Raw genomic sequence first — 57,671 nt, 5'->3', positions numbered from 1 at the left:
TTTGTTATGTGGTCGGATGAGTTGTAATTTAGCGTTTGGCGGAGAAAAGGGAAAAGGGGAATGCGTTGATTGTGATGGGATTCAAAGATTGGCGCGGCCTGATGCCCTCACCCTGACCCTCTCCCACAGGGGTGAGGAATCCCCAGTAGTCTTAAGTCTTACAGCGATAACGTTGCTTAATAAGAATAAAACCGTGACAGCGATGACAGGGTCCGGCTGAAAATCGATGAGGCGTTGGCGGCTGACCGGGGCCGCCCGCAGGGAAGCGGGCGGAGGGGCCAGCCTGCAAGGACGCAGGCTGGTCCCCGACCCGAAAGTCAGCCGGCATAAGCATCATGGACCGCGCCAGCGGCGATTTTCCTGGCCGGGAGCCCGGGTCGCCAGGGTGGTGGCGGTGAGCCACCCTGGCACGTTCACGGGTTCTGTCGCGACAGAAAAGCAAGGAACATAAGGTGAACGGAATGACCATCAGAGCCGCATTTTCCCCCTCACCCTGACCCTCTCCCCAAAGAGGAGAGGGGACCGATCGTGCTCGTATTTTTGTGGGGATTCCTCAGCCCACGGGGAGAGGGGACCGATCGAGCGTTTCTGCCTCGCCGTAGCGCGGATAAGCGCAGCGCATCAGGGGTTGCGGCCTGGGCCCTCAGACAGAAAGACGGGGTGATGATGCGCGTACCAGGCCCGGTGCCTGCCACATTGACGTTGTCAGCCCGCTATCCACCAGACCGAGCTGATCGGCATACACCGCCTGCCACTTCTGCATCATCTCGTCATATAACTCGCGATGCTGCGGGTTCGGCGTGAACTCCCGGCTCCATTTCACCAGTCGTTCACCGGTTGCCGCCATATTGTCATACAGACCCGCCCCGACGCCTGCGGCAATGGCGCAGCCCAGCGCGGTGGCCTCTTTGACTTCCGGCACGCGTACAGGCAGGCCAGTGACGTCGCTTAAAATCTGGCTCCACAGCGCCCCTTTTGAACCGCCGCCCGCAAACACCAGGCTGTCGAACTTCACGCCGGAAAAGCGGGAAATCTGTGCCAGGTTACAGGCTGAGACGATGGCGGCATTCTCTTCCAGCGCGCGGAACAGCGTCGCTTTATTGCATTTTTCCGGGTCGATGGAGAGGTTAATAAACGACGGGGCCGCGTGGTACCACTGCTTGAAATGCATCGCATCGGAGAAGATCGGCATCACGCCGTGGGAGCCCGCCGGAACGCGAGCAGCCATCTCTTCCAGCAGGCTATAGGTGTCCATTCCCATGCGCTCGGCAATCAATTTTTCTTCCGCGCAGAAGGCATCACGGAACCAGCGCATGGTTAAGCCGGTAAAGAAACTGATCGACTCCGCCTGCGCCATGCCAGGGATCACATGCGGGTTCACGCGAATATTCATCTCCGGGTCGGTCCGCACCTGCGGCAAGTTGACCACCTGTTGCCAGAATGTCCCCCCCAGCACGGCCGTCTGTCCGGGGCGTACCACCCCCAGACCCAGACAACCCAGTTGGACATCGCCTCCGCCCATGATTACCGGCGTGCCTTCGCGCAGACCGCTCTCCTGTGCCGCCTCTCTGGTCACTTCGCCCAGCACGCTGCCGGTCTCTTTTACCGGCGAAAGAATATCGGCGCGCAGTCCGGCCATATCCAGCAGGGAAGGCCGCCAGTCACGGGTAAACAGATCGAGCATGCCGGTGGTGCCCGCGTTGGAAGGATCGACCGCCAGCCAGCCTGAAAGGCGCGCCGCCAGCCAGTCGCTGATCATGGTGATCGTGACCGCGTTGCGATAGATATCCGGGCGATGGTGCGCCAGCCAGAGCAGGCGGGGCATTGCGCTCAGGGCCAGCGTCTGCCCGGAGACCTCATAGACTTCGGATTCAAAGCGATCGTTGTGGATCTCTTTGAGTTCGGCCACTTCCCGGCTGGCGCGCGCGTCGACGTTAGCGCAGGCCCAGATGGCATCACCGTACTGGTCATACAGCACAATGCCTTCGCGCATGGAACAGCAGGCGATGGACTTGATATCCGCACCGGAAAGACCCGCGTTCGCCAGCGCCTGGCGAACGCACTGGCAGGTCAGTTGCCAGTTGGTGGCGAGATCGAACTCCATTGAGCCCGGCACATTTTCCACGCTCAGGTGTTTCCATTCCGCCTGGCCGACGGCAACCTGTCTCCCGGTTAAATCGAAGATCACTGCACGAATGCTGCCGGTCCCTGCATCTAACGCTAAAAGGTAACTCATGGGCTTGCCTCGCTGTTATCAGCGCAGCGCGGCAGGCGGCGCGTTATTGCGCCAACGCCAGGACCGCGCGTGCTGTTGTTTCTTCCGTCACCAGGCCATTGATACGGCGGCCTTTGAGTGCGGCATAAATCGCGTCTGCCTTTTCCACGCCCCCGGCGGCACCGATGATGGTCGGCAATTGCGCCAGCTCATCCAGGGTGACGCCGAGTAATTCCCGATGAATCTCTAGCCCTTCGACCCGTTCGCCATCAGCCTGCAAAAAGAAGCCCAGGATGTCGCCGACGGCCCCTTTGCGCGCATACATCAGTTGTTCACCTTCGCTGATATAGCCCGAGCGCAGGATCGTGGCATCGCGCTTCTGATTCACTGATCCAATACCCACCACGGCAACATCGGCGGCGGTGGCGGCGAGGATCACATCCCGCACGCTCGATTCCCGTTTCAGGATCTCTGCCACCTCCGGTGACGATACGCGCAATGGCGCGGGGATCATGCTGACGCTACAGGCGGCATCCAGTTGGCCAATCCCGGTCATGTAGGGGCCGACCCCGCCGGAGAGCGTCACCAGGCGAATTTGCTGCGAACTGATAAACCCGCTCAGATGCTGCAGACAACTCATGGTGGTTTCGCCAAATCCCACCGCCAGAAGCTGACCTGGCTCCAGCACTCCCATTAATGACTGTGCGGCGCCAATTCCGAGTCGCACGCTCATGGGCGGGGTATTCAGGGCTGGCAGCACGCGGGTCAGGCGTAAGCCAAACTGGCGTTGCAGCTCGGTTTCCAGCGCCAGACACCCTTCATAGCGGGAGTTAATCTGTACGCGGATCACCCCGGACTGCCGCCCCTTCTCCAGCAGGCGCGAAATCTTGAGGCGCGGTAAACCCAGCCGTTCGCCGATATCGTTTTGTGTCAGGCCGTCGTGGTAGTAACACCAGGCCACACGGGCCACCAGCTCTTCTTCTGCCAGCGCCAGACCTGCAAAGCGTCCTTCTTCTAATGTTCTTTTTTCGCTCATATCTGAACTCTTATAAAAATTTAGATCATATGTTCGTGCTTGCCTGCGGTGAAAATGTGAGCCGCCTGGCAAAACAGATCTTTTGATGTCGCTGTTGGAATAGAGAGATCCAAATACATAAAAGTGTGATCACTGCACGGTTGTAAATATAGTTCACCGTCTACGCTTTTGAACATTATTGAAATAAAAAATCATTTGTTCAATAGCGGGGCTGCAATGAATCCACTGATTGAAGCGCGAGGCATCAATAAGCAATTGTCAGGCGTCACGGTCCTGAAAGGCATTGATTTCACGCTGTATTCAGGCCAGGTCCATGCGCTGATGGGCGGTAACGGCGCGGGAAAATCGACGCTAATGAAAATTATCGCCGGGGTGGAAACGCCAGACAGCGGTGAACTTTTCGTTTGCGGCAAGGCGTTTGCGCGCCTTAAGCCGAATCAGGCGCATCAGCTTGGTATCTATCTGGTCCCGCAGGAACCGATGCTGTTTCCCAACCTGAGCGTGCGGGAAAATATCCTGTTTCGCCTGCCGCGCAGCGCACAACATGACACGCTGCTCACAGAGAAACTGCAGCAGCTTAACTGCCAGCTTAACCTGCAGGCGGCCGCCAGTACGCTGGAAGTAGCCGATCAGCAAATGGTTGAGATCTTACGCGGCCTGATGCGTGACGCGAAGATCCTGATCCTCGACGAACCCACCGCCTCTCTTACGCCCGGCGAAACTGACCGGCTTTTCCGCCAGATCCGCGCCCTGCAAGAACTGGGTGTTGGGATTGTTTTTATCTCTCATAAATTGCCGGAAATCCGTGCGCTGGCAAGCCATGTGTCGGTGATGCGCGACGGGGCAGTGGTGCTGAGCGGTGAAATCGCCAGCCTCGACGACAACGCCCTGATTACTGCCATGACGCCCGCGAGCCGCGAGAAAAGCTTAAGCGATACCCAAAAACTGTGGCTGGCGCTGCCGGGCAATCGCCGTACCCAGCCGCAGGATTTCCCGGTGCTGCGGGTGGATGATCTGACGGGGGAGGGGTTTATCGATCTCAGCCTTGAGATCCACGCCGGGGAGATCGTTGGTCTGGCAGGGCTGGTGGGATCCGGGCGTACCGAGTTTGCTGAAACCCTGTATGGCCTGCGCCCGGTGCGCGCAGGGCGTATCTGGCTGGAGAACCGTGAGATCAGTGGCGATTCCACCCGCGCACGCCTGGCGCGCGGGCTGGTTTATCTGCCGGAAGACCGCCAGGTGTCGGGGTTGTTTCTTGATGCCCCGGTACGCTGGAACACGGTTGCTCTGAATGAACCCTCTCTCTGGCAGCAGCGCAAACGTGAAGCGGCGGTGGTGGAGCGCTATCACCGGGCGTTGGGGATCAAGCTGAATCATGCGGATCAAATTGTCCGCACCCTCTCCGGCGGGAACCAGCAAAAGGTGTTGCTGGCGCGCTGCATGGAGGCCAACCCACTGTTGCTGATTGTCGATGAACCGACGCGCGGAGTGGACGTGGCGGCGCGGGCGGATATCTATCAATTGATCAAAAGCGTGGCGGCGCAAAACGTGGCGGTGCTGATGATTTCAAGCGATCTGGATGAGTTTCCAGGGCTGGCTGACCGGGTGCTGGTTATGCATCAGGGCCGACTGAGCGGGGAACTGCCACGCCATGCGGTGAGTGTGGATCGCATGATGACACTGGCTTTCGGCGGGGGACAGCCATGAAAACATTACTGAAAAACCGTGAGCTCAGCGCGTTTCTGGCTATCCTGGCGCTGTTTGTGGTGCTGGTGGCGCTGAACCCTTCCTTTTTCAGCCTGCAAACCGTGGGCATGATTTTCGCCAGTAGCCAGATCCTGATGTTGCTGGCGCTCGGCGCAACGCTGGTGATGCTGACCCGCAATATTGATGTGTCGGTGGGCTCAACGGTGGGGCTGTGCGCCATTGCCGTCGGGGTGGCGCTGAACAGTGGCTACAGTCTGCCTGTCGCCATGCTTTTCTCCCTGGCGATTGGCGCCCTGGCCGGGGCCTTTAACGGCCTGCTGGTGGTGGGACTGAAAATTCCGGCGATTGTGGCAACGCTGGGTACGCTCGGGCTGTATCGCGGGGCAATGTTGCTGTGGACAGGCGGTAAGTGGATTGAAGGGCTGCCTGTCAGTCTGAAATCACTCTCTGTGGCGGGGGCGACCGGGGTTTCCCCTCTGGGCTGGCTGGTGCTGCTGATGCTCGGCGCAGGGACCTGGGTTCTGGCGCGCACGGCGTTTGGCCGCGACTTTTATGCAGTGGGGGATAATCTCGCCGCCGCCCGCCAGCTCGGTGTCGGTGTGAACCGCACGCGGATGCTGGCCTTCACCCTGAATGGCGTGCTGGCGGCCTGCGCCGGGATTGTCTTTGCCTCGCAGATTGGCTTTGTACCGAATCAGACCGGCAGCGGGCTGGAGATGAAAGCCATCGCCGCCTGCGTGCTCGGCGGTATCTCGTTGCTCGGCGGGACGGGAACGCTTGTCGGCGCGTTTCTCGGTGCCTTTTTCCTCACCCAAATCGACACCGTGCTGGTGCTCTTTAAGCTCCCGGCCTGGTGGAATGACTTTATCGCGGGTCTGGTGTTGCTCGGCGTGCTGGTGCTGGACGGACGTTTACGCCAGGCGCTGGCCCGCCATCAACGGCAACTGAAATACAGCCGCTTTATGCCCGGCAATAAGGGGAGCAAAAACGTGGCTCCTTTTCCCAAACGTAAAAACAAAGAGGTGGCGTAAATGAAGCTCAACTGGGAATTTGCGCTGCTGCTGTTACTGGTGCTGGAGATCCTGCTTTTTGGCGCGCTGAACCCGCGCATGCTGGACGTCAATATGCTGCTGTTCAGCACCAGCGACTTTATCTGCATTGGTATTGTGGCGCTGCCGTTGACGCTGGTGATCATCAGCGGCGGTATCGATATCTCGCTTGGCTCGACCATTGGCCTGTGCGCCATCGCGCTGGGAGTGATGATGCAGGCGGGCTGGCCGATGAGCGTGGCCATAGTGCTGACGCTGGCGCTTGGGCTGCTGTGCGGGCTGGTCAACGCGGCGTTGATTCACTACACCGGCATCAGTCCGTTGGTTATCACCCTCGGCACGCTTTATCTCTATGGCGGTGGCGCGCTGTTGCTCTCCGGCATGGCGGGTGCGACGGGTTATGAAGGTATCAGCGGTTTCCCGGATAGCTTTACCGCCTTTGCCAATCTCACTTTGCTGGGCCTGCCCGTACCGCTGGTGCTGTTTGCGATGATCACGCTGTTTTTCTGGCTGATCACGCACCGGGCGCGTTTTGGCCGTCACCTCTTTTTACTCGGGCAGAACCTGCGTGCGGCGCGCTATGCGGCGCTGTCGGTGAACGGTATGCCTTACGCACTTTACGGGCTGGTCGGGGTGGCATCGGCCATTGCCGCCGTGGTGCTGGTCTCTTATTTCGGTTCAGCGCGTTCCGATCTGGGGCGCGATTTGCTGATGCCTGCACTTACCGCCGCAGTGTTGGGCGGGGCCAATATCTATGGCGGTTCAGGTTCGGTGCTGGGTACTGCGCTGGCAGCGTTGCTGGTGGGGTATTTACAGCAGGGGTTACAGATGGTCGGCATCCCCAACCAGGTGTCGAGCGCGTTGTCAGGGGCGCTGTTGGTGGTGGTGGTGATGGGACGTTCGCTGAGTCTGCACCGGGAATGGGTGCGTATGACCTGGCATCGGGTTCTCTCGCGTTAATCTTTTGGAGCATGAGATGAAGACAAAACTGATAGTGCAACTGAGCGCGCTGGCGCTGGCGGGTAGCGTCATGGCCGCCCAGGCGGCTGACCGTATCGCCTTTATTCCCAAACTGGTTGGGGTGGGCTTCTTCACCAGCGGCGGCAACGGCGCGAAAGAGGCTGGCAAAGACCTGGGGGTGGATGTGACCTATGACGGCCCGACCGAACCGAGCGTTTCCGGCCAGGTTCAGCTCATCAACAACTTCGTCAACCAGGGCTACAAGGCCATTATTGTCTCCGCCGTTTCGCCGGACGGGCTGTGCCCGGCGCTGAAACGGGCGATGCAGCGCGGTGTGAAAGTGCTGACCTGGGACTCTGATACCAAGCCTGAGTGTCGCAGCATCTACATCAACCAGGGGACGCCAGAGCAACTGGGTGGTCTGCTGGTGGAGATGGCTTCAAAACAGGTAACCAAACCGAATGCCAAAGTCGCTTTCTTCTATTCAAGCCCAACGGTGACCGACCAGAACCAGTGGGTAAAAGAGGCGAAAGCCAAAATCGAGAAAGATCATCCCCAGTGGCAAATCGTCACCACCCAGTTTGGCTATAACGACGCGACCAAATCGCTGCAAACCGCAGAAGGGATCTTAAAAGCGTATCCGGATCTGGACGCGATCATTGCGCCGGATGCCAATGCTCTGCCAGCGGCAGCGCAGGCTGCGGAGAACCTGAAACGGGAAGGAGTGGCGATTGTCGGCTTTAGTACCCCGAACGTCATGCGCCCATATGTAGAGCGCGGTACGGTGAAAGCCTTTGGCCTGTGGGATGTGGTGCAACAGGGGAAAATTTCGGTGAATGTAGCCGAACATCTGCTGAAAAAAGGCGATCTTAACGTGGGCGACAGCGTCGACGTGAAAGATATCGGCACGCTTAAAGTCGAGCCAAACAGCGTGCAGGGCTATCAGTATGAAGCGAAAGGCAACGGGATTGTGCTGCTGCCGGAACGCGTGGTGTTCACCAAAGAGAACATTGGCAAATACGACTTCTGATGGGAGGAAACGATGGCGGATTTAGATGACATCAAAGATGGCAAAGATTTTGGCCTCGACCGGCCGCAACAGAATGTGCCGTTTACGCTTAAAGGCTGCGGGGCGCTGGACTGGGGGATGCAGTCGCGCCTGTCGCGCATCTTCAACCCGAAAAGCAACCGCACGGTGATGCTGGCGTTTGACCACGGCTATTTTCAGGGGCCGACTACCGGCCTTGAGCGTATCGATTTATCCATCGCCCCGCTGTTTGGCGAAACGGACGTGCTGATGTGTACCCGTGGGGTGCTGCGAAGCCAGGTGCCGCCCGCTACCAATAAACCGGTGGTGCTGCGGGCGTCGGGAGGTAACTCTATTCTGACCGAACTGTCGAACGAGTGCGTGGCGGTAGCGATGGAGGATGCCCTGCGGCTGAACGTCTGTGCGGTGGCGGCCCAGGTTTATATCGGCAGCGAGCACGAGCATCAGTCGATCAATAACATTATTAAGCTGGTGGATGCCGGGAACCGTTACGGTGTTCCTACGCTTGCGGTCACCGGCGTCGGCAAAGAGATGGCGCGGGATGCACGCTATTTTTCACTGGCCAGCCGTATCGCCGCCGAGATGGGGGCGCAGTTTGTCAAAACCTACTTTGTCGAAGAGGGGTTTGAGAAAGTCACCGCCAGTTGCCCGGTGCCGATTGTGATTGCCGGGGGCAAGAAATTGCCTGAGCTGGAGGCATTAGAGATGTGTTTTCGCGCCATCGATCAGGGGGCGTCCGGCGTGGACATGGGGCGCAATATCTTCCAGTCCAGCGCGCCGCTCGCCATGCTCAAAGCAGTAAAAAAAGTGGTACACGAGAATATGAGCGCCCGTGAGGCGTATCAGTTCTGGCAGGAAGAGAAACAGGGAGAGCAACAATGAATGTGACGCTGGTGGAAATTAACATCAAGCCGGACAAGATCGATGAGTTTCTTGAGGTGTTTCGCGCCAATCACGAGGGGGCAGTGAAGGAGCCGGGAAATCTGCGTTTTGATGTGCTGCAGGATCCGAAAGTGAAGACGCGGTTTTTTATCTACGAGGCGTATAAGGATGAGGCTGCTGTGCTGGCGCACAAGGAGACGGCGCACTATCTGGCCTGCGTGGCGAAGCTGGAAGATCTGATGTCGGAGCCGCGTAAGAAAAGGACGTTTGTGGGGCTGATGCCGGAATAGCGGTTTGGTGCGCTGCGCGGTGTTTCCCTTTGCCCCAAAGGGCTGAGGGGGTTTTGTCGCGACAGAAAAGTAAGGAACATAAGGTGAACGGAATGACCATCAGAGCCGCATTTTTCCCCTCTCCCCAATGAGGAGAGGGGACCGTTCGTGCTCGCATTTTTGTGGGGATTCCTCAACCCTATAGGGAAGAGGCAACCGATCGAGCGAGTGGGGACTGTTTTTCACCCTCTCCCTTGAGGGAGAGGGCAGGGGTGAGGGGGAGAAGGCCGGACCGTCTTTACGCTTCTTCCACCGCCACGCGTATTGCTGCCAGCGCGGTGCGTGCCGCTTTGAGTACCTGTTCGCACTGTTCAATCGTCAGTGTTAACGGCGGTTCAATACGAATGGTTTTCGAGTTGTTGAGTGTCCCGGCAACCAGTACACGCTGGCGGAACATTTCGCTCGCAAACGTATAGCCGATTTCGTTATCCACAAACTCGATAGCCATCAGCATCCCTCTGCCGCGTGCATCCTGCACCAGGTCCGGGTATTCACGCGCCAGCAGGCGGAAGCCGTCTAGCAGCATGTCACCTTTCTGCTCTGCCTGTGCCGGTAAGTTCTCTTCCAGCAGCACGTTGATGGTCGCCAGCGCGGCCGCACAGGCCAGCGGGTTACCGCCAAACGTGGTGGTATGCAGGAAAGGATTATCGAACAGGACGGAGAAGACCTCTTCGGTCGCGATAGTCGCGCCGATCGGCATCACGCCGCCGCCGAGCGCTTTCGCAAGACATAAAATGTCCGGCTGGACGTTCTCATGCTCGCAGGCGAACATCTTGCCCGTACGGCCCATCCCGGTCTGCACTTCATCAAAGATAAGCAGCGCGCCAAACTCATCACACAGCTTACGCACGGCCGGCAGATAACCCTGCGGTGGCAGGATAACGCCGCCTTCGCCCTGAATGGGCTCAAGGATAACCGCAGCGACATCATCGCCGGTTTTATGACATTCACTGAGCAGGGTTCGCATGGCCTCGATATCGCCAAACGGCACATGACGGAAGCCCGGCAACAACGGCATAAACGGTTTACGGAAGGTCGATTTCGCCGTCGCAGACAATGCACCCAGGGATTTACCGTGGAACGCGCCGCTGGTCGCGACAAAGGTAAATTTGCCCCGTGGCGACTGATACGCTTTAGCGAGCTTTAATGCCGCTTCGACGGATTCCGTGCCGCTGTTGCTAAAGAAGCTGTATTTGAGTTTGCCTGGGGCTAATGCCGCCAGTGTTTTTGCCAGCATCGCCCGCAGTGGGTCGAGAAGCTCCTGGCTATGCAGAGGTTGTTTTGCGAGTTGATTCTGTACGGCGGAAACCACTACTGGATTACGGTGCCCCACATTGAAGATACCAAACCCACCCAGACAATCTAAAAACTCCTGTCCCTGGGTGTCGACAAGCGTATTCAAACTTCCCGCTTGCCACTCTACGGCTCCGTAATCCCCGCCGGCAGTAACAGATTTTCGATACTCTAAAAACCCCGGATTGACATGCTCTTTAAAGTATTCTCGCACCTCTCGGTTTAATTCTTTCATCTCCTCATGATCAAGCTTTCGTTTCTCTATGAGGTTCAGTGCGTGTGCGCTGCAGGCAAGAGCCGATGCGCTGGAAGGTAATCTGTTCAAAATATGCTCCCGGGGCTCGCGTATCACATGATACTGATTTAAGTATTGCAGGGATTGCGCCACATCGAAGCCGTAAATGAAAATCGGGATAAACACCAGGGAAAAATGCATTTGTACGAGATTAGATCCCGGATCTTACCCTTTGTTACGCTCTGAAATAGAGGAAAAGAAAACGCGCATTGCGCGTTTTTTAAGCGAAATGCACCGTAGTGGTGCGATTATTGCCTCATTTTAGCGCAGCGATAAATCAGGAAAACTTGGTAGTTTCAAGGCGTTACTATATAAATCAGCAGCTTAAAAACATACAAATAGTGCGGTTTAATCGCAAATTGCGATCTAAATCAAATTTAACAACTAAAGATAAATTCATTATCGCCGAAATAACATTCGATAAAATTTTTAACAGCCGAATAACTTGCAAAGGATGCTTATCATGTCTGCTCCGCCGTTTGTCACGCAACGGGAATACACCCTTGATGCTGACACCACCCTGATGTCGACCACCGATTTGCAAAGCTATATCACCCACGCCAATGACACCTTCTCGCAGGTAAGCGGCTTTGAGCTGGACGAACTGATCGGCCAGCCGCACAACCTGGTACGCCACCCGGATATGCCGAAAGCCGCCTTTGCGGACATGTGGTACACCCTGAAACAGGGCGAACCCTGGAGCGGTATTGTTAAAAACCGCCGTCGGAATGGCGATCATTACTGGGTACGGGCTAACGCTGCGCCAATGGTGCGTAACGGAAAAGTGACGGGCTATATGTCCATTCGTACCCGCGCCACCCAGGAAGAAATTGCCGCTGTCACACCTTTATATAAAGCCATTCAGGAAGGGCGAGCTAAAAAGCGGATCCATAAAGGGCTGGTGGTTAGCCGGGGCTGGCTGGGTAAACTGCCCTCTCTGCCATTACGCTGGCGGACTCGTGGGGTGATGGCGCTCTTGTGGATTGTGCTGGCGGCTGGCCTGTGGCTTTCCGGAAATGGTCCGGCGACGATTTTATTGAGCGCCGCGATCTTGCTGTTGGGCTGTGCCTGCCTTGAATGGCAAATTGTGCGTCCGGTTGAGGAAGTCGCCCGTCAGGCCCTTAGCGTGGCGACCGGTGAACGTAACAGCGTGACGCATCTGAAACGTAGCGACGAACTGGGTCTTACTCTGCGGTCCGTTGGGCAGTTGGGGTTAATGTGTCGCTGGCTGATTCACGATGTTTCCGGTCAGGTGAGTAGCGTGCGCAGCGGTAGCGAAACGCTGGCAAAAGGTAACGACGATCTGAACGAGCGTACTCGGCAGACCGTCGTCAATGTGCAGCAGACTGTTGCCACGATGAGCCAGATGGCCGCCTCGGTGCAAAATAATTCCCATACCGCGACAGAGGCTGACAAACTCTCCAGCTCCGCCAGTAGCGCGGCGGCGAATGGAGGAAAAGCGATGGAAACGGTGGTGAAAACGATGGACGAAATTGCTGACAGTACGCAGCGCATCGGTTCAATCACCGCATTGATTAATGACATCGCTTTTCAGACCAATATTCTGGCGCTCAATGCCGCAGTGGAGGCCGCCCGTGCCGGTGAACAGGGCAAAGGTTTTGCGGTGGTGGCCGGGGAAGTTCGCCACCTTGCCAGCCGTAGCGCCAGTGCGGCAAATGATATTCGCAAGTTGATTGATGCCAGCGCCAGCAAAGTGCAATCGGGCTATGAACAGGTCCATGCGGCAGGCAGGACAATGGACAATATCGTCACCCAGGTTCAAAACGTGACCTCCCTGATTGGCCAGATTAGCCAGTCAACTTCTGAACAGGCGCAAGGGCTGTCAGAGCTGACCCATGCCGTGGCAGAGCTGGATACCATCGCGCAAAAAAATGCCGGGCTGGTAGCCGAAAACGCCAATGTTTCCTCGATGGTAAAACACCGCGCCAGCCGTTTGCAGGACGCCGTTTCCGTGCTTCATTAATTCTTCTCCCTCTCTATTTATAGAGAGGGAATTTTCTCTTTGTATTTATTTAACCTTGTTTTTTATATGGTTATATTGCATCTTTTAATTTGTTCTATTTATATTTATAAAATGTTAAATTAATATTAAATATAGTTTCTTTTTTGATCAATTATATTCCATTTAATTTAACTTGTTATTCCTATTAAAAGACAATTAAGTGGCGTTAATATACGTTGCGCAACTTCTTCCCTCAGAACATATAACGATCGATAGATCTCAATTAATAGCTGATAACTATCAGAATAATCATAACTGAAATAAAAAAACGATCAATCTCATAAAGTTAGCGCAGCGGTTACCGATAACATGCAGTGGAGATATTATTTCTGGCGTCTCTTTTAAAACAACGCATCTAACTCTTTGTTGAAAAGGGTTTTTTCACAAAATTATAATCATGTGCATGGGGGAATATATGTTTTTACATGATGTAAAAATTGGTGCGAAATTATTTTTCGCGTTCGGATTTTTTATTGTCTTGATGGTAGCCAGCTCCGCTCTTTCACTGTTCAGTCTGAATCGTGCTAATAATGGAATGCAGGATATTATTCACAATGATTATCCGACCACCGTAAAAGCCAATCAACTCATCGATAACTTCCAGAGCTTTGTCAGTACGCAGCAACTTATGTTACTGGACACGGATGGCAAATGGCAGGCAGAGACCGAGAAGCAGCTCGGCGAAATTAGTTCCCGCGTAACGGTTCTTCTGGACGATCTGACAAAAAACCTCCATGACAGCGAATCGCAAAAAATCCTCGCCGAGATTAAAGATATCCGTCAGCAATTTCTGGACTCGCGTTTTCGTATTCTGGAAGACGTGAAGAAGGATGATCATTCGGCGGCTATCACTGAAATGATGACCAAAATGGTGCCAATCCAAAAAGCCTACAAAGAGAAAGTGCTGGCCCTGATTGCTATTCAGGATGCGCAAATGCGTCATGGTAGTGAGCTGGTTCAAAGCGATTTCAGCACCAATCGTTTACTGCTGATTGCCCTGGCGATTATCAGTATCGGCGTGGGTACGCTTTTGGGATGGGTGATAGTGCGCGCCATTACTCGCCCGCTGCGTGAAGCGGTGACGTTCGCCGAGGCGATTGCCAGCGGTGATTTAACCCGCACTATCCACTCCGACTATCGTGATGAGACCGGTATCCTGCTGCGTGCTTTGATGGAGATGAAAACCCGCCTGGTGGACATTGTTCAGGAAGTGCAGTTTGGCTCGGCCAGTATCTCAAGCGCCGCGGCGCAAATTGTGGCCGGAAACCAGGATCTGGCGGCCCGCACAGAGGAGCAGGCCAGCTCTGTCGAACAGACTGCATCGTCCATGGAGCAGATTACCGCGACCGTGAAAAACACGGCCGATCACACCACCGAAGCCACCAGCCTGTCTGCGGATGCGGCCAATGTGGTTAAAAACAATGGTGAGATGATGAAACAGGTCACCGAGAAGATGCGTGTGATTAATGAGACCTCCAACCGCATGTCTGACATCATCAACCTGATTGACGCCATTGCCTTCCAGACCAATATCCTGGCGCTAAATGCGGCAGTGGAAGCGGCACGTGCAGGCGAGCATGGTCGTGGCTTTGCGGTTGTGGCCGGTGAAGTACGTCAACTGGCGCAAAAGAGTGCCGCATCTGCCAATGAAATCCGCCAGCTTATTGAAAACTCCACCAGCCAGACCCGTGAGGGCATGGCGCTGGTGGAAAAAGCCGGCAGTTTGATCAACGGCATGGTGAGCAACGTTCAGGAGATGGATGTGATCCTGCGCGAGATAGGCCAGGCAAGCCGCGAGCAGACCGACGGTATTTCGCAAATCAACAGCGCTATCGGGCTGATTGATTCCACCACGCAACAGAACTCAAGCCTGGTGGAAGAGTCCGTTGCGGCGGCTGCGGCGCTTAATGAGCAGGCGACGCACCTGCGCGAGCTGGTGCAAGTTTTCCGCCTGCGTGAAGACGGGGCGATGGCTTAATCCAGTTGAGAGATATCCAGCGCCGCCCGGTCGATAATACCGATAATTTGTTTTAACTGGGCGGCGCTGATCTCTGACTGGTTAACTTTCAAATCCAGCACCGCCTTGAAGTTTTCCAGCGCGCGCTTCATTTGCGGATCTTTTCGTAACTGATAACCCACGCTTCGCGCCTTGATACGCGCCTGAATATGCTGCAGGTGCTCGCTATTTTCGGCAAGCCACGCCTGACCTTGCGAGGTAATGGCTATCTTTTTACGACCGCCGTCTTCCTCGTGAATAATAATAAGCCGCTGATCCTGCAAGAGATCCAACGTCGGGTAAATCACGCCCGGACTGGGGGTGTAATTTCCCTGGGTCAGGGTTTCGATCTCTTTAATCAACTCATAACCATGGCTGGCGTTACGGGTCAGGATATCCAGGATAACCAGGCGTAATTCGCCGTGGCCGAAAAAGCGCTGACGGCGTCCGCCGCCGCGCCCATGATGGACTTCGCCGTGGTGGCCGCGGTGATGTTCCCCGCGACGCACGGCGTGACACTCGCTGTCGTGACCCTGCTGGCATTCTTCATCGAACGCATTGTGATGATGTCGCATGTTCTGCTCCCTGGTGAATTTGATATATCTAATTTATATCTAAAATTGAAAATATGCCAAGTCTGGTTCTGATTATTTTTGTAATTTATTGATATTAAGGATTTTTAATTTTCTTTTTTGCAGGTTGTGCGTTTCTGGTTTTATGTATCTAAAAAAGGCTTGCCATCTCAATAAACAGCAATCATTATCATTTAAAAATCAATTTAGATATATCGTATTCAATTTCACAAAGGCCGATTATGACAATCAAACAACAACGTTATCCGCAGCGTGTACGCAATGAGTTGCGTTTTCGCGAGTTGACCGTGTTACGCGTCGAGCGTGTGGGTGCCGGGTTTCAGCGCATTGTGCTGGGCGGCGAGGCGCTGGAAGGGTTTACCTCCCACGGGTTCGACGACCATACCAAAATCTTTTTCCCACAGCCGGGTAGCGTGTTTACGCCTCCACAGGTAACCGATGAGGGTATCGTTTGGGCAGAGGGTCCACGCCCTGCAACGCGTGATTACACACCGCTGTATGATGAGCGCCGCCAGGAGCTGGCGATCGATTTCTTTATTCATGAAGGTGGTGTGGCAAGCACCTGGGCGATGCAGGCCCGGGCAGGCGACAAACTGACCATCGGCGGACCGCGTGGATCGCTGGTGGTGCCGGAAGATTATGCCTGGCAGTTGTATGTGTGCGATGAGTCCGGAATGCCGGCGTTGCGTCGTCGGCTGGAAGGGTTAAACCGCCTGACGGTGCGCCCGGAAGTCAAAGCGGTGGTCACCGTAGGGGACGCCTCGTACAAAGATTATTTCGCCCATTTGAGTGATTACAACATTGATTGGGTGATTGGCCATGACAGGCAGACGGTGGTGGAAAAGCTGGCGTCGGTTGCTGTGCCGCCGGAAGACTATTTTATCTGGCTGACGGGCGAGGGTGCGGTAGTGAAAGCGTTGCTGGATCACTATGCGACTGACACTATCGACCAGCAACGGGTTCGTGGTCAGGCCTACTGGCATAATAAGTAGTTCGCTGCAGTTCCCCTTTACCCGTTCACGTGTTCGGGAGGTCCATTTCGCCATGAACATAAAGGGAACGGAACCCACCACCTGAGCCGCATATTCCCCTCACCCCAACCCTCTCCCCGGGGGAGAGGGAGAAAACCGGTCGTAGCCCGGATAAGGCGCCTGCGCCGCATCCGGGAGGTTGCGGATTACGCCACTTCGTCGTATTCGGCTTCGCTCACCTGCTGCTCCAGAGATTGACGAATCTCGGCAAGGGCTTTCTCTTGCTGGCGGAAATACCCTTCCTGATCGGTCAGTGACGACACCAGTTGCCACGACTCCTCTTTCTCCAGCGCATTCAGCTCATCGATCAGGCTGGCAATATGCTGCTTCACCTCATGAATACGCTGGCGCAGGCGGGCAAGATCGTTAAGACGATCGCTGGCCATTAACGGCTCCAGCCCTTTTTGCAGGCGGGTTAACAAAAGGCGAATTGCCCCCAGATCGCCGCGCTGCCTGGCCTGATTCAACTGAACCATCATGGCATGCGCCTCTTCTTTAAAGGCGTCGTCCACCAAATCCGGGTGGCAAAGTTTACTGGCCTGGCGCCACAAACGTTTCAGCTCAACGCGCTCATCCGGTGACATCTTCTGCTCGAAGCCAAAACGCTGCTCGGCATCGTGCTGTTGTTCCTGGTAATCTTCATACTCCTGGCGCGCTTCATCCCGCGCCTGACGCGCCGGTTCATCTTCACGCGTTAAGCCTTGCTCCAGCTCCTGCGCTTCGGCCAGCAAAGAGGCGATCAGCGCATTCTGCTGCTGCAAATGCTTACGCGCTTCCGCCGCCTGCGGGGACTGTGGCGGAAAACTTTGCCAGCGGCGGGTAAGGGTGACCAGCACCTCCACCGCCTGCGACAGATATTTCTGGCAGCGAAGATAATCGGCCTCACGACGATGCGCTTCGGCTTCCTGGCGACGCACGGCGGCTTCGGCGAGGATCTTACGCAGGCGCAGGATCTGTGACATCAGTGGCCCAAGACGGGTGAGGTACAGATCGTTGAAATCATCCAGCAACTGAATGCGGGTGTTACGTTTATCGATTAATTCACGCAACTGCTCTTCCAGCGCTTTCAGTTCCAGTTTGCTGGCGGCAACCTGGGGATCCTGCCACTGCACCACTGAACGCTGGCTCTGCAGCCAGGCATTGATAGTGCGCAACGCATCGGAAAAGTTTTTCTCTTCAAGCGCCCATACGATGAACGCCAGTTCACTGTCGGTGACTTCGTTTTTTAGAAAAGGAAGCTGGCTTTGAATAATGCCTTCATCTTCCAGTTCAATGGCGTACTTAATGATCTCAAGCCGTTTTATGGGTTTGTTCATGGTCTTTCGCTAAGGCGCTTAAAGATTGAGTTAATGGTAGTTGGTAATGATCAAACACGAAATAAGCTCATTGTCGTACCCGCAGCCGCTGCGTTCAACCCTGAAAGATTAGCATCAGTTCAGCTAAGCAGATATGGTTGAAATCATAATACAGGTCACAAGTTACAGGCGTTAGCATTCCTGAAAGAAATACTTTCCCGGTACGTTTTTTCCCCACTTCCCGGCTGTTTCATATTCACCTTATCAAGTGATTTAGCTCTCATATTTTCATGAAACCGGTTGCATGGCTGCTTGTCCAGGTTAGCATGAAACCGGTTTCATTCATTGCATGACTCAGTTACCGAAAATAAAAGGTAGAAAAAAGATGGCTGTTATTCGGGATTACAATAAGTTAGCAAGTGATATCCTCCGGGAAGTCGGAGGGGAAGAGAACATCAACAGCTTTACCCGTTGTGCCACGCGTTTACGTCTGGTCCTTAATGAAACGCCCGCTGATGCGAAACGTCTGGTGCAAAGCCTGCCTGGGGTCATTGCGGTGGTGGAAAGCGGTGGACAGTTTCAGGTGGTGATCGGTACCCACGTGGCGGACGTCTTCAACGCGATGTCCGGTCTGGTAAAAGAGAATGGCTCCATAAGCAGCGCCCCGAAAAAAACGCGTAAGCTTGATGCGGTCATTGCCACCATGTCGGCAGTGTTCGCGCCGATTGTCTACATTCTGGCGGCGGCAGGTATTCTGCAAGGGCTGCTGATTGTTGTCAGTCTGATGGATGCCGATATCAAAACCACTGGCACTTTCGCCGTGCTCAACTTTATGTCCTGGACGCCGTTTGCCTTCCTGCCGGTCTTTATCGCGATTACGGCGGCGCGCCATTTCAAATGTAACCCGTTTATCGCGGTTCTCTGCTGTTGTGCGCTGATTAGCCCTGACTGGGCTGCGCTGGCGGGGCGTATTGCTGGCGGGGAGAGCATCAATTTTCTTTTCTTCCCGCTTTCTAAAACGGTGTATACCTCCTCGGTTTTGCCACCGCTGTTCCTGGTGTGGGCGCTCTCCTGGTTCGAACGCCGGGTAGAAAAGTGGATCCCGGACGTGGTCAGCCCGCTCTTTACGCCGTTGATCTGTTTCGTTGTCATCGTACCGCTGACCCTGATTGTGATTGGCCCCATTACCACCTGGGCGGCAATGGGGGTGGCAAATGGCTATAACGCGCTCTTCCACGCAGCACCGGCCGTTGCGGCGGCGGTGATTGGCGGCGTGTGGCAGATTATTGTTATCTTCGGGGTTCACTGGGGGATTACGCCGGTAATCATGGCCAATTTTGACACCCAGGGTTACGACTCTTTCCAGGCTTACCAGACCATTGCGGTTATTGGTCAGATGGCGGCGGTGTTTGGCGTGTTCCTGAAAACCCGCAATACCCAGTTAAAAGCGACCTCAATGTCTGCCGGGATCACGGCGATTTTTGGCATCACCGAACCAGCGATTTACGGTGTGACGCTGCGTTTTAAAAAGCCGTTTATTTGTGGCTGTATCGGCGGGGCGATGGGTGCGGTCGTCGCCAGTCTCTTCGGTAGCCTGTACTACGCGTATGCCGCGTTGCCTGGCTTGTTTACCCTGGTCAATGCGATCAGCCCGGATGCGCCGATGTCGTTTGTCGGCGAACTGGTAGGGGCAGGAACCTGTATCGTGCTGACGATTGTGATGGTGCAGTTCGTGGGCTTTGAAGATCCGGCAAACGAAGAGGAGATGAAACCGGCAACACCTGTCAAAGCGCAAGCGACGTCAAATACCGCTGCGGCCAGTACAGTGAAGATGCTTAGCCCCTTAAAAGGGGAAGTGGTGGCGCTGGAGAGCGTGGCAGATGAAGCCTTTGCCGGTAAAGCGCTTGGCGATGGTATTGCCATCAAGCCCGAAGAAGGCAAAGTTGTGGCACCGTGTGACGCGACGGTGGCGACCGTGATCGCATCACATCATGCCATTGGGTTATTGTGCGATAATGGGGCAGAGTTATTGATCCATGTTGGGTTAAATACCGTCAACCTGCAGGGGCAGCATTTCCGTCCGTTGGTGAAAGAGGGGGATGTGGTCAAAGCGGGTACGCCTCTTCTTGAATTCGACAAAGCCAGCATCGAACGCGAAGGCTATGATCTGACAACCCCGGTACTGGTGGTTAACAGTGAAGATTTCATGCTGACAAAGCACCAGCTTGATGGCGCGATTGGTATGGGGGCGCCGCTGATGTCTCTCGCATAAGGAGGCACGGGCGCACGAACATGGTGTCAACGGCGTCACGACGTAACCCGTCGGGCTTCGCGAGTCGCACTCTTTTGCAGCATGTTTCTGAGCCGGATGTTTCTGGCTCAGTGTGAGCCACCCATTGATTGAGGTTTTCTTATGGTAACGATACTGGACGTCGCCAGAATGGCAGGAGTGTCAAAGGCGACGGTATCGCGCGCGCTAAACGGTAAGGTGTTTGTCCGGGAAGAGGTGAAGGCCAGAATTTTACAGGCCGTTGCTGAGACCGGTTATCGGCCAAACCAACTGGCGCGCAATCTTGCTAATAACAAAACGAATTCGATTGGGCTGGTTATCACCAACGGGTTGTACAACGGCCCGTTCTTCTCAAGCATGGTTTATCAGGCGGCGACGCGCAGTGAAGGTCACAGCCGTCAACTGGTGCTTGCAGACGGGAAACACAGCGCTCAGGACGAGCGCGATGCGATTGGTTTGCTCCTTGAGCTTCGCTGTGAAGCCATCATGATCTACCCCAAATATCTGTCGGTCAGTGAGCTGGATGACATCATTGACGGCAACCAGACTCCGATAGTTGTCATTAATCGTGAACTTATCAGAAACCGAAACCGCTGCGTGTTTACCGATCATCGCCGCAGCAGCGAGGAGATGGTGGAACATTTGCTGGCGCAGGGGCATACCCGGATTGCATTTGTGGCGGGCGTATGTGGTTCGCCGACCGGTGAACGCCGTTTACGCGGCTACCGCGATGCGTTGCGAAAAGCGGGTATCAGCCCCGATCCGCAACTGGTGGTGCGGGGCGCCTGGAGTACCGAAAGCGGTTATGAGGCGGGACGCCAGTTGCTGGCGCTCAATATCCCATTCACCTGCGTGCTGGCCGCCAATGACGATATGGCCATTGGTCTGGCGAAAGCGTTTCAGGATGCGGGGAAATCGGTGCCGGGAGAGATCTCGTTGGCCGGGTTCGATGATTCGGTAATTGGTAAGTACTACACGCCTTCTTTGACAACTATCCACGTCCCGATGGACGAAATGATCCGCGATGCGGTCGAAATTTTACTGCATCCCGACGAAAAAACCGTGTTTTCCCATCAGGGAACCCTGGTGAGCCGGGATTCAGTTGCCCGACGCGTTGACGCGGAGTGAACATTCACACGTCATAAGGCGAAGCGTGATGTTGTACGCAAGAGCGCATGCTGTTGTGGGCTGGGTGGCGACCATTGCCTGCTGTTTTATGTATATCTCGTATATACCGTTGATTCTGGATAATCTGCACGGGGTGAAAACTAACCCGCTACAACCGCTGGCCGCCGCCGTGAACTGCGTGTTGTGGGTGACGTACGGTTTACTGAGTGAAAGGAAAAACTGGCCGATTGTGATAGCCAATTCGCCCGGTATTGTGCTCGGACTGATTACCTTTAGCACTGGCTTATAGCCATCAGCTTAAAAAAGCCGCCATGCGTTACGCACCGGCGGCTTTTTTGTCCTTATTGGCCCGATCGTATGCGCATTCCGCGAGACAGTGTTGCGATACGCTGCGTGCGACCGTAGAGCACGAATAAAATAAATCCACGTCCGTTAAGCACATAGCGGCAGGCCAGCATGATGAGCAGAGCCACCAGCATGATGACCGCATGATGCGTCTGCCCATCCAGCACGGTAAACACCAGCAGCAGCGCACTGAGCACGGTAAGGACGCCATGCACCAGGCCATACCAGGCCAGCCCGGATGTTTTACCGCGTGCGATCATATAGGTGGCGGTCAGGTTGCTGAAAATAAACAGGATAGCGGGCAGGAAGAAAATAAGCGCCCGGACTGGCGGTGTCTGTTTTGGCAGCATCGCCATCAGCGTCAGTAAATTACAGGCGAAGGCTACCAGGAATAACAACAGCACAAACGCCAAAGGAAATCCGTTCTGCCGGGGCAGTTCAGATGGCGGTTTATCAAACCAGCGCTCCAGTTCGGGCGTTGAATGTTGCAACAGGCTGTTATCGCCACGGGCAATAACCTGTTCCATCTCCCTTCCATGGGCCAGCAGATCACAAAAAAGCCAACCGGAAATGAGCGTAGCCAGGCGCATTACAGTACCGCCAGTGACTGAATGGTGCCCACAATATAGCGGCCTGTTTTGGGAATATTGCCCGGCGAGGCGACGACACCGCTCACCGCGCTTCCCGCCAGCGCCGCCGCACTGGTCACCAGGTTACCCAGCTGCCGGGTGAGTTCCACCTGCACCGGCTCGACCGGGAAGCGTTTAGGGTAAATACCTGCGCGGATAAGGGCTTTAATTTCCTTATTACTGATGCCAGGGTTTTGCAGCCTGATGATGAGTTCCGTCAGGCGTTTGCGATCCTGGCGGGGGTACTCTTTCAGCCACTGAGACGCTTTTAACGACGAAACGGATTTCATTGCGCGCCACGTCGTGACAACCTCTTTCAGTACGCCACCTGCGCTTGCCAGCGAGATAAGATCGAGCGCGGTAGAGGTGGCGTTATACCAGCCTTGCGAATCCAGCCAGGCCACATCTTCGCCGCCATTCTCCACCAGGTCATATAAACGGTAGAGGCCGTTGATGCATTGCAGACCCGTGGCAGCGGCGCCGGCATAACCCAGGGCGACCAGCGCGCCGCTGGCTCCGGCAGTGAGTGGGACGGCGGCGCCCGCGGTGGCCATCACCCCGGCGGTAATGATCATTGCGCCGCAGGAGAGAACGGTGGAGGCGATTTCCGGACCTAGAGAGGTTGCGGAGACGGCGTCGGTCAACGATTTACCCACCGTGGTTTTTGACCCTTGTGCGGGAGGCTTTGTCACAACCACATGCGTTACGATGCCGCTTTGTCCGTTCGGGTGACGTTTACTGGGGCGTACCAGGTATCGCTCCGTGCCATCGGCGTAGATAATTCCAGCCTGTGCAAAATCACGTGTACAGTCCATCGCTGCGCCAAGCGCATCGAAATTGAAATCTGTCGCACCTTTACCGCTAAAGCGCGCAAAGTCATAGCCAGGCATATTTGCTTCGGGGTTAAGTCTGGGCAGCGTCATTTTTCATTCCTTGTAATGATGAGTACAGAGGTATTAATCCAGGATTATTCCTGGACTCCCAGGGCTAACAAACAGATGTTTTTTCCGGTGTACAGGTTTATTTCGCCGCACACTATTCAGGCCAGACGAAGAAAATAGCTAAATATCATGTACTGTCTGGCGCAACTGAAAACATGCAGATTTTTCATAACCTTCTGATTTAATTGTTCTCTTTCTGGTTTTTTTCTTACCGTTTTTGCTGGCGAATGGTAAAGGAAATCTTGAGATTCCTTATTTTAGACAGCGAACAGGCAAAGTTCACCCCGCCAAAAAATGGGCTTTTATCCTTTCAGCGTGATGAGATAGGGTATTTTCTATATGAATAATTTCGAGGTGAAATTAAGATGCGACAATCTATTTAGCAACGGAAAAACACTTTTTTAGCGGCATTAACATAACTGCAAATGCAGATACGCAGTAAGCCTATTCCGGGCGGGATTGGGGGCTAATTCTCAAAATAGACAAAACGCTCACGCCGCCACGTTTTCACCGCTGGCGGCCTGGTGCATTGTGCATTACCTTAGAGCCGAAAATTATTCTCACATTTGAAAAGGAGTCAGTTTCGATGTCTGATCAACACATAATGAAAGCCATGTTCACGCAGCAGCGAATTCAGATCATGCATTTGGGTAAGCATCACAAGGAATATACCGACGCGTACATCTTTGCCTGGGAGTCCGGTGTTTATCCGTTTTTGCATGATTTGGGTGGCGAACATCAGTATCTTCCCCATGAATTATATGGCGACTTTTTTGAGATCAGCGCACAGAAGGGCGCATCCATTTATGAACGTCTTAACCGGGCATGGGCAGATGAAGAGGATAATTTAACGTATAGCAGACTGGAGTCTGACCTGATGGGCATTGGCAGTTCGCGTGACTGGCGTCCCGATGAGGTCATGAATGTATGTCGCTATCTTTTCCTGACGGGCTGTTTTGACGAGGTATTCTGGAAGGCGCTGTGTAAGCCAACGGCAGATTCATCATGGGTTGAGTTCGTGCAGGACGCGTACAGCCGGGAGCATGATACGATGTTTATGTAAGCTGATAAGGGGCAATGAAGGGCACATTGAATGAAGTGTGGGTTATCACGGAAAGATGGCTGCCAGGATATCACCGTGACCCCCGCACGAGCCGCTGAACATCTGATACCAGACGACGAATATCGACTCAAATCGTGATCGCAACCAGTGCCAGCTACACTAATACCAGCGGTTATACTTGATATAAAAAAATGAGACAATAATAAGCCACAAAAAGGTCAGTATCCCAAAATAATCAGGTATAAATCTCGCGAAGATATACGCCCCTGCCACAATAAGGGCCAAAGGGATTAAATAGATATATGACTGTAAAAACCATAAAATTGCCTGCTTCATTTTTTTAATAACTCATATAAATCTTTACCGATCATGATAGTCCCTCTACTTCATACCCGCCTGGCGATAATCAGGTGGAGGACTAACTTACCTGATATTTCAGCATACTTGTAAGCCTTATAAGAGCATTGTTGTATGTACCCCTCCTGAGGACTGTACTGGCCGTTACCACAATGACTGGCGTGGGCTAACGCGCTAAAGTCCCGGCCCCTGGTCAATGAGGAAAAGTCTTTGCGCTTGTGTGGGGCGTCATCGCGCAGAAAAACGTCACATGTGAAGCTGATTTTGGGGCCAGGTAACAGATTTGACCATCAATTGCAGACTCTTCGCCATTTCAGGTCATAGTGAAGAGGTGATTATTAGATGGTTAATTTAAGGATACGAATATGCCAACAGTAATTGAGAAAGCATTGGACTTTATTGGCGGTATGAACACATCAGCCTCAACACCACATTCCATGGATGAGAGTACAGTGAAGGGGATGTTTAAGTATCTGAAAGAGCTTGGTGTTCCAGCTCACGCCGAGGAGATTATCGCGCGAGGGGAGCGGGAAGGGTGGCACCCGGAGTTCACAAAAAAAGTGGCGGGATGGGCGGATAAAATCGAGTCCGCTGACCGCGTGGTGATTAAAAATCCTGAATACTTTACTTCGTATATGAAGGAAGAGCTGCGCGCGCGGGTGAACGTCGAGTTTGACCCGGCAAGTTAAGCGCATCTCAGTTCGCTTCTCACCCGGGCTTTAATACGACAAAGGGCCTCTGTTTTCACTTAGGCCCTTGAATTTGGTGGCCCCTGCTGGTGTAAGTATCCGCATAATCGTGCCATTCACATTTAGAGATCTTCCGGCATACTCAATCTGCCAACGAAGGAGCATTTTAGCTGTAATAAATGCGGTGCTAATACCAGCGATTATATTTGATATAAAAATAAGAGACGATAATAAACCATAAAAAAGTAAGTATCCCTGAATAGCTGGGAATGAATTGAATAAACAAAAATGCCCCGGCAAGAATGAGTGCGATGGGTACTAAGTGAGAGTGGGCTCCCCACAAGAATAATAATAATTTCTTCATCTTTTCAATATTTCATATAAAGCGTCGCCAATGACTTCCTCGTTGTTCCTGCCAGACTCTACTTCATAGATTATTTTAGACATTTGAAGTTCAATAAGAAAGTATAGCATTTCCAGCTTTTCTCGATAAAGTAATTGGTAATATTCCGCATCCTGAAATTTCAGTTTATTTGCTGCTAATGCAGCTATCTGAGCTTTAGCATACAATGCCGTAGCTTTCACAAACCAAGTGGACATTTCATTTACTTTTTTAATATAAGATTCCTGAAAATCAGTGCTACTTACAATCAATTTAGCAATTGTCAGAGAAAGAGCTAGTTTGCTTGAACGATCAGCAGCTTCATATGCTTTCTCTCCGATTTTCTGCTTTATATAGGACACCAGCGTATTACTTTTCTCATCTCCCAGACGCTTGAATGTTTTTTGGAAATAGAGTTGAACCATATCAAGAACGACATCATTTCTTTTGTATATTTCTAACAAAGATAAATACAAGCGTTTATCTTCACTCCATTGCTCATGGCACGTACTCCCGTAGTACTCGTCAGGCACTAAGCAGGAGCCATAGTTAATAAGCCGTTGACTGCCAAGTGTAACGTTTGCGACGGTCTCCATATGACTGGCGTGGATCTCCCGTAACGCTTTAGTTAAAGCAATCGCCATCCTTCTATCTGACTGAGTTTTCAATTTAAGATAGTTTTCTGCCATTTCCATTTGCCTTGTTGTAACATTAATGTTTAATGATTGATCATGGTCGCTCACACGGGCAAGGTTGCGAATGAAAAAAAGTCGAAAAATCCTTATTTATGTTTTAGCGGCAATTATTTCTTTTCTAATAATTCCTGAGGTCATCTTAAGGAAGGTTCCGAATGACATACTTGCCAGACTTAGCGATTTTACAAGTTTGGGTGGTTTATTCAGTCCATTCCTCTCGGCGATGATTTTCATTGGTCTGTCATCCATGTTTATCGGAATTATTGGCGTGTATGTCGTTGGAAAAGTTTATTGTGCTTTAACTCAGGTTAAGCATGAGTGAAACAGTCAGTTGATAATCGATCACAATTTACGGGCCAGGCAGGGAATGCTATGAAAAAATATGGAAACACGGTAATTAGTTTTTTGGTCGTGATTATTTTCTTTCTAACTATCCCGGAAATAGTGATACGTGTAATGACGCCTAAGCAATTCGCACGGCTAAGCGATTTCACAAGCCTCGGTGGGCTTTTCAGTCATACTCTCTCGGTGCTGATTTTTCTTGGATTGATGTCTGCGTTGCTCGGTGTGCTTACCGTTTTCTTAATAACAAAAATTTACCGGCGTTTATCCCTGTCCAGCCGTTAATCAATACCTAATAATCTTGCTTCCACTTCATTCCATACCCTCGCTGGCTGACGGAAAACAGCGGCATCACGGTGACCGTGCCGGATGCGGGTTACAGCAGCACGGCCATTCCGCATTTCACCCATTCCGGCACGGGCTTCCAGTTGCTCAATAATCTGGGTAGCGCTTTTGGCATCACGGATTATGTCTGGTATCAGTTGCCGGATGGTTCCGTGTATGCAGGCGGCGCGGAGGCGGCGTTATTCGCGGGGCGTCCGGTGGAAATCCCCCACGCGTTCAGCCAGGGCAATGCGGCCGGAAATTCGATGACCATTCCTCTGATCCAGTCCCTGCGTCCGGGTGTGGAAGTGAACGGCCAGCGCCTGACGAAAGTCACGCTGACAAACGACACAATGGATATTACCTGGACGCCGCGCAATAAAATCACGGGCGAACCCCTGCAAAAATCGCCCATTCAGCGCCAGCTTGAAAGTCAGTTCCCGGAGCTGGCCAGCGGGCTGCGTCTGCCGAAAACGGCGCGCGTGGTGGCGGCGAGTGAACCCGTCTCAAGCGGCAATTTTGCCGATCCGTTCCGCCCCCGCTATGCCGTTGATGTGCAACTGCTTGACGCAGACGGTAACCCGGACAAAACAACCCCGGTTTATTCCGCTGTGCCGCTACCGGTTCCTATGGCCGGGAATGATTCAGGGATGTTCCAGTTTCCGCCAGAAGGAACGCTGGTCGAAGTGGGTTTCACAGGCGGCCGCCCGGATAAGCCGTTTGTACGCCAGACATTGCCGGACGGGACAAGCCTGCCGGACGTGAAGCCCGGCGAGCAGCTGCAACAACAACGCGAGGGTGTCTCGCACCGCGTTACCCAGGGCGGCGACAGATAAGACAACCGTGCTTGGCACGTCCACACTGATGGCCGGGGCTGTTCAGCAGGTCGTCACGGGCGATTATGCGATGGCCGCAGGCGGAAAATATCTGGCCAGTATTCAGGGTGATGCCGAAACCGAGATTGACGGGCGGCAGTCCAGCAGGATGGCCGGGAATATCGATATCGAGACGCGCGGCGCGCTGACAGAAAAGATTGCCGCACTGCGCAGGAGCGTGGCCGCTGGTCAGCAGGTGATTGGCCAGACCGTGCATATCGGCACAGAACAGACCAATGCCCTGACCATGCTACTGGACACTATTGACCTGCTGGCGGAGCTGGCCAGTCAGTGTGCCAGCCATACACACCCCGGAACGGGCGCGCCTGTCCAGTCTGGCGCGTTTACGCAGACGGCGACAAAAGCAGGTACAACCAGGGGAAAATACGCCGCTATCATTGCCTGAATGAAATCATCTTAGCCCGCCAGTGTGCGGGCTTTTTTATGCCCCTTCGCCAGACGCGCTGTGAGCGCCTCTCCCGACAGAACACCCGCGAGTAATCCCCAGAAACGATCAGACGCCCCCCGGCAGGCTGGTGCAGCCATACCCCAACAAAATAAAGACGCCGCAGACAAAAACGGCGCTACACCGCACCCGCCTGCGGTTTTTGGATCAGGTAATTTTTTCAGTTTTATTTTTCTTCAAACCGTACCGCCAGACCGCGCCAGTGCTGACGGCTTGCGCGAATCTGCAAACTGAAAACATTGAAAAAGATTTCAGTACATTTCAGCTTTAAGGATCTAAAAAGGATCGACTTAAAGATGTAATGTACTTAAATTAAAGGTTTTATTGACTTTTTTGTGACTTAAGTTCGATCAACAAGCTGAGTTGTTACCACAAGCAAAACTCAAACAATTCACAGATAGTGCAGTTTCTTAAATGGTTCAAACTAAGTTTAGTGCTGAAATTTGCAGTATGGCTTGTGGTAAGAATTGCAACCAAGCCTGATAATAGATTTTCATTGCCACGAAAAGTGAAACGCCAAAAACTTAAGAGATTTGAATATGAATGTACTTGCGACTTATGGAAAAGAGATTTTTTCACTTCTAGTTCCTGTTTTTACATTGATAATAAACAAGTTTTTTAAAAATAATGCGAAGGTTGTTTATGGTGAACTTCATCAGTTCACATTTCTTGTAAACGAAAAGTTTATAGATGGTAATGGCGATGAAGCTTTAGAAAAAAAAGTTGTTCATACTCAATCATATATCATTGTGAATGAAGGCAGAGAACCTGCAACTAACCTTGAGATTATTTTTAATTATGCTCCTCAGCAGCTCAATATATGGCCTGTCAGGCCATATACACAAAAATTAAATGATGATGGGCGCTACATTATGGTGTTCGATTTTTTGGCTACAAATGAGCTTACGAGATGTGAAATAATGTCAATAAATGAACAATTGCCTGAATTATTATCAGTAAGATCCAAAGAAGGAATGGCAAAAATGGTAGGGCTGATACCACAGAAAGTGTTAAATCCGTTGTTCATTAAGTTTATGGGTTTGTTAGTTTTTATTGGAGCAGCAACTTTAGTCTATTTTATTGTTATTGTTCTTCAATGGTTGCTGCTTAAAACGGGTTAATGGTGCAGTAAAAAATTATAACCGTATAGTTACATTCGCGAAGATATTATGGCAGACAATAATTCTCGTCTGAATATTGTCGCCATATGTATAGCTGTTGAAACTTAATTTTTGATTGTTAAGGTTTTTTGTTTCTGTTTGGCTCTTGCTGTTTTAAGGAAGTGTCTATGCGCTTTCTGTTTTTTGTTGCTTCTTTTAATACAGAGTTGATTCTGGAAGAAATACCTTGCGAATGACCGACCCCATAGACAGTGTTTTCAATTTGGAATGCTGTCAAGCATTCTAATGCGAGCTTAAGACTATGCTCTGTATGACAGCTCATGGAGTTAAAAAAATTGGAAGGTACTTGTCCTTCTCTTTCCCACCAGTCTTTTACATAGGCCTTTAACACATAAAGCGAATCGTAATAAACTATCAACTTAATAGCTTTGGTGCTGGCTAAGTCTTTGAATTGAGGAGCATTAGGATAGAGTAAGGGGGAGATAAGGTAGAAAATCTTCTTTTTTATCGCCAAGGTTAAGTACATTACGAATGCTCGGTTCTAAGGGGTAAGTCAGCGCGCCTTTTCTAATATATTCTCTGAAAGTAGCACCGTAGTTGACTGTTGCACGATCCTGAATATACAGAATTTTGGCTACAGTTCGCAAAAGTTCAGGTGCGAAGTACTTTTCAGCATCATTTTCTTTTTGTTTCTTCGACTCAATCTCTTTTTTACGTGAATTAAAATCTGAAATCCATGCACCAAGTAAAGAGGCTCCAGCACCGAATAATGCCCCGGCTACGGCAGAAAATTTTACTGTCAAAAGGAACATCATTCCTAGCGCGAAAAGCAGTACAGATGGCCCTAGATGAGGATTGGTTCTAAAAAAAGCGTTACTGGGTACACAACATCTTTCACTTTCATGACGGTTGAATCTCACGTATGGGCAGGGAGCCTTCCTCTTAAGGGCTGGGATTTAAGAATCTAGTGCGACACTTTTGCGACAATCACTGACAGGAAGAGAAATGCTAATGTAAGAAACTTGGCATAACTTTATGATTTTTAATAGAGAATTTGGTGGCCCCTGCTGGGTTTGAACCAGCGACCAAGCGATTATGAGTCGCCTGCTCTAACCACTGAGCTAAGGGGCCGTGGCGGGCAATTATAAAGTAACTTCTCCAGGCGATCCAGCATCAACATTCCATCTGGCTGTTTTATAAACAACGCATTATCAATCCTTTATACTTAAGTTCCGCATCCAACATCGGGGAAATAAATAGCCTCGATATTCTTGTGCCAGGGTTGCGCGTTGCTTTCTACAGAATGAATTCCGGCAAACCTTCGGGGAACACTTACAACGAGCAGTGGAAGATCAACTGATCCTGTGTGGCTTAGGTTCGGCTTTAAAAGCCGATGGCAGTGGGTAGCACGAGTGACGTTGAAACGGGTTAAGACTGCTTAAACATAATGATGACTCTTAACTCGCGGTACTCTTTGCTCCGTACACTGGAAACTTGGAAGAGAATCTCGCGTGTGTAGATTCCCGAAGACGACAACATTTTGCTATCGATGCGACTCAAATTTGGGAGCTTCGAAAGCTCAGCAGCCTAAACAGAACAACATACAAGATTTATCATGAACCACCCGCACGTGATTGGTGAGGCGCTATAAAACTAATTTTTGCACTAAAGCATCACTACAACTAATGAATGAAATCTATTTTAAATAAACATCAACTTGTTTTTTTTCAAGTTGGTTGATTAATGAGATTCTTAATTATCCTTTATCGTAATACGTTAGCTCAATGCATATTCAATGTTAAATGCAATATATTTTGGTTGTAAAAATGTATAAGTTTGGCAGGCGAAATAAATATCATGAAATATTTTTCATATCAATATTATTCATGAAATTATGAAATATTTCCAAGTTATTCATTTTGTGAATTTTAAATATTTTTAACTAACTGATATTAAAGGATTTTATTAATTTTTCTAACGAGCTCCTATAGTTATAGAACTTATTAATTAATATCGTTATATTAATAGATTATAACTTATAGGATCTATCCGGATACCTCGCTACATTTATAGCTGATTTGGAGTTTCAGTAAGTTTGTATCAGGAAGATACCTGCAATTTTTATCCTTTTGTCTTTACCTTCCTGTCAGGAATTTTATTCCCAAAATGCGAAAATTCGCCAGGTTAAAAAATTAGCAAGATAAATTTTTAGTTTTATTTATACGCATCCCCGAGCATGCTGGTAGCTAAAGCCAGGGGCGGTAGCGTGTCTCATGACATAAAGGTTGCATCACTAATGGCCAGAAGTGGGTTAGAAGTTCAGCAAGCGGCTGTGAAAGCGCTGTTCCTGCGCGAGATTAAAACGCGATTTGGTAAGTACCGTTTGGGGTATCTGTGGGCGATACTGGAGCCAGCGGCACATTTGCTTATTTTATTAGCACTCTTTGGGTATATTATGCATCGCACTATGCCTGATATTTCGTTTCCAGTATTTTTACTGAATGGGTTAATTCCTTATTTTTTATTTAGTAATATCTCTACGAGATCTATTGGCGCGATTGAGGCTAACCAAGGGTTATTTAATTATAGACCAGTAAAGCCCGTTGATACAATTATTGCTCGTACATTGCTCGAAACACTTATATACAGCTGTGTATATATTGTTCTTATGTGTGTTGTAGGAGCATTTGGTGAAAAGTTTACAATTACCAGTATCCTCACTCTAATTCTTACCTGGAGCCTACTTATTCTTTTCGCTTTCGGTTTTGGCCTGATTTTTATGGTCCTTGGAAAAACGTTTCCCGAGTCCGAAAAATTCTTACCGATCATTCTCAAACCTCTTTACTTTATATCTTGCGTCATGTTTCCACTTCATGCCATTCCGAAGGAGTTTTGGCCGTATCTACTTTGGAACCCCATTATTCATGCTGTCGAGTTAAGCCGGGAATCTGTCGTTGCAGGCTACGTTAGCGAAGGCGTAAGTTTGAACTATTTGGCGCTTTGCGCTCTGGTTGCTCTCTTTTTAGGTCTGGCAGTTTATCATAAACGCGAAGAGGCAATGTTAACCTCATGATCAAAATAGAAAACCTGACTAAATCATATCGAACTCCTAAAGGAAGGCACTACGTTTTTAAAGACTTAAACATCGAATTGCCATCGGGGAAAAGTATTGCGTTGATAGGGCGTAATGGTGCGGGTAAATCGACGTTATTAAGAATGATCGGTGGCATAGATCGTCCCGATAGTGGAAAAATTGTTACTGACAGCTCAATCTCATGGCCTGTAGGGCTCTCTGGTGGTTTTCAGGGAAGTTTAACGGGGCGAGAAAATGTGAAATTTGTTGCCCGGTTATATGCAAAAAAAGAAGAGCTAAAGGAGAAAGTTACCTTTGTAGAAGAATTTGCTGAGTTGGGTAAATATTTTGATATGCCAATAAAAACGTACTCATCAGGAATGCGTTCTCGTCTTGGGTTTGGGTTAAGTATGGCTTTCAAATTTGATTATTATCTGGTTGATGAAATTACAGCTGTTGGTGATGCAAGATTTAAGAATAAATGCCAGAGTGTTTTTAACTCAAAGCGAAATTCTTCTAATTTTTTGATGGTATCACATAGTTTAAATTTATTAAAACAATATTGTGATATAGCAATCTATATAGGAAAAAGCAATGAAGTAACTTACTTCGAAGATGTTGGTAATGCGATTGATGCATATAAAAAAGATGTTAGTAAACACAGTTAGGTAAAATGAATATGAAAGTTACTGTTATAATACCATTAAGAGTTACCGAAGGACTTTACCAGGCTGAAGAGAGGCTAAGTCGTATTATCGGAAACATACCATCTGAAAAATTTAATATTCTCATTGTTAATTACGGAACCCCTAAAAAATTCTCTAATATTTTAAAGGGATTGGGTTCTCATTCTCATTTGAAAATATTAGATATTGATATCGGCTCTCAAATTTTTAGCATAGGCCATGCTAGAGATTTAGGGGTTCAATATTCAGAAGATAATGTCGTTTTATTTAACGATATTGATTTCTTTGGAAACAAAGATATGTATGAACGTATCCATACTGAGGTCCTGGCAAGAGATATGGTTAATTCAATATACGATTTCTTTTGCGTTCCTGTCTTTTTCCTGACTGAGAATGGGACTAAAGAGACTTTATCTTCTTCTCATAATTCAGAATGTAGTGAAAATAACTTTATACATAGAAAAATTTATGAATCACATAAAGATTTTGTAGCGTTTCCCGCTTATGGCAGTTCTGCGATGGTGGTTAATAAACATCACTATTTAGCTATTGGAGGGCATAGTAGGGAATTTTATGGTCATGGTGCAGAAGATTATGATGTATTACATAGGCTTAGCAGTTATTATGCTAAAGGCCCCAAGACTGCCGATTATTACAATAATACCAAGTCAAATAGCATTGATAATTATCGTGGTTTTAGAGCTTATTTTGCTTTATATGGGATAGATGTTTTTAATCGGGGGATCTTCTTTCAGCATCTGTGGCACCCTACGAGATCAATTCCGGGTTATCATCAAACGCAAAGGAATTTTTCTTTATTAGAAAATCTAATGAAGAAATTTGATCAGGATAAAGAACAACCTTTTCCTTTAAGTAACGCGAATGTTAAGAGTAAAACGTTATTTTTAATTGATACAAAATCTCGTACTTTCAAAGCAATAAGACATTTAACTCCACTTTTTGGTAGTTTGGTTTTTATGTCTGAGAACTTATTTTCGAATATTGATTCATTGTTGCGTTACATTAGTAAAAATGAAATTGAGAGAGTATTCTTCCTAAATCCTTATGGAAATGAGCACCGTTTGGCATTATATGCAGGTGTTAAAGAAAGAAATATTCCGTTTGTTGTTTTTGATCGTGGTGCTCTGCCAGATTCGTGGTTCTTAGATCATAATGGGTTTAATTACGACAGTAAAAGTTATTCGCCAGAGGCCTGGCAACGAAAATTAACTCAAGAACAAGAAGATGAAGTTGAAAATTATCTTTTCAATTTAAGGAATGGCGAGCACACATTAGAACATAATTCACCGAGAAAAACATCTGGATTTTTAAAAGAATTATACCAGATTGGTGATCGGAAAGTGTTATTCGTGCCGTTTCAAAGACCAACGGATACCGTTACAACCTATTTTGCAGGTGCTGCTGGATCAGTTGGTGGATTTCAGAGTTGGGTTGAATATATAGCTGAAAACCTTCCCAAAGAAGAATGGGTTGTAATTTGTAAGAATCATCCTCTAGAAAAAGATCTTCCTAGAATAAATGGTGTCTTATATGCAGAAGATGATACGCATATACATGACCTAATTGATTTGGCAGATAAAGTATTATTAATGAATTCTGGGGTTGGTTTAATTTCCCTCGCTTTTATGAAACCGGTTATTTGTGCGTCTAACGCTTTTTATGCACACGAAGGTTTAGCTATTCCTGCATTTGATGCCATGCACGCTCAGGAACTCATTAATAAAGATTTGCTAGTTGATAAAAGAAAGGTGTTGCAATTCTATTGGCATATGCTTAATAGAGTCTACTCATTTGGCCATTCAAATTACAAGAAAACAAAAGCAAGTGATGGTACAGAAAGGAAAATTATTAATGAAATTTTATTTAATAAAATTAACTATAATAATAAAACGATTATTTTAGGATCCTCTACAGAAGGGATTAGTCTGGATGCGCCGCTTTTTTACTCTTTTGGTGGTCGAGATAAAATTAAGGAAACACTCAAATCATCTACTGCAAATTCCAATGAAACAAAAATATTGGTCGAAAATAGTATCGTTAAAGATTCTAAATTCCATATTGAGAGTAATTCGGTAAATAGTGCCGGGCTTAAAATAAATAACCTAAAGGCAGAGAATCAAAAGATTGGAAAGCTTGGCAGGAAAGTGAGAAAATTGATAAGAACTCCAGGCGTCTTTTTTAAAGATGCCATCAAAAACAGAAAGAGTAATACTAACATTTTAAAAGGATGATATGTAATCGTGTCCATTTTTTAATTTTATAATCCCCTTTGCGGTTTATTTCATAACGCTTACTGCAGAATAAATATTTTTAAACGGAGGGTGCAAAAACTTTCCTGGAATAAAAAACCGAGAAGGTTAAGAAGAAAATAATCCAATAGTGATTTTTCAATTATTACCTTTGCCGGGTTTTATTTTATGTCCAATTTTGAATGCTCGCGTGAACAAAAAAAAGAGGATTGATTATTTCCAATTTCTGTTTTGTAAAATAAGTGGATGTGTTTATGGTTTAAGCTATTAGTATAATACACCGCATTTATCTGCGTATTCTCCAGCAAATACCCACGAAATTTCTTAAACAACTTCATGTCCGGCTTGAAGTTTGCCGTCCAGAACTGGTGCAAGTGTCCCTGATATGTCATCCCTTTGATGTCATACAGGGCGTTGCCCATCACCTTCAACGGTTTGTTATGCACTAACGCTGAAATTCCCGCCGTACTGTTAATAGTCACCACGCCTTTGGCATGCGTCAGTAATTCCGGCATCGGTAAATCGTGGACATAAATTATACGATTGATCACGCCATACTTCTTACTCAGCCGCTTAATCAAGGGGCCATACAGACGATGCCCGCGATCCATGGGGTGGTGCTTAACGACCAGCACATCGTCTTTCGGCGCTTTACGTGCAAACGAGAAGATCACATCGTTAATATAATCCCGGACATCAGCGTATGGGCTATGGTTGCGGATCTGACTATCGTTATAGACCTGCAAAATCGCAAGGTAATAGTGTTGATCGAGTGTCGTCTGCAGCGTCTCCATTACGCCACGTTGTTTCCAGCCATACCATTGCTTACGCCACCACGCGCGCACCCAGCATTTTGCTTCGTACCATGGTGAAAAAGATTTGTGATGGCGATAATGCAAGAACTCGTGTCTATAACGCCAGCCGACAAGATAATACCATGTCGCGTGGATGTAACGGCAGCCTGAGGACGGTTTCAGTGGCTGGGTTTCTGAGGGCGGGAAATCTGGCAAGCTCCGGTAAAAATCAGGATCACGGGGCAGGGGGGAGAAAGCGTTCACTCCGCCTTCTTCAAGCGTAATAAAATGCGGCCGCAGATAGCCCTCTTCGAAAGCCAGGAAACGAATACCTTTCGATTTCGCCCAGGCATGTGCCGCTCTGTGCAATGGACGGCAGTCACCGAAGCACAAGATGGTGTCGAACGGGTAAGCCTTCCAGGTCTCTTTCAGCCAGGTCGGGAATTCCTTCGGCGTTTGTGTATAAGTAAGATACTGACGTTGTCGACAATAAAAACGATCGCCACCATTAAATACAACGTTTACCGCTTCGCGTTCCAGCGTCTCAAGCCAGTTGGCGACATCATTGAAGAAAGGCCCCATTGGTCCTTGCAGCAGCAGATATTTTTTCCCTGCGAGTAATGTCTTAACGGTATTATTTTGCATCATCGTCCATGGGTCTCAAATTAACACTAACCAAAACGAACTTTATAAAACATCAATAACTTGCGGTACTGTCTGGCTAATCGACCAATATTTTTTTTCGTGATTTTCATTTCACCGCGTGGAGCGGTGCTCAGCCACATTACGGCGTCTTCTGCCTGCATTGGCTCCAGTCGCTGTGGATGGATATAAGTTGGATACGTGATAAGCGTTTGCCACACTAAATCCGTAAGACTGAGTTGCCTGGCGCGCCGGGGAATATGGTGCTCATCCTGAGTGAGTCCCCAGCCGGCATAAAAAGGCAGGCCATAGCAAAATACTCGCTTACCGTGCATTAAGGCTTCGAAGCCGGAAAGAGAGGTCATGGTATGTAACTCATCAGCGAGTTGAATGCACTGAATGATATCGGCATCCAGCGCCTGGCAGTCGGCCCAACGGGCGATATCTTCTGCCACGACTTGCCCTTTACGGTTGCCAACCAGCACATCCGGGTGCGGTTTAAAGACAACAAACGCGTCAGGATTACGCTCGCGTACCGTACGCAATAAATCCCGGTTGGTGTTAACAGACCGCGCCCCTGTCAGAATCGAGGCGTCATCCTCCACCTGTCCGGGTACCAGAATGACTTTTTTACCGGTCGCTTCGGGCGGTAAGTGCCACTCCTGTCCAAGGTTGTATTTACTGACTTTGTTGCGTACTAGTTGTTGCTGTAGGGCTTGCGCGCGCTCCCGCTGATGTTCGCTCAGACTGCTGGCGTTCAGCAGGTTTTCCAGATCGCTTGGACGGGATGCGTCGTAATAGATACCGGTTTTATCCAGCACTAAAGACAGGGGGGCGAGCAAATCGGAACCCAGGCCGGAGGAGCGGATAAACCCGTCTTCCATTCGCCACAGTGGAATGCACTGTGCATCTGCCTGCGCCTGCCATTTTTTCTCTCCCCTTGTACCCCAGACGATAAGCGCGCTGGCTTGTCGACACTGCTTCGCAAAGCGTACCCGGTTCTCCGTGGTTTTCATAAACGGCCTGAGTATTGCTGTTTTCCACAGGCTTAATCCCGGCGCCCATAGCGTGCCACGACGTGCCAGGTTGTGGTTACGCTGTAAGACCAGCCAGTCGATAACGCAGGCCAGCGTTGCAGGTTTTCCGCTTACCGGGTGTCGGTAACGGCAGTAGCGCAAGTAGGCGGCGGTAAACAGATTGCTCAGTGTGGTCGGTTGGCGGCGTGCGGCAAGCTCACGGGCCTTTGGGTGACGGTCATCTGTTAGTCCCCAGCCCGCATACCATGGCTGCCCAAAGCAGACGACGGGTTTGCCTGCCAGCAACGCTTCAAAACCATACTGCGAGGTGACCACATACACCTTTTGCATGTGCCGCAGTAGTGATTGCGGGCTGACATCTTCGGCAAATACGCGCACACGGTCGTCGGATTTCAGATTCGCAAAGTACCCCGCCTTTTTGTCGCATAGCACATCCGGATGCACCTTCACCCAAACCTCTGCGTTCGGATTTTCCTGCTTTGCTGTCTCAAGCATCTGCTGAAAGCTTTCCGGGCCGGCGTTGCCTTTGGTGACAGACATATCGCCAAACGTCTGGTCAATCACCAGCACGGCCTCTGGCATAATATCTGGTGCGACAAACGGCGGTGCCTGGTTGTATTTCGACAAATCATTGTCCACGATGGCGCGCATCATCGCCTGCGCTTCATCCACCAGTGGCTTATTGCCGTCATTATCTTTTACCAGGTATTCAAGCGAGCTCGGAACCGAAGCGTCGTAATAGATGCCCAAATGATCAACGACTATGGAGAGAGGCGGACAACCCTGAACGCCTAAACCGAGAGAACGAATAAAGCCATCTTCCAGGCGAATAACCGGGAGCCCAACGGATTGTGCCAGGGAAACAGGCTTTTGCGCACTGGGGCGGTGGCCCCAGACGGCGATAGCATTCACCTGCTCCGGAATGGTTTTATAAGGCGAAAGCCGCACAGTCTCTCCAGGCAGAAAACTGTCCAGATGCGGAATGCGCCAGATCCCCCCGGAATAAATACCCAGTATGTTTCTCGTTCGTTCCATCAATATCAATCCGTTGATTAAGGAAGAAAACGTTTTACCGCTACTTGTTTCGCTTTCCCCGGCACGCCGGGAAAAGCATCTGCTTAGATTGTCAGCACAACCTTGGCGGCAACGGCAAGCTGATAAAGAATGGTCGAAATACCACGCGTAACTTCAATGTTTTTCGATTCGTATTTCGGCAGAACCATGATTTCGTCACCGGGTTGCAGTTTTCCTGCATCGTCAGCATCAACCGACTCGCCGTTCTGGTGAATCACAATGATTTTTGAATTGCCGGATTTCTGCGTCAGCCCGCCGCATTTTTTGATGTAATCGTCCACATCCATTCCGTCCTGCCAGGAGACGGCGTTCGGGAACAGCACTTCCCCGTGTACCATAACCAGCGACGTTTTTTCCGGAATCATGATGACGTCACCATCTTCCAGCAGCACCGAGTCGATGTTGCTTTCGCTAAGCACAACTTGCCCTTTCGGAACGACAGCACGCGCTTTATTGACGAATCGGCTAACCAGTTGTGCTTCCTGCATACGCAAACGAGCTTCTTCCTGCGTTGAGGATTGTGCTGAAAGAGAGGCCTCTTCCAGTTTCTGCAATGACAGGTTCAGCATCTCTTTCTGACGCTCCGCAACAGATGTTCTGTACAACTGAATGGCCTTCATCTGCGACATGCTGTTCGGGCGGATCTGCGATAGCACCTGACGCATGGTCGAACCGTATGGCAGAACTATCGCATGTTCGCCGGAATGGGCGCCGTCAACACGCACCTGAATGGTGCCTGCATAACGGTCTGAACTTACGATAAGACGGTCGCCATCCTGCAGAGAGCGGCCAACTGCGGAGCTGAGCGGATAATATTCGCTACGTTTTACAGTGCCTTGCTGGCGGATAATGGTCATGTGGGTGGCGCCGGGTTTCGGACGCGCCCAACTGAGTGCCTCTGTGATCGGAATCGTACTGTTGGCGAACTCAAAGTCGTAACTGTTAAACACATCGCCTTCTACGCTGAATGTATGCTGACGTGGACCAACGACGATGGTATCGCCATCGACAAACTGCGACAGGCCCAGCTTACCGTTCAGCAGAAAATCGTACAGGTTCACGCGTGAGATAACCGATTTGCCACGTTTGACGATGATATCAACGTAGCTGCCGCGCTCACTGTCGACGCCGCCAGCTTTGCTCAGATAAGAGAGCAGGGAGTCAGATGCCACGCCACCATACAAGCCTGGGCTTCGCACATAGCCGGTCACGAAAACTTTCACCGGCTGAGCCTGCAGCAGAGAGGCATAGACGTTAACGTTCGACGTATAAACTTCTTTGATCTTACTGGTGACGGTATTGTTCAACTGCGCATTGGTCATACCCGAGACTTTCAGCGGGCCAATATTCGGCAGGAAAATATTGCCTTTCGGGTCAACGGTGAGCGCCCCGTCATACTGGAATGCGCCCCACAGTCGAATCTGGATGGTATCACCGAGACCAATTACATAGCCTGGGTTGAACCCCAGACCTGCGCCTGAAGCTGCGCTGATAGAGGTAAATAATTGTGCGCCGAACATGCGGCTGGGCAGTGCGGCGGCCACGGGAGGCGGTGTGTTGTCAAACCCGGTTGCGTTCTGAGTTTCTTCTGTCTTACCGGAGATAACCGACGGCAACGGCGCTGCCCCTGTCAGATTTGGATCGGCTGTAATCCCTGTCGGACCAGCCGCCCACGCCGCATGGCAGACCAGAAGGAGCAGTGCCGATTTTAATAATTTCATGTTCAACTCTGTAAAATTCACTGTGCGTCCAAAATTAGTCTTTGTGATCTTCAATCACGGCCAGCAGCAATTTGATGGTGCCGAAGAGTAGGCAGCAGACTAACAACCAGCTTGCCAGCAGGTAGCCGCTATTGGGGAAACTGGACTCTTCCGGTTGTTGCGGTGAACTGATGACCGACAACACTTTGAGTTTACGTGCCGCTTCCAGGCGTGTTTTTTCAATGGCTTTGATCGCCATTGTGTAGATTTCGGTATCGAAGGCGACGCGTGCTTTAATCTCGTCAAAGTCAGCCGCCATGCTGTTGAGTTTCTTATCGCCTGGCGCGGTGATTTTGCTCTGCTCTGCGTCGATCTGTGCCTGCAGTGCTTTTATTGAATTACGCAGGCTAATGACCTGGGGCGCATCTTCACGCAAGTAACTCAATAAATTACGCAGCTCGGCTTCCAGCTCAACTTTTTTACCTTGTAAGGTCATCACCAGAGAGGTGGCCGCAGTGGCGGAGGCTTCGGGATCGAGGATATTGTTCTGATTCTGGTAAGCCAGTAATTCTGCTTTACTTTTATCAAGGCGAATACGGGCCTGCTGTAGTTCTTCCTGGGCGAAGTTCAACTGCTCTCGCGCGATTTTATGGGAGAGCTCGTTAATAAAACGCTCTGACTCTTTCAGGACTGCTTTATTGAACTGCTGTGAGAATTCCGGCGTAAAACCCTGGGTCTGAATCGTCAAAAGACCGGTTTTGTCATCAAAGACCACAGAGATTCGGTCGCGGTAGTAATTGAGGAACTGTTCTGCCGTTGTGTCTTTAGATAGATGATGAATGAAGTCCAGCCCGCTATGGCTCCATGCATCGTGAAAATCGAGCTGTTTATCGAGTACTTTCAGCATATCTGCTGAGTTGATGTACTCCTTCAGATATAGCGAGTCTTCGGTGGAACTCGGGTTGGATGCACCCAGCAGCAAGCCGACATTCAGGCTGGCGCCTTCGATATCACTGGGACGTTTTACCGCGACCTTTGATTCACTCATATATCGCGGCTGGCTGAAAATCACCAAATAGATGACGAGCAGCGCCATCGGGGCGGCAATAACGATCCAGGCAAGATGCTGCTGGATCCAGGCAAGATTAAATTTAGCCGTACGTGCGCGTAACGAGGACGCCAGCAATTTTACTTTATGTGTAGACATGTCACTTTCAACGTTATTCTCCCTGGCAAAAATTTGCTGAGGGGAAGACTTTTTATGTCGGTATAAACAGGTGAGGTGTCAGTCGAAAATTCTGACTAAACCAATCACATCCTGTGAATTATCGGTGATGAGTAGGGTGGAGATGCGGTGTTTAGTCATCTTCTCTTCCGCATCGATAATCATGGCATCTTGCGGCATGGTAATCGGATTGCGGGTCATCATGTCTGCCGCGTTGCCGTTGATGAAATCGTCACATTTTTCCATGTAACGACGCAGGTCGCCGTCAGTAATAATACCTGCCAGCTTGCCCTTTTCTTTCACGGCCACCATACCCTGGCAACCGCTGGTCAATTCCTGAATGATCTGACGAAACGTCGCGTTGATATCTACAGAAGGGACATGTGACTGCATCACATCAGTCACGCGGGTCAACAGGCGACGGCCCAGTGAACCGCCCGGATGGTAGCGGGCAAAGTCGTCGGGTTTGAAGTGACGCTTGTGAATAAGTGCAATCGCCAGTGCATCGCCAATTGCCATTGTCAGTGTGGTAGAGGTGGTAGGTGCCAGATTATTAGGACAAGTTTCACTGGCCATGTTCAGCTCAAGAATAGCATCCGCGTGTTTTGCGAGCGTTGAGTGTGCATTATTGGTAATGGCGATGATTTTATTACCAAAATTCTTTAATGAAGGTACCAGTTTAAGCACTTCATCCGTTTCACCGCTGGCAGAGATCAGCATCAGCACATCGTATGGGGTGATCATCCCTAAATCGCCGTGGAAAGCTTCCGCCGGGTGAATAAAAAAGCTGGGGGTGCCGGTTGAGGCGAGGGTTGCAGACATTTTGCGTCCTACATGGCCGGATTTTCCCATGCCGGAGACAATCACATGACCTTTACAACCCACTATCAGTCTTAATGCGGTGCTGTACTCTTCTGCATCGATGACTTCTGCCAGATGGCGGAGTGCATCACCTTGCTCTGTCAACGTGCTGCGTACGCTGTTAATTAGCGCTTGCTCTTCTGTTTCCGTATTCAAGTTAAAATCCATTTTGTTTCCTGTTTGTAATCTCTACGTGACGGTTGGTATCCAGACCACAATTAACAGGCGCACCGTCACAGCAACCGATTCAGGACATACCACTCAGTTGCCATCCGTTTCCTTGAAGTGCAAAAAAATACCCAGTCGCCATGGTGGTGACGTTTACCAGGTACATTTTAAACTTGCGAGTTCGGGGACTATCTTTTATTTCCCTGCTTTTTAGCACAAGCGGCACTTATATACAACCTCAACGAATTTAATGATGCTGAGTTTAATAGCTTTTACTATCAGTCATCCATGATTAACTGGTTGTAAGTTTTGGTTTTTTTGTTGTTTGTTAATCTGGGTTGTAATTATTTCTATTACCTGCTTATAAATTTCAAAAACGTAATAAATTAATGTCACGTCGTAGGCTTATATTTATTTCATCAAGCGGTCTTGCTTATATATTCATGTTAAAAATATATCTAAGATAATGTAAAATAGTCTGACATTGATATCAGATTTTATTTTTCCATTAATACGGATAAAAAAACGCCACCCCGAAGGATGGCGTTTGATAAGGCGTAAAATGCGGACGAATTAATCGTCGAGGAAGCTACGCAGAACCTCAGAGCGGCTTGGATGGCGCAGTTTACGCAGCGCCTTCGCTTCGATCTGACGGATACGTTCGCGGGTAACGTCGAACTGTTTACCCACTTCTTCCAGCGTGTGGTCGGTATTCATATCGATACCGAAACGCATACGCAGCACTTTTGCTTCACGGGCGGTCAGGCCAGCCAGAACGTCGTGCGTAGCGGCACGCAGGCTCTCGGTGGTCGCAGAGTCCAGCGGCAGCTCGAGGGTGGTGTCCTCGATGAAATCACCCAGATGCGAATCTTCATCGTCACCGATCGGTGTTTCCATGGAGATCGGCTCTTTGGCGATTTTCAGCACTTTACGGATCTTGTCTTCCGGCATCAGCATACGCTCGGCAAGCTCTTCCGGCGTCGGCTCACGGCCCATCTCTTGCAGCATCTGGCGGGAGATACGGTTGAGCTTGTTAATGGTCTCAATCATATGCACCGGAATACGGATGGTGCGCGCCTGATCCGCGATAGAGCGGGTGATTGCCTGACGGATCCACCAGGTTGCGTAGGTGGAGAACTTGTAACCGCGACGGTATTCAAACTTATCTACCGCTTTCATCAGACCGATGTTGCCTTCCTGAATCAGATCGAGGAATTGCAGACCACGGTTGGTGTATTTCTTGGCGATAGAGATAACCAGACGCAAGTTCGCTTCAACCATCTCTTTTTTCGCACGGCGTGCTTTCGCTTCACCGATGGACATACGACGGTTGATGTCTTTTACCTGCTCGATGGTCAGGCCGGTCTCTTCTTCAATCTGCTGCAGTTTCTGCAGGCTGCGCTGAACGTCCTCAGACACTTCATGCAGTTTTTCAGACCACGGCTTGTTCATCGCCAGGGCTGCATTGAACCAGGTCTCGTTGGTTTCGTTGCCAGTAAACAGCGTAATGAAGTTTTTCTTCGGCATTTTGCACTGTTCAACGCACAGCTTCATGATAATGCGTTCCTGGGTACGCACGCGATCCATCATGATGCGCATGCTGTTTACCAGGTAATCGAACTGTTTCGGTACCAGTCGGAACTGTTTGAAGACCTCGGACAGCTGCAGGATTTCGGCTGCGGCATCAGCGTGGCTACGGCCTTTCGCTTTGATAGTGTCACGGGTTTTTTCGTACTGTGTACGCAGCTCAGCAAATTTTTCACGCGCCAGCTCAGGATCGATGCTGTTGTCATCGTCGCTGCTGTCATCGCCATCTTCGTCTTCATCTTCGTCTTCATCGTCGTCCAGCTCTTCCTGAGAGAGTTCAGAACCGACGTGAGTCGCCGTAGGTGCCAGATCTTCTTCCGCGTTTGGATCGACGAAGCCAGTGATCAAATCAGACAGACGAGCCTGCTCCGCTTCAACACGGTCATATTGTTCCAGCAGATAGGTAATGGCTTCCGGGTACTCGGCAACGGAGCACTGAACCTGGTTGATCCCATCTTCGATACGCTTAGCGATGTCAATTTCGCCTTCGCGGGTCAACAGTTCAACGGTACCCATTTCGCGCATGTACATGCGCACCGGATCGGTTGTACGACCGATTTCAGATTCAACACTGGAAAGAACTTGTGCAGCCGCTTCTTCTGCATCTTCATCAGTGTTATTGGCTGTTTCGGCAAGCAGTAGATCATCGGCATCCGGTGCTTCTTCCATCACCTGAATGCCCATGTCGTTGATCATTTGGATGATGTCTTCGATCTGATCGGAGTCGACGATATCTTCCGGCAGATGGTCATTGACCTCGGCATAGGTCAGATAGCCTTGCTCCTTACCACGTTGGACAAGAAGTTTCAGCTGTGACTGCGGGTTTTGCTCCATAAGACGGTATCCACACTTAATTCAAGAGGGTTGGTGTCGGTCAGCGAAATAAAACCGCCAACTTGGTGTAACGAGGGCTTACTTATATTTTTGCCGCTGCCTCTCAGTGCGGCTGCCGGGCGCTTCCCGAACGATTATCGGCACTTAAGCCGTTGAATTTACTTTTTCGCCAGTTCCTGGTTTAGTTGCCAGAGCTCCCGGCGTTCTTCGCTGCTTAAACCATGTGTGCGGTCACGAGCTATCAACTCTTCTTGCCGCTGTACAAGCATCGAATCAAACATATGATTGAGCGCATCGTTGAACGTTTTTTCTGCAATGTCTTTATCTGCTATATCGTCCCACATCGCCAGTTTTTCAAGGGTTGCGGCTTCTTTTGTTCCGCGATACTGTTCCAGCAGCTGCCCTGTGGTTAATCCAGGCTGTGACAAACAAGTGTTGACCAGTTCTGTAAATAAGCCAAGCCCAGCCATTCTGGATTTATCCAGACCCTCCAGCGGAGGCACTAACGGCGCGAGTTCCGGGCTCTGGACCAGCAATCCTATCAGTATACGCATGGTTGTGCGTTTTAGCTGAGGCGCCGGGCGGACCGTGGCATTTTCCGCCTGTTTTGGCATTAAACGATCAAGCTGCGCGTCGTCGAAGATGCCAATTTTGTTACCCAGTAACTGCCTGAGCTGGATACGTAGCGTTTCACCCGGAACCTGAGAAATCAACGGCAGCGCCAGCGCGGCAAGTTGCGTTGTCCCGTCCGGCGTGGTTAAGTCCGCCTGCGGCAGTAAGCTGTTAAACAAAAACGTGGAGAGCGGCATCGCCTGCTCCATCCGCGCTTCAAATGCTGCTTTACCTTCCTTACGCACCAGCGTATCCGGGTCTTCACCGTCCGGCAGGAACATAAAGCGTAGCTGACGTCCGTCGCTCATGTACGGCAATGCGGTTTCCAGCGCACGCCATGCGGCATCTCGGCCTGCACGGTCGCCGTCATAACAGCAAATGACGTTTTTCGTTACCCGAAACAACAGTTGAATATGGTCTGCTGTGGTCGAAGTTCCGAGTGACGCAACGGCGTAGTTAATGCCATATTGCGCCAGCGCAACCACATCCATGTAACCTTCCACGACTAACAGCCGCTGCGGTTCATCATTGTCCTGCTGCGCTTCATAAAGCCCGTATAACTGGCGGCCTTTATGGAAAATATCGGTCTCTGGTGAGTTGAGATATTTGGGGGTATCGTTACCCAGCACCCGGCCACCAAATCCCATTACCCGACCACGCTTGTCGCGGATGGGGAACATCACCCGTTCGCGAAAACGATCGTAACTGCGTCCCTGATCGTTAGTGACTAGCATGCCCGCATCAATCAAAGATTGACGATTTTCCTGATTTGCACCAAAACGCTTTAAAACGTTGTCCCAGCCGGGAGGGGCGTAACCAATCGCAAAACGGGCGATGACATCGCTGCTTAAACCGCGCCTTTCCAGATACTGGCGCGCCGGTTCAGCGGCAGGTTGCATCAGGGATTGCTGATAAAACGCATTCAGGCCATCCATCAACTGATAGAGACTTTGCCGCTGGTGGCGCTCTATCTGACTTGGCCCGTTGCCTGCTTCATAGGGCACTTCCAGGTTATGCATGGCGGCCAGCTCTTCGACGGTTTCCACAAACTCGAGCTTGTCGTAGTTCATGAGAAAGTCGATCGCGTTGCCGTGCGCCCCACAGCCGAAGCAGTGATAAAACTGTTTTTCACCGTTTACGGTGAAGGAAGGACTTTTTTCGTTATGGAATGGACAGCATGCGTGCCAGTTCTTGCCCTGCTTTTTCAGTTTCACACGCGCATCGATCAGATCGATGATGTCGGTGCGAGCCAGCAGGTCATTGATGAAAACGCGTGGAATTCGTCCAGCCATATGCCCCATAATTACACTTTGTCAGTCGAACTGCCTCTGCGTTGGCTACGATCGTTCACTCCTGTCACTGACTGACTACAGTAAGCTCAGGGAATTCACGCTCTTGCCACCTTGATGCATCCTGAATGATTTTGTGTACTTGCTAATGCATAAACGAAAATAAGCCGCGCATTCCTTTCGGAAGCACGGCCTTACAACTACAACTCGGTCTGAAACTGAGAGCTAAACTCTCAGAAGTCTTAGTACAGACGAGTGCGGCGTGCGTTTTCGCGAGCCAGTTTCTTCGCGTGACGTTTCACAGCAGAAGCTTTAGCGCGCTTACGTTCGGTAGTCGGTTTTTCATAGAACTCACGACGACGAACTTCCGCCAGAACACCTGCTTTTTCGCAGGAACGCTTGAAGCGACGCAGTGCTACGTCGAACGGCTCGTTTTCACGTACTTTAATTACCGGCATGTGCCTCTCACCTTTGATAAATTCGGTTTGCCGCTGGCGTCAACGCCAGCTTATTTCAAAATGGTGCGGAATTTTACTTCAACAGTTGCTGCTTTGTAAAGCACCGCTGCCTTTTTTGAAAGGGACTTTTGTAAGGGTGGGGAGTATACACGAACTCCTTCAAGGGGGTGAGTAAAGTTTACAACAAGGGGCATTGATCCTACACTGCGCGGCATTGAAGCGAGGTAAAAAACAGCCATGCGTGTACTGGGAATTGAAACATCCTGCGATGAAACCGGCATCGCTATTTATGACGACAAGAACGGCCTTTTAGCCAACCAATTGTATAGTCAGGTAAAACTGCATGCCGACTACGGCGGCGTTGTGCCTGAACTGGCCTCCCGCGATCATGTACGTAAAACCGTACCGTTGATTCAGGCGGCGCTCAAAGAGGCAGGGCTGGCGGCAAAAGATATCGATGCGGTTGCCTATACCGCAGGTCCGGGTCTTGTCGGCGCGTTGCTGGTCGGCGCAACGGTCGGCCGGGCGCTGGCATTTGCATGGGATGTTCCGGCCATTCCGGTTCACCATATGGAAGGCCACCTGCTGGCACCCATGCTGGAAGATAATCCACCGCAATACCCGTTTGTGGCGCTGCTGGTTTCCGGCGGCCACACGCAACTGATTAGCGTGACGGGGATTGGCGAGTACCAGTTGCTTGGCGAATCCATTGATGATGCCGCCGGTGAGGCGTTTGATAAAACAGCCAAATTGCTCGGTCTTGATTACCCAGGTGGCCCAATGTTATCGAAACTGGCGTCGCAGGGGACGGAAGGGCGCTTTGTCTTCCCGCGTCCTATGACGGACAGGCCCGGTCTCGATTTTAGTTTCTCTGGTCTGAAAACCTTCGCAGCGAATACCATTCGTGAAAATGAACCGGATGAGCAAACGCGTGCCGATATCGCCCGTGCATTTGAAGACGCGGTGGTCGATACGCTGATGATCAAATGTAAACGTGCGCTGGATCAAACAGGTTTTACCCGTCTGGTTATGGCGGGTGGCGTTAGCGCAAACCGTACGCTTCGCGCAAAACTGGCTGAGATGATGAAAAAACGCCGTGGTGAGGTGTTCTATGCTCGCCCGGAATTTTGTACCGATAATGGTGCAATGATTGCCTATGCCGGAATGGTGCGTCTGAAAGCCGGTGGCGTTGCCGGACTTGGCGTAACTGTGCGCCCACGCTGGCCGCTGGCGGAATTACCGGCTGCGTAATCTATTCCCCCGGTGGCTACGCTTACCGGGGTTATCGTTTGGTTTCCCCCTTTTTATCTCTCCATTTCCTTGCCGCTGTCGTCCGCATCTCCACAGATCACTGACTATACTTTCCCCTTTGTGAGTCAAAATCGGCTGCCATAGCCGGCAGGGAAGTTCAGTTATGACGCCTCTTCTACATCACCGAAAGAGGAGACATTATGAAAGCTCTCGTCTGGCACGCTACTGGCGATATTCGTCTTGATGACGTCGCCGAACCACAGATTGAACAACCCACTGATGCGGTTATTCGTCTTACAGCCTCGGCTATTTGCGGTACCGATCTGCACTTTATCCGTGGCACCTTTAGCGATATGAAAGCGGGCACCATCCTCGGCCATGAAGGCGTCGGCATTATTGAGCAACTGGGCGACCAGGTGCGTAATTTTGATGTCGGCGATCGGGTGGTGGTTTGCTCAACGCTCTCTTGTGGCTACTGCCCTCCCTGTCGCAGTGGTAACACCGCGCAGTGTGATAATGCCAATCCGAACGGCCCACAGGCCGGTACCTGTTTCTTTGGCGGCCCGCAAGCGACCGGTCCTGTCAACGGCTTACAGGCAGAAAAGGCGCGTATTCCCTTTGCCTCTAATACGCTGGTAAAAGTCCCGCAGGAGGTCAGTGATGAACAGGCGATTCTTGTCAGCGATATCTTTCCGACGGGCTGGTTTGGTGCGGAGATAGCAGACATTACGCGCGGCGACACGGTGGCGGTGTTTGGCTGCGGGCCAGTTGGTCAGTTTACGATTGCCAGCGCACTGTTGATGGGTGCCGGACGCGTCATAGCCGTCGATTCACATGATGACAGACTGGCGATGGCGCGCCGACAGGGGGCCTTTACCGTCAATTTCGATAAAGAAGATCCGCTGGAGGCCATTGCATTACTCACCGGTGGGCTGGGTGTTGATATTGCTATTGACGCCGTTGGTGTTGATAGCGAGCACGCTCACCATGGCCCGGCGGCTCAGCAAGCCGAACAGAAAGCAGAGCAATACCGTCAGGAAGTGCAACAGGTGGCGCCGGACAATGCGGAGCATCAGCATGTTCAGGACGGAAACTGGGTTCCGGGCGATGCGCCGAGCCAGGCGCTGGAATGGGCGATTCAGGGGCTGAAAAAAGCGGGGACACTGAGCATTATCGGCGTTTATCCTCCCGCCGCGCAGACCTTTCCCATTGGTATGGCGATGAATAAGAATCTGACCATGAAAATGGGTAACTGCAATCACCACGCGATTATTCCGCACCTGCTGGAACTGGTGCGCATGGGGGCTATCGACCCCACCCAGGTGCTGACTCAGGTGGAGCCATTGTCGGATGTGGTATCCGCTTATCAACATTTTGATAAGCGTGAAACTGGATGGATTAAAACGGAATTGCTGCCTTCGCACTAACTCTCCGGCAGGCCGGGCTTCTGACACGCCCGGCCTGTTTTTTGTCGCTACGATTTTTTGCCCGGCAAAATTTCACTCATCAACTGGTTTGCCGTGTCGGCGAAAATCTTCCCGGCAGAGCGATCCCCTTTGGCCATTGAAGCCATAAAGGCTTTTGCCTGTTTCAGGGTGATGTGCGGCGGTAGCGGCGCCACTTCCGGATCGGTTTTCACTTCCAGTACAACGGGGCGTTCTGCTGACAAGGCTTGCTGCCAGGCAATCGGTAATTGTTGTGGATCATTCACGAAAATACCTTTGAGCCCCAGCGATTGGGCGAAGCGGGCATAACCCACATCGGGAATGTCCTGGGTTGCCTCAAAGCGCGGATTGCCCTCCATTACACGCTGCTCCCAGGTCACCTGGTTAAGATCCTGATTATTGAAGACACAAATGATCAGGCGCGGATCGCTCCAGCTTTGCCAGTATTTCTGAATGGTGATCAGTTCTGCCATGTTGTTCATTTGCATGGCACCATCCCCGACCAGCGCGACCACCACTTTCTGCGGGTAGGCAAATTTTGCGGCGATGGCGTAAGGTACAGCGGCACCCATACAGGCAAGGCCGCCAGACAGTGAGGCGCGTTGGCCCTGCTTCACTTTATAATCGCGTGCAAACCAGTTGGCACACGAGCCGGAATCGGACGTGACGATGGCATCGTCCGGCAGCAGCGGTGACATTTCCCAGACGACGCGTTGCGGGTTAACCGGTTTGGCGTCGGCCATCGCTCGTTCCTCAAGGGTCTCCCACCATGATTTCACCCCTCTGGCAATTTCCTCTTGCCAGCTACGGTCAGTTTTATGCGTCAGCAGCGGCAGCAGTGCGCGCAGGGTTTCCGCTGCATCGCCATGAAGATTAACTTCGACCGGGTAGCGTAGCCCCAGCATTGCCGGATCGATATCGACCTGCACCGCTCGGGCCTGCCCCTCTTTCGGCAGGAATTCTGTCCATGGAAAACCGGTACCAATCATCAGCAGCGTGTCGCAATTCATCATCATGTCGTAAGACGGTTTCGTACCCAGCAAACCGATCGCGCCGGTGACAAAAGGCGCGTCATCCGGTAGTACATCTTTGCCGAGCAGCGCTTTTGCCACGCCAGCACCAAGCAGATTGGCCAGTTGCACTACTTCCAGTGCCGCGCCACGGGCACCCGCCCCAACCAGTATCGCCACCTTCTTTCCGCTATTAAGAATATCCGCGGCACGTTGCAGATCGGCCTCATAAGGCACGATTTTCGGACGTTGATATCCCGCTCCTGAGTGGGTGAAACCATGGGTATGCGGCGGCGCCTGCCAGGGTTCGTCCTGAATATCCTTCGGCAATATCAGGACCGTTACGCCGTTTTGCGCCACTGCGATACGTACGCCGCGATCGACAAGGTGGCGTACCTGGCTGGGGGAGGCGGCTTCTTGTACAAAGTTCGCCACGTCGGCGAAAACACGATCGAGGTTTAATTCTTGCTGATAGCTGGCGCCGCGTGCGGTAGCCTCTGCCTGACCGGCGATGGCCAGCACCGGAGCATGGTCCATTTTCGCGTCATACAGGCCGGTCAGCAGATGGGTGGCGCCAGGGCCTCCGGTTGAGAGACACACGCCCAACTCGCCGGTGAATTTGGCATGTCCTGCTGCCATAAACGCCGCCATTTCTTCATGGCGTACCTGAATAAACTCAATCCCATTGCCCGCTTTGTTCGCGCGTTGCAGCGCACCGAGCACACCGTTGATGCCATCACCGGGGTAGCCATAAATTCGGCTGACACCCCAGGCTTTCAGGCTCTCAATGAAAAAATCACTGGTCATTTTTGTCACTGTGTTGCCCCCTGGCTCAAAAAGTTAATCGAGCGTTAAGGATAGACGACATCATCAGGATATGGGGGAGGGGCGCGGGACGTGGCTTAGCGCGCCGTTACGCCTGATGCGATACAGGCGTAACGGCAGAATTCAGTCCATTCAGGCAATGAAAGGGGTGAACACGGCATTTTCCCGGATATGATACTTTTTATCCGGGAGGGGATCCGTCTACTTTTTTTTCTTCAGTTTGTGCCAGATTTTTGTCTCCTGACGACGCCATAACCGCTGAATGTTGTCGTGGTGACGTATCAGGATCAGGCAGGAGAGCATGGCAACCGGAAAGGTAAACTGGGGTTTAAACCACCAGACATAGAAGGGCGCAATCAACGCGCTGACAATCGCACCTAACGAAGAGTAACCGCTAAGCAGGACGGTCAGCAGCCAGGTTCCCGCCATCACGCCCGTTAAGTCCCAGCCAATGGGCGCAATCGCACCAAAGGCAGTAGCTACGCCCTTTCCGCCCTGAAAATGGAAAAAAACAGGCCAGATATGCCCAAGGCAGGCGGCGATAGCAATAAGGCCAAGCCAGAAGGGAGTGATGCCAAGCGCATAGGCTCCCCATACCGGCAGCATGCCTTTTAGCACGTCAAAAATCAGTACCGTTACGGCTGCTCCTTTGCCGCCAATTCGTAATACGTTGGTCGCCCCTGGGTTGCCAGAGCCACTCTCACGTGGGTCTGGCAGACCTGCGATGCGGCAGACCAGAATGGCGCTGGATATTGAGCCGCAAAGATACGCGAGGATGATCATTCCAGGCGCGATTGCACTCATAACGCTGTTCCATTGTGAAAATGTCGTTTTATTATCTGCATCAGTGGATAATACGCATAAATTATGGAAAGTGGTATCCAGGTTAGCCAAAAAGCAGGTGGGGCGTGATGGACATTGTATTTATAGAGCAACTTTCGGTAATCACCACCATCGGTGTGTATGACTGGGAGCAGACGATTGAGCAAAAGCTGGTGTTCGATATCGAAATGGCATGGGATAACCGCCAGGCGGCAAAGAGCGACGATGTTAATGATTGTCTGAGCTATGCAGACATAGCAGAAACCGTCATTGCGCATGTCGAAGGAAGTCGTTTTGCGCTGGTAGAACGGGTCGCCGAAGAGGTCGCTGATTTACTGCTGAGCCGTTTTAACTCTCCATGGGTGCGCATCAAATTGAGCAAGCCAGGTGCTGTCGCGCGGGCCGCCAACGTTGGCGTCATCATTGAGCGTGGCAATAATCTGAAAAAAATTATTTAAATTCATAATTATTAAACCAAGCGCTAGTCTTCTGGTCATACGTCATGGCCATACGCGGCTTCCCTTGTGGTAAGCCGTTTTTTATGTCTGTTTAGGGGTTTATTTGATGAGCGATATGCACTCGCTGCTGGTGGCAGCAATTTTGGGTGTTGTCGAAGGATTGACGGAGTTTTTACCGGTTTCCAGTACGGGCCACATGATTCTTGTGGGGCATTTACTGGGTTTTGAGGGAGATACCGCAAAAACGTTTGAAGTTGTGATTCAGTTAGGGTCGATTTTGGCTGTGGTGGTGATGTTCTGGCGTCGCCTGTTTGGATTGATTGGTATTCACTTTGGTCGTACCCCCCATGAAGGCACAGGCACAGGTCGCCTGACGCTCATTCATATCCTGCTGGGCATGGTTCCCGCCGTTGTTCTCGGCCTTGTTTTCCACGATGCCATTAAATCTCTCTTTAACCCCATTAACGTGATGTATGCGCTGGTGGTGGGTGGGGTACTGCTGATTGCGGCGGAATGCCTCAAACCAAAAGTGCCGCGCGCCGAAGGGGTGGACGATATCACCTTGCGGCAGGCATTTATGATTGGCTGCTTCCAGTGTCTGGCGCTATGGCCGGGATTCTCCCGTTCTGGAGCAACAATTTCAGGTGGTATGCTCATGGGCGTGAGCCGTTATGCGGCTTCGGAGTTCTCGTTCCTGTTGGCGGTGCCAATGATGATGGGCGCCACCGTACTGGATTTGTATAAGAGTCTTAAGTTCTTGACCGTGGGTGACATTCCGATGTTTGCCGTCGGCTTCGTGACGGCGTTTATCGTCGCTCTCATCGCGATCAAAACCTTCCTGGAGTTGATCAAACGTATCTCGTTTATCCCGTTTGCGATCTATCGCTTTATTGTCGCTGCCGCGGTCTACTTCATCTTTATCTAAATAACATGCCCTCAGTCTTTTGGCTGAGGGCAACGTTGTTCTTTCCAGTCAGCCACGGCCTGAATGCGACGGCGCGTTAACTCTTCACGCACTTCAATGCCTTTGAAACCTGCCTCAACAACCGCTTTGCTGGAGACCGCTTTTGCGACATCCCAGGCCTCACGCAGCAAGCGTCCCTGCGGGTAGTCGCACGCCTCAAACCCCGCACGTCCGCGCACGTCGGCCTCGCTGGTCAGGGCGATTTGCTCAACCCGCTGCGGCTTGCGCCAGGCGTCAATCGAATCGAACAATTTAACGATGGTCTTTGGCTGCAGGATCGGAAAGGTATGGATCAGATCATGGAATTCCGCCACCAGTTTGGCCAGATCGCGGATATCGTTCGGTACGCGCAATCGCTGGCAGACGCCCTCGACAAGTTTGACGCCCGCCGGGCCATGCCCGTGATGGCGTGGCCAAAGTTCCGGTGGTGTTAACCCTTTTCCCAGGTCGTGGCAGAGAGTGGCAAAACGCACATCAACCTCAGGGCTGAGCATCGCAGCCATGCTCACGGTCATCAGGGTATGAAGACCGGTATCGATTTCAGGATGCCATTTTGCCGGCGCGGGTACGCCAAACAGCGCGTCCACTTCCGGGAACAGCACTTTTAGCGCCCCGCAGTCACGCAACACCTGGAAAAAGACCTGTGGATTACGGGTCTTGAGGGCGTTCTCCGTCTCTTTCCAGACGCGTTCAGGAGTCAGATGCGCCAACTCACCTGCGGTGGTCATATCGCGCATGAGCGTCATGGTTTCGTCGGCAATGCGAAAACTTAAATGCGCATAGCGGGCGGCAAAACGCGCCACACGCAGAACACGCAAGGGATCTTCGGCAAACGCGGGGGAAACATGGCGCAGCAGGCGGCGGTGCAAATCGTTCTGACCGCCATAGGGATCGATTATGTTGCCGTTATCATCCTGCGCAAGTGCATTGACGGTTAAGTCGCGGCGTAACAGATCTTGCTCAAGCGTCACATCCGGCGCGGCATAGCAGGAAAAACCGGTATAACCGAAACCTGATTTTCGTTCAGTACGGGCAAGAGCGTACTCTTCGTGACTTTGTGGATGGAGAAACACGGGAAAATCGCGGCCTACCTGCTGGTAGCCCGCGTCGAGCATCTCTGCTGGCGTGGCGCCAACCACCACCCAATCTTTGTCTTTGACCGACAGGCCCAGTAACGCATCGCGAACTGCGCCACCGACCAGATAACTCTTCACGCCGCCTGACTCCTCACATCTGTGACTTTTCATTAACCTGCCTTATCGGAAATTGAGACAGGTTTTTATTTTTGCCGACAGATAATACGTAAGTGTAGAGAAGATGGCTAATCAGCTTAGTTCATCCAACGATCTTTGCGTTTACGGCGCGGGATTAAATGCGGCAGTACAAGGCCCAGGAAGAGACCCGCACCCAATACGCCACCGCCATACATAAACCACTGCATGATAATGGTGCGTTGTTTGTCGTCGAGTTGCAGGTTAGCGGCGTTCACTTTCTTCTGCGCGACAATAAGCTCGTTCTTAAGCTTCTGATTTTCTTCTTTCAGGCTGTTAATGACCCCATCACTACCGGCCACTTTTTGCTGCATATCCGCCGTGCGCTGGTTCCAGGTATTGTCGATATTGTTGAGCTTATCGGTCAGGGTCTTCACCTGGTTTTCCAGTTCCGGCACGCGCGTGCGCAGGCTGGGCTGAGTATTGAGTTCTTTAAGAGGGATCCAGGCCGTACGGCCACTGCTATCGCGTACCTGTGCGTAGTTAGACGCTTCATTGGTTTGCAACAGCACCACTTCCTCGCCGGCGTTTACCGTGCCCACGAGGCGATAGTTATCTCCCGGGCCACTGCGAACCCAGGTGTTCAATTCATCAGAGACGTAACGTTTTTCTTCGGCATGGGCCAATGTGGAAACGCTAAGCGCAAATAAGGTCATTCCAATCAGGCGTAATTTAAGCATCAGGCGTCGTTATTATCTTTAAGCGTGAATAAAAACAGTGCCAACAGTCTGACGATAGCTGGCAGGCGGCATCAATCGGAATCATCCGGGTCGAACAAAGCGCATAAGTGAACTTTTACACCCATGATATCGCGCATTGCATGGCAATCTGACACAAAATACTATCTACTGACAAACATCGGGCGCGTTAGTTCGCCGAAATTTTGACTGATGTGACATAACCATAAGTGCAAAGCCATGGCTCAGGAAATCGAATTAAAATTTTACGTACATCCCGACAGCGTTGAAACGCTTCGTAACCATCTTCATTCGCTCACCGACGATCGCGTAGCGCCCACCCAGTTACTCAACATCTATTACGAAACGGCAGATAACTGGCTGCGTCGTCATGATATGGGGCTGCGTATCCGCGGCTTCGATGGTCAGTACGAAATGACGATGAAAATCGCCGGACGCGTTGTCGGCGGGTTACATCAACGTCCTGAATATAATATCGCGCTGGATAAACCGGAGCTGGATCTGGCTCGCTTTCCGCAGGAAGTCTGGCCGGATGGCGCGCTGCCAGAAGATCTCCAGGCGCAGACACAGCCGCTCTTTAGCACCGATTTCTACCGGGAGAAATGGCTGGTTAACGTCGGTGAAAGCCGTATTGAGATTGGGCTGGACCTGGGCGAAGTTAAAGCCGGCGAGCTGGCTGAGCCTATCTGTGAGCTTGAGCTTGAACTGCTAAGCGGCGATCCGGCGGATATCCTCAAACTTGCCCGTCAGCTCGTGACCCAGTCAGGGCTGCGTCAGGGAAGCCTGAGTAAGGCCGCACGCGGCTATCATCTGGCGCAGGGTAATGCCGAACGTCATCGCCGCCCGACGCCCATACTCAAAGTTCAGCCGAAAGCCACAACGGAGCAGGCTTTTACCGCCGCGCTGGAGCTGGGACTTTCGCAGTGGCAGTACCATGAAGAACTGTGGGTTCGCGGCGATACCCGGGCAAAAGCGGACGTACAGTCTGCGATTACGCTCATTCGCCATACTCTTATGTTGTTCGGCGGCATTGTGCCGCGTAAAGCGAGCGCACGGCTGCGCGATTTGCTGACTCAGGCGGAAGCAACGTTGACGTCAGATGTCTCCGCAGCGACGGCCGCATGGAGCGCAGAGGCGGCAACGGCGAAACTGCTGTTGACAGAGTGGCTGGTTTCCCAGGGCTGGCGCACCTTCCTCGATGACAAAGCGCAGGCGAAA

The 57,671-nt window shown here is 50.9% G+C and carries 47 protein-coding genes, 1 tRNA gene and 1 pseudogene (1 of these 49 running past the window's edge); 27 read left to right on the top strand and 22 right to left on the bottom strand.

What is annotated here, in order from left to right; translation table 11 throughout:
• Positions 1-226 precede the first annotated feature (226 nt).
• Entirely contained in the window at positions 227-451 is a 225-nt protein-coding gene (locus IP582_RS21820) for a hypothetical protein (protein WP_193794442.1), read from the top strand.
• 192 nt (positions 452-643) lie between these two features.
• Here the strand turns inward: IP582_RS21820 and lsrK are convergent, their stop codons facing one another.
• Positions 644-2,236 (bottom strand): autoinducer-2 kinase, encoded by a 1,593-nt coding sequence (lsrK, locus tag IP582_RS21815; RefSeq protein WP_193794441.1) that lies wholly within the window; start codon positions 2,234-2,236, stop codon positions 644-646.
• 43 nt (positions 2,237-2,279) lie between these two features.
• Positions 2,280-3,251, bottom strand: a complete 972-nt coding sequence (lsrR, locus tag IP582_RS21810) for a transcriptional regulator LsrR (protein WP_039078174.1) — start codon at positions 3,249-3,251, stop codon at positions 2,280-2,282.
• A 216-nt stretch (positions 3,252-3,467) separates the two neighbouring features.
• Here lsrR and lsrA point away from each other — a divergent pair, with 216 nt between their 5' ends.
• From lsrA to lsrG, 6 genes are read left to right on the top strand one after another with little or no spacing between them, the layout of a single operon-like run.
• Positions 3,468-4,958 (top strand): autoinducer 2 ABC transporter ATP-binding protein LsrA, encoded by a 1,491-nt coding sequence (lsrA, locus tag IP582_RS21805; RefSeq protein WP_193794440.1) that lies wholly within the window; start codon positions 3,468-3,470, stop codon positions 4,956-4,958.
• Positions 4,955-5,989 carry an autoinducer 2 ABC transporter permease LsrC gene (lsrC, locus tag IP582_RS21800; protein WP_193794439.1) on the top strand — a complete coding sequence of 345 codons (1,035 nt, stop codon included), beginning with the start codon at positions 4,955-4,957 and terminating at the stop codon, positions 5,987-5,989. Before lsrA ends, lsrC begins: the two co-directional genes overlap by 4 nt.
• Positions 5,990-6,967 (top strand): autoinducer 2 ABC transporter permease LsrD, encoded by a 978-nt coding sequence (lsrD, locus tag IP582_RS21795; protein ID WP_193794438.1) that lies wholly within the window; start codon positions 5,990-5,992, stop codon positions 6,965-6,967.
• A gap of 16 nt (positions 6,968-6,983) precedes the next feature.
• Positions 6,984-7,997, top strand: a complete 1,014-nt coding sequence (gene lsrB, locus IP582_RS21790) for an autoinducer 2 ABC transporter substrate-binding protein LsrB (protein ID WP_071194480.1) — start codon at positions 6,984-6,986, stop codon at positions 7,995-7,997.
• A 12-nt stretch (positions 7,998-8,009) separates the two neighbouring features.
• Entirely contained in the window at positions 8,010-8,897 is an 888-nt protein-coding gene (gene lsrF, locus IP582_RS21785) for a 3-hydroxy-5-phosphonooxypentane-2,4-dione thiolase (RefSeq protein ID WP_071194481.1), read from the top strand.
• Entirely contained in the window at positions 8,894-9,187 is a 294-nt protein-coding gene (gene lsrG / locus IP582_RS21780) for a (4S)-4-hydroxy-5-phosphonooxypentane-2,3-dione isomerase (protein WP_193794437.1), read from the top strand. Before lsrF ends, lsrG begins: the two co-directional genes overlap by 4 nt.
• A 277-nt stretch (positions 9,188-9,464) precedes the next feature.
• Here the strand turns inward: lsrG and ygjG are convergent, their stop codons facing one another.
• The gene (gene ygjG / locus IP582_RS21775) at positions 9,465-10,844 is read right to left on the bottom strand and encodes a putrescine aminotransferase (protein WP_228007926.1); all 1,380 of its coding nucleotides are present in this window, start codon (positions 10,842-10,844) and stop codon (positions 9,465-9,467) included.
• A 433-nt stretch (positions 10,845-11,277) separates the two neighbouring features.
• Between ygjG and IP582_RS21770 the strand changes: the two genes are divergently transcribed.
• Together IP582_RS21770 and IP582_RS21765 are read left to right on the top strand one after the other, a co-directional pair.
• Entirely contained in the window at positions 11,278-12,798 is a 1,521-nt protein-coding gene (locus IP582_RS21770; protein WP_193794435.1) for a PAS domain-containing methyl-accepting chemotaxis protein, read from the top strand.
• Between the two features lie 454 nt (positions 12,799-13,252).
• Entirely contained in the window at positions 13,253-14,815 is a 1,563-nt protein-coding gene (locus tag IP582_RS21765; RefSeq protein ID WP_193794434.1) for a methyl-accepting chemotaxis protein, read from the top strand.
• Here the strand turns inward: IP582_RS21765 and IP582_RS21760 are convergent.
• Positions 14,812-15,408, bottom strand: a complete 597-nt coding sequence (locus IP582_RS21760; RefSeq protein WP_193794433.1) for a PadR family transcriptional regulator — start codon at positions 15,406-15,408, stop codon at positions 14,812-14,814. The genes IP582_RS21765 and IP582_RS21760 overlap by 4 nt on opposite strands.
• A 236-nt stretch (positions 15,409-15,644) precedes the next feature.
• Between IP582_RS21760 and IP582_RS21755 the strand changes: the two genes are divergently transcribed.
• A complete protein-coding gene (locus tag IP582_RS21755) occupies positions 15,645-16,418 on the top strand; it encodes a siderophore-interacting protein (RefSeq protein ID WP_304490146.1) in 774 nt (257 codons plus the stop codon).
• A gap of 185 nt (positions 16,419-16,603) precedes the next feature.
• Here the strand turns inward: IP582_RS21755 and IP582_RS21750 are convergent, their stop codons facing one another.
• Positions 16,604-17,773, bottom strand: coding sequence for a DNA repair protein (locus IP582_RS21750; RefSeq protein WP_039078163.1), 1,170 nt, complete (start codon positions 17,771-17,773; stop codon positions 16,604-16,606).
• A gap of 364 nt (positions 17,774-18,137) precedes the next feature.
• On the opposite strand from IP582_RS21750, the gene IP582_RS21745 reads away from it, so the two are divergent.
• The 3 genes from IP582_RS21745 to IP582_RS21735 all read left to right on the top strand — a co-directional run bounded on the left by IP582_RS21745 (position 18,138) and on the right by IP582_RS21735 (position 21,459).
• A complete protein-coding gene (locus IP582_RS21745; RefSeq protein WP_193794431.1) occupies positions 18,138-20,024 on the top strand; it encodes a beta-glucoside-specific PTS transporter subunit IIABC in 1,887 nt (628 codons plus the stop codon).
• A 141-nt stretch (positions 20,025-20,165) separates the two neighbouring features.
• Positions 20,166-21,170, top strand: coding sequence for a LacI family DNA-binding transcriptional regulator (locus IP582_RS21740; protein ID WP_193794430.1), 1,005 nt, complete (start codon positions 20,166-20,168; stop codon positions 21,168-21,170).
• A 28-nt stretch (positions 21,171-21,198) separates the two neighbouring features.
• Entirely contained in the window at positions 21,199-21,459 is a 261-nt protein-coding gene (locus tag IP582_RS21735; protein WP_079497083.1) for a hypothetical protein, read from the top strand.
• 52 nt (positions 21,460-21,511) lie between these two features.
• Here the strand turns inward: IP582_RS21735 and IP582_RS21730 are convergent, their stop codons facing one another.
• Positions 21,512-22,042: a hypothetical protein gene (locus tag IP582_RS21730; protein WP_193794429.1), complete on the bottom strand. Its 531-nt coding sequence runs from the start codon at positions 22,040-22,042 to the stop codon at positions 21,512-21,514.
• 62 nt (positions 22,043-22,104) lie between these two features.
• A complete protein-coding gene (locus tag IP582_RS21725; protein ID WP_193794428.1) occupies positions 22,105-23,067 on the bottom strand; it encodes a hypothetical protein in 963 nt (320 codons plus the stop codon).
• 604 nt (positions 23,068-23,671) lie between these two features.
• Here IP582_RS21725 and IP582_RS21720 point away from each other — a divergent pair.
• Both IP582_RS21720 and IP582_RS21715 read left to right on the top strand, forming a co-directional pair.
• The gene (locus IP582_RS21720) at positions 23,672-24,148 is read left to right on the top strand and encodes a hypothetical protein (protein WP_193794427.1); all 477 of its coding nucleotides are present in this window, start codon (positions 23,672-23,674) and stop codon (positions 24,146-24,148) included.
• A 722-nt stretch (positions 24,149-24,870) separates the two neighbouring features.
• Positions 24,871-25,194: a DUF1889 family protein gene (locus IP582_RS21715; RefSeq protein ID WP_039078157.1), complete on the top strand. Its 324-nt coding sequence runs from the start codon at positions 24,871-24,873 to the stop codon at positions 25,192-25,194.
• Between the two features lie 360 nt (positions 25,195-25,554).
• On the opposite strand, the gene IP582_RS21710 is transcribed toward IP582_RS21715, so the two are convergent.
• Positions 25,555-26,265 (bottom strand): hypothetical protein, encoded by a 711-nt coding sequence (locus IP582_RS21710; RefSeq protein ID WP_228007925.1) that lies wholly within the window; start codon positions 26,263-26,265, stop codon positions 25,555-25,557.
• 70 nt (positions 26,266-26,335) lie between these two features.
• On the opposite strand from IP582_RS21710, the gene IP582_RS21705 reads away from it, so the two are divergent.
• The 4 genes and pseudogenes from IP582_RS21705 (at position 26,336) to IP582_RS21690 (ending at position 29,399) form a co-directional block, all read left to right on the top strand.
• Complete coding sequence (locus IP582_RS21705; RefSeq protein ID WP_193794425.1) at positions 26,336-26,593, top strand: hypothetical protein; 258 nt, start codon at positions 26,336-26,338, stop codon at positions 26,591-26,593.
• Between the two features lie 50 nt (positions 26,594-26,643).
• A complete protein-coding gene (locus IP582_RS21700) occupies positions 26,644-26,898 on the top strand; it encodes a hypothetical protein (RefSeq protein ID WP_193794424.1) in 255 nt (84 codons plus the stop codon).
• 44 nt (positions 26,899-26,942) lie between these two features.
• A pseudogene (locus IP582_RS25435) lies at positions 26,943-28,218 on the top strand (hypothetical protein); the annotation flags it as partial.
• A gap of 599 nt (positions 28,219-28,817) precedes the next feature.
• The gene (locus tag IP582_RS21690) at positions 28,818-29,399 is read left to right on the top strand and encodes a hypothetical protein (RefSeq protein WP_193794423.1); all 582 of its coding nucleotides are present in this window, start codon (positions 28,818-28,820) and stop codon (positions 29,397-29,399) included.
• Positions 29,400-29,860: 461 nt separating this feature from the next.
• Here IP582_RS21690 and IP582_RS21685 read toward each other — a convergent pair whose 3' ends face one another.
• The gene (locus IP582_RS21685; RefSeq protein ID WP_193794422.1) at positions 29,861-30,202 is read right to left on the bottom strand and encodes a hypothetical protein; all 342 of its coding nucleotides are present in this window, start codon (positions 30,200-30,202) and stop codon (positions 29,861-29,863) included.
• A gap of 252 nt (positions 30,203-30,454) precedes the next feature.
• Positions 30,455-30,530 (bottom strand) — tRNA-Ile (locus IP582_RS21680).
• A gap of 1,165 nt (positions 30,531-31,695) precedes the next feature.
• Between IP582_RS21680 and IP582_RS21675 the strand changes: the two genes are divergently transcribed.
• From IP582_RS21675 to IP582_RS21665, 3 genes are read left to right on the top strand one after another with little or no spacing between them, the layout of a single operon-like run.
• The gene (locus tag IP582_RS21675) at positions 31,696-32,472 is read left to right on the top strand and encodes an ABC transporter permease (protein WP_193796329.1); all 777 of its coding nucleotides are present in this window, start codon (positions 31,696-31,698) and stop codon (positions 32,470-32,472) included.
• The gene (locus tag IP582_RS21670; protein WP_193794421.1) at positions 32,469-33,140 is read left to right on the top strand and encodes an ABC transporter ATP-binding protein; all 672 of its coding nucleotides are present in this window, start codon (positions 32,469-32,471) and stop codon (positions 33,138-33,140) included. The genes IP582_RS21675 and IP582_RS21670 overlap by 4 nt, the downstream gene beginning before the upstream one ends.
• A gap of 11 nt (positions 33,141-33,151) precedes the next feature.
• Positions 33,152-35,410 (top strand): capsular biosynthesis protein, encoded by a 2,259-nt coding sequence (locus IP582_RS21665; RefSeq protein ID WP_193794420.1) that lies wholly within the window; start codon positions 33,152-33,154, stop codon positions 35,408-35,410.
• A gap of 179 nt (positions 35,411-35,589) precedes the next feature.
• Here the strand turns inward: IP582_RS21665 and IP582_RS21660 are convergent, their stop codons facing one another.
• The 8 genes from IP582_RS21660 to rpsU form a co-directional block, all read right to left on the bottom strand.
• Positions 35,590-36,867, bottom strand: a complete 1,278-nt coding sequence (locus IP582_RS21660) for a capsule biosynthesis protein (RefSeq protein ID WP_193796328.1) — start codon at positions 36,865-36,867, stop codon at positions 35,590-35,592.
• Positions 36,868-36,893: 26 nt separating this feature from the next.
• Positions 36,894-38,918 carry a capsular polysaccharide biosynthesis protein gene (locus IP582_RS21655; RefSeq protein WP_193796327.1) on the bottom strand — a complete coding sequence of 675 codons (2,025 nt, stop codon included), beginning with the start codon at positions 38,916-38,918 and terminating at the stop codon, positions 36,894-36,896.
• A gap of 101 nt (positions 38,919-39,019) precedes the next feature.
• Positions 39,020-40,696, bottom strand: a complete 1,677-nt coding sequence (locus IP582_RS21650; protein WP_193794419.1) for a polysaccharide biosynthesis/export family protein — start codon at positions 40,694-40,696, stop codon at positions 39,020-39,022.
• Between the two features lie 34 nt (positions 40,697-40,730).
• On the bottom strand, positions 40,731-41,882 hold the full coding sequence (locus IP582_RS21645; protein WP_193794418.1) for a capsule biosynthesis protein: 1,152 nt from the start codon (positions 41,880-41,882) through the stop codon (positions 40,731-40,733).
• A 78-nt stretch (positions 41,883-41,960) separates the two neighbouring features.
• A complete protein-coding gene (locus tag IP582_RS21640) occupies positions 41,961-42,929 on the bottom strand; it encodes an SIS domain-containing protein (protein WP_193794417.1) in 969 nt (322 codons plus the stop codon).
• Between the two features lie 573 nt (positions 42,930-43,502).
• Complete coding sequence (gene rpoD, locus IP582_RS21635) at positions 43,503-45,350, bottom strand: RNA polymerase sigma factor RpoD (RefSeq protein WP_193794416.1); 1,848 nt, start codon at positions 45,348-45,350, stop codon at positions 43,503-43,505.
• 158 nt (positions 45,351-45,508) lie between these two features.
• A complete protein-coding gene (gene dnaG / locus IP582_RS21630) occupies positions 45,509-47,254 on the bottom strand; it encodes a DNA primase (RefSeq protein WP_193794415.1) in 1,746 nt (581 codons plus the stop codon).
• A gap of 239 nt (positions 47,255-47,493) precedes the next feature.
• Complete coding sequence (gene rpsU, locus IP582_RS21625) at positions 47,494-47,709, bottom strand: 30S ribosomal protein S21 (protein WP_001144069.1); 216 nt, start codon at positions 47,707-47,709, stop codon at positions 47,494-47,496.
• Between the two features lie 237 nt (positions 47,710-47,946).
• Here rpsU and tsaD point away from each other — a divergent pair, with 237 nt between their 5' ends.
• Together tsaD and IP582_RS21615 are read left to right on the top strand one after the other, a co-directional pair.
• Complete coding sequence (gene tsaD, locus IP582_RS21620) at positions 47,947-48,960, top strand: tRNA (adenosine(37)-N6)-threonylcarbamoyltransferase complex transferase subunit TsaD (RefSeq protein ID WP_039078116.1); 1,014 nt, start codon at positions 47,947-47,949, stop codon at positions 48,958-48,960.
• A 200-nt stretch (positions 48,961-49,160) separates the two neighbouring features.
• Complete coding sequence (locus tag IP582_RS21615) at positions 49,161-50,387, top strand: zinc-dependent alcohol dehydrogenase (protein ID WP_193794414.1); 1,227 nt, start codon at positions 49,161-49,163, stop codon at positions 50,385-50,387.
• A gap of 47 nt (positions 50,388-50,434) precedes the next feature.
• Here the strand turns inward: IP582_RS21615 and IP582_RS21610 are convergent, their stop codons facing one another.
• Together IP582_RS21610 and plsY are read right to left on the bottom strand one after the other, a co-directional pair.
• Entirely contained in the window at positions 50,435-52,231 is a 1,797-nt protein-coding gene (locus tag IP582_RS21610; RefSeq protein ID WP_107223701.1) for a thiamine pyrophosphate-requiring protein, read from the bottom strand.
• A 210-nt stretch (positions 52,232-52,441) separates the two neighbouring features.
• Positions 52,442-53,044, bottom strand: a complete 603-nt coding sequence (gene plsY, locus IP582_RS21605) for a glycerol-3-phosphate 1-O-acyltransferase PlsY (RefSeq protein WP_039078113.1) — start codon at positions 53,042-53,044, stop codon at positions 52,442-52,444.
• Positions 53,045-53,151: 107 nt separating this feature from the next.
• Between plsY and folB the strand changes: the two genes are divergently transcribed.
• Positions 53,152-53,520, top strand: coding sequence for a bifunctional dihydroneopterin aldolase/7,8-dihydroneopterin epimerase (gene folB, locus IP582_RS21600; protein ID WP_079497094.1), 369 nt, complete (start codon positions 53,152-53,154; stop codon positions 53,518-53,520).
• A gap of 106 nt (positions 53,521-53,626) precedes the next feature.
• The gene (bacA, locus tag IP582_RS21595) at positions 53,627-54,445 is read left to right on the top strand and encodes an undecaprenyl-diphosphate phosphatase (protein WP_039078111.1); all 819 of its coding nucleotides are present in this window, start codon (positions 53,627-53,629) and stop codon (positions 54,443-54,445) included.
• 11 nt (positions 54,446-54,456) lie between these two features.
• Here the strand turns inward: bacA and IP582_RS21590 are convergent, their stop codons facing one another.
• Positions 54,457-55,698: a multifunctional CCA addition/repair protein gene (locus IP582_RS21590; protein ID WP_193796326.1), complete on the bottom strand. Its 1,242-nt coding sequence runs from the start codon at positions 55,696-55,698 to the stop codon at positions 54,457-54,459.
• Between the two features lie 116 nt (positions 55,699-55,814).
• Positions 55,815-56,435, bottom strand: a complete 621-nt coding sequence (locus tag IP582_RS21585) for a TIGR04211 family SH3 domain-containing protein (protein WP_039078109.1) — start codon at positions 56,433-56,435, stop codon at positions 55,815-55,817.
• Positions 56,436-56,672: 237 nt separating this feature from the next.
• On the opposite strand from IP582_RS21585, the gene IP582_RS21580 reads away from it, so the two are divergent.
• A protein-coding gene (locus tag IP582_RS21580; protein ID WP_125123851.1) for an inorganic triphosphatase crosses the window boundary here: on the top strand, positions 56,673-57,671 show its 5' portion. Its footprint extends 303 nt past the window's final position; only the first 999 of its 1,302 coding nucleotides appear in the window; the start codon lies at positions 56,673-56,675; the stop codon falls past the right edge of the window.

Source organism: Citrobacter sp. BDA59-3, from assembly GCF_015167655.1.
GTDB classification, from domain to species: Bacteria; Pseudomonadota; Gammaproteobacteria; order Enterobacterales; family Enterobacteriaceae; genus Phytobacter; species Phytobacter diazotrophicus.
This window is presented reverse-complemented; position numbering and strand designations above follow the sequence as displayed.

Excerpts from the sequence above, each read along its gene's own strand:
- IP582_RS21820 (WP_193794442.1), top strand. The coding sequence starts at position 227 with ATGAGGCGTTGGCGGCTGACCGGGGCCGCCCGCAGGGAAGCGGGCGGA.
- lsrK (WP_193794441.1), bottom strand. The coding sequence starts at position 2,236 with ATGAGTTACCTTTTAGCGTTAGATGCAGGGACCGGCAGCATTCGTGCA.
- lsrR (WP_039078174.1), bottom strand. The coding sequence starts at position 3,251 with ATGAGCGAAAAAAGAACATTAGAAGAAGGACGCTTTGCAGGTCTGGCG.
- lsrA (WP_193794440.1), top strand. The coding sequence starts at position 3,468 with ATGAATCCACTGATTGAAGCGCGAGGCATCAATAAGCAATTGTCAGGC.
- lsrC (WP_193794439.1), top strand. The coding sequence starts at position 4,955 with ATGAAAACATTACTGAAAAACCGTGAGCTCAGCGCGTTTCTGGCTATC.
- lsrD (WP_193794438.1), top strand. The coding sequence starts at position 5,990 with ATGAAGCTCAACTGGGAATTTGCGCTGCTGCTGTTACTGGTGCTGGAG.
- lsrB (WP_071194480.1), top strand. The coding sequence starts at position 6,984 with ATGAAGACAAAACTGATAGTGCAACTGAGCGCGCTGGCGCTGGCGGGT.
- lsrF (WP_071194481.1), top strand. The coding sequence starts at position 8,010 with ATGGCGGATTTAGATGACATCAAAGATGGCAAAGATTTTGGCCTCGAC.
- lsrG (WP_193794437.1), top strand. The coding sequence starts at position 8,894 with ATGAATGTGACGCTGGTGGAAATTAACATCAAGCCGGACAAGATCGAT.
- IP582_RS21770 (WP_193794435.1), top strand. The coding sequence starts at position 11,278 with ATGTCTGCTCCGCCGTTTGTCACGCAACGGGAATACACCCTTGATGCT.
- IP582_RS21765 (WP_193794434.1), top strand. The coding sequence starts at position 13,253 with ATGTTTTTACATGATGTAAAAATTGGTGCGAAATTATTTTTCGCGTTC.
- IP582_RS21760 (WP_193794433.1), bottom strand. The coding sequence starts at position 15,408 with ATGCGACATCATCACAATGCGTTCGATGAAGAATGCCAGCAGGGTCAC.
- IP582_RS21750 (WP_039078163.1), bottom strand. The coding sequence starts at position 17,773 with ATGAACAAACCCATAAAACGGCTTGAGATCATTAAGTACGCCATTGAA.
- IP582_RS21745 (WP_193794431.1), top strand. The coding sequence starts at position 18,138 with ATGGCTGTTATTCGGGATTACAATAAGTTAGCAAGTGATATCCTCCGG.
- IP582_RS21740 (WP_193794430.1), top strand. The coding sequence starts at position 20,166 with ATGGTAACGATACTGGACGTCGCCAGAATGGCAGGAGTGTCAAAGGCG.
- IP582_RS21735 (WP_079497083.1), top strand. The coding sequence starts at position 21,199 with ATGTTGTACGCAAGAGCGCATGCTGTTGTGGGCTGGGTGGCGACCATT.
- IP582_RS21730 (WP_193794429.1), bottom strand. The coding sequence starts at position 22,042 with ATGGAACAGGTTATTGCCCGTGGCGATAACAGCCTGTTGCAACATTCA.
- IP582_RS21725 (WP_193794428.1), bottom strand. The coding sequence starts at position 23,067 with ATGACGCTGCCCAGACTTAACCCCGAAGCAAATATGCCTGGCTATGAC.
- IP582_RS21720 (WP_193794427.1), top strand. The coding sequence starts at position 23,672 with ATGTCTGATCAACACATAATGAAAGCCATGTTCACGCAGCAGCGAATT.
- IP582_RS21715 (WP_039078157.1), top strand. The coding sequence starts at position 24,871 with ATGCCAACAGTAATTGAGAAAGCATTGGACTTTATTGGCGGTATGAAC.
- IP582_RS21710 (WP_228007925.1), bottom strand. The coding sequence starts at position 26,265 with ATGGCAGAAAACTATCTTAAATTGAAAACTCAGTCAGATAGAAGGATG.
- IP582_RS21705 (WP_193794425.1), top strand. The coding sequence starts at position 26,336 with ATGAAAAAAAGTCGAAAAATCCTTATTTATGTTTTAGCGGCAATTATT.
- IP582_RS21700 (WP_193794424.1), top strand. The coding sequence starts at position 26,644 with ATGAAAAAATATGGAAACACGGTAATTAGTTTTTTGGTCGTGATTATT.
- IP582_RS21690 (WP_193794423.1), top strand. The coding sequence starts at position 28,818 with ATGAATGTACTTGCGACTTATGGAAAAGAGATTTTTTCACTTCTAGTT.
- IP582_RS21675 (WP_193796329.1), top strand. The coding sequence starts at position 31,696 with ATGGCCAGAAGTGGGTTAGAAGTTCAGCAAGCGGCTGTGAAAGCGCTG.
- IP582_RS21670 (WP_193794421.1), top strand. The coding sequence starts at position 32,469 with ATGATCAAAATAGAAAACCTGACTAAATCATATCGAACTCCTAAAGGA.
- IP582_RS21665 (WP_193794420.1), top strand. The coding sequence starts at position 33,152 with ATGAAAGTTACTGTTATAATACCATTAAGAGTTACCGAAGGACTTTAC.
- IP582_RS21660 (WP_193796328.1), bottom strand. The coding sequence starts at position 36,867 with ATGCAAAATAATACCGTTAAGACATTACTCGCAGGGAAAAAATATCTG.
- IP582_RS21650 (WP_193794419.1), bottom strand. The coding sequence starts at position 40,696 with ATGAAATTATTAAAATCGGCACTGCTCCTTCTGGTCTGCCATGCGGCG.
- IP582_RS21645 (WP_193794418.1), bottom strand. The coding sequence starts at position 41,882 with ATGTCTACACATAAAGTAAAATTGCTGGCGTCCTCGTTACGCGCACGT.
- IP582_RS21640 (WP_193794417.1), bottom strand. The coding sequence starts at position 42,929 with ATGGATTTTAACTTGAATACGGAAACAGAAGAGCAAGCGCTAATTAAC.
- rpoD (WP_193794416.1), bottom strand. The coding sequence starts at position 45,350 with ATGGAGCAAAACCCGCAGTCACAGCTGAAACTTCTTGTCCAACGTGGT.
- dnaG (WP_193794415.1), bottom strand. The coding sequence starts at position 47,254 with ATGGCTGGACGAATTCCACGCGTTTTCATCAATGACCTGCTGGCTCGC.
- rpsU (WP_001144069.1), bottom strand. The coding sequence starts at position 47,709 with ATGCCGGTAATTAAAGTACGTGAAAACGAGCCGTTCGACGTAGCACTG.
- tsaD (WP_039078116.1), top strand. The coding sequence starts at position 47,947 with ATGCGTGTACTGGGAATTGAAACATCCTGCGATGAAACCGGCATCGCT.
- IP582_RS21615 (WP_193794414.1), top strand. The coding sequence starts at position 49,161 with ATGAAAGCTCTCGTCTGGCACGCTACTGGCGATATTCGTCTTGATGAC.
- plsY (WP_039078113.1), bottom strand. The coding sequence starts at position 53,044 with ATGAGTGCAATCGCGCCTGGAATGATCATCCTCGCGTATCTTTGCGGC.
- folB (WP_079497094.1), top strand. The coding sequence starts at position 53,152 with ATGGACATTGTATTTATAGAGCAACTTTCGGTAATCACCACCATCGGT.
- bacA (WP_039078111.1), top strand. The coding sequence starts at position 53,627 with ATGAGCGATATGCACTCGCTGCTGGTGGCAGCAATTTTGGGTGTTGTC.
- IP582_RS21585 (WP_039078109.1), bottom strand. The coding sequence starts at position 56,435 with ATGCTTAAATTACGCCTGATTGGAATGACCTTATTTGCGCTTAGCGTT.